This window comes from Paralimibaculum aggregatum (assembly GCF_030270585.1).
GTDB lineage: Bacteria > Pseudomonadota > Alphaproteobacteria > Rhodobacterales > Rhodobacteraceae > Thermohalobaculum > Thermohalobaculum aggregatum.
The window spans coordinates 1-54835 of the sequence record NZ_BSYI01000002.1 but is presented as its reverse complement, the minus strand read 5'-3'; the positions used below and the strand labels follow the sequence as shown (position 1 = coordinate 54835).

The following is a 54835-nucleotide window of genomic DNA, read 5'->3' as shown; positions in this document are numbered from 1 at the left end:
CGGCGGCGCGCCACTCCGGCGCGGTTGTGCGTCCTTCCGGACAGCGTGCCCCACGGCGCGCGCGTGCCTCGCCGCTTGACGATGCCCTCCGGCTGCACGCCTGCATCGCCCGCCTACAATGTGTGCTGGCGGTGTGCGCGGATCGCTCCTCGCGAGACCGTGCCACGGCGGCGTGCGGCCGCAATGCTGCGCCGCGGTGCGTTTCGGCGGTGCGCGGCTGCAGTGCAGCCCCCGCAACGTGCCGGAGTGGCGCGCGGCTGGAACCTTGTCCCGGCAGGGTGCCTCACGGCGCGCGGTGCTGTTGCCCCGCCGGCGGCGTGTCCCTGCGCTGCGGGCAAGCCTGTCCCGGACGGCGTGTCCGACGGTGCGCGTGCATCACGGTCCTTGATAGGGGTTCCGGTGGCGCGGCTGCATCGCGCCTCCGGCAGCATGCCCTGCGGGGCGCTTGCGCCATGCGCCCGGCCGAACCGGTCCGGCGGCACGCCAGCACCGTCCGCCGGCAGTGGGCTCCGGTGGTGCGGCTGCGTCGCGCCTCTGGCAGGTTGCCCTGCGGGGGGCTCGCGCCACGTTCCCTGCCGAACCGGTCCGGTGGCACGCCAGCACCGCCCGCCGGCAGAGGGCTCCGGTGGCGCTGCTGCATCGCGCCTCCGGCAGCATGCCCTGCGGGGGGCTTGCGCCACGCTCCCTGTCAAACTGGTCTGGCGGCACGCCTGCACCGTCCGCCGGCAGTGTGCTCCGGTAGTGCGTCTGCATCGTGCCTCCGGCAGCATGTCCTGCGGGGTGCTTGCGCCATGCTCCCTGCCGAACGCCAGCACCGCCCGCCGGCAGAGGGCTCCGGTGGTGCTGCTGCATCGCGCCTCCGACAGCATGTCCTGCGGGGTGCTTGCGCCATGCTCCCTGCCGAACCGGTCCGGTGGCAGGCTCGCTTCGTTCTCCGGCAGTGTGCTTCGGTGGCGCGGCTGCATCGGGCCTCTGGCAGGTTGCCCGCGGGGGCCCGCGTCAGGCTCCCGGCCAAACCGGTCCGGCGGCACGGCCTGCCTTGCTTTCCGGTGACCTGCGCTGGCGGCGCGTCTGCATCGTCCTCCGGCCCGGACGGCGTGCCTCGACCGTGCGCGGCTTCGCGGTCCCTGGTGGCGGGGTCCGGCGGGGTGCGTGCGTCGCCCGCCCGGGCAGCGTGTTGTGGCGGGGCGCCGGGGCAGGGCGCGGCTGATCCGGGTGGGGGCGTGGCGGCACGGCGGGCGCGGCGGCGGGCGCGGCGACGACTGCGGCGCGGGGCGCGTCCTGTCCGGCGCCGCAGGGCCGGTGCGGCGGTTCCGGCGGCGCGGCCGCCCGGGATGGGCCCCGGCGCCCGCGGCGGCGTGCGGCTCAGCGCACCACCGCCAGCACCGCGCGGCGGCGGGCGATCTCGGTGCCGTCGCGGCGGATCACCGCGAGGCCCTCGTAGCGGCCCTCCGGCCAGGCGCCGCGCGCCTTGCGCCCGACCCCGCGGAAGAGCTGGGCGCGGTTCCGCGGCAGCGGGTCCTCGGCCTCGGCCAGCACCGCGCCGTCCGGGCCGTAGAGCGTGAGCGCGAGCCGGTCGCCGGCGAGCAGCCCGAAGGCCGAGACCCAGAACACCAGCGCCGGCGCATCGGCGGGCAGCGCGTCGCGGGCGACGGTGCCGGCGCGCACCTCGGCATAGTCCGGCATCCGGTCGAGGAAGCCGTGCCCGAGCAGCCCGCCGGGGGGATGGGGCAGGGGCTCGGCCCAGAGCGCGGCGCCGCCGCTGCCGCAGGGGGTGTCGGCGGTCTGCCCGTCGAAGGGGTCGACCGGGCGGCCCTCCGGATCGCGCAGCGCGAAATGCAGGTGCGGGAACTCGGTGGCGCCGGAGAGGCCGATGCGCCCGAGCCGCTGGCCGGCGGTCACCCGGTCGCTCCTGCGCACGGCGATGCTGCCCTCGGCGAGGTGGCAGTACTGGGTCTCCCAGCCGCCGTCATGGCGGATCGCGACGCCGTTGCCGCAGTCCCGCCCGGCGAGCGCCGGGGCCTCCGGGTCGCCGAGCCGGCGGTCCGGCATCCCGTCGCGCAGGCCGCGCACCACGCCGGGCGCGGCGGCCAGCACATCGACGCCGCGCAGCATCGCGGCACGGTCGACGAGGCGGATATCGGTGCCCTTGTGCCCGTCATAGACGAGCTGGCCGCAGCGGTGATCGGCGGCGCCGGGGCCGGGGTCGCGGTCGGTGAGCTGCTGGATGTGGCAGTCGGTGCCGAGGCTGCAGGCGGCGGGGAAGGCGAGGCCGGGCGGCCCGGCCAGCGCCTCCGGGGCGAGCGCGGCGAGCAGGGCGAGCGCCGCGCCGGCGCGGGCCCCGAGCCCCACCCACCCCGGCCGGCGCCGCGCCCGGTGGCAGGGCTCACGCTCCCCCACCGCTCGGGGCCCGCGCCGGCGCGGCGGCGTTGCACGAGGGATCGGAGGGTGCATCTGGCGGCTCCGCTGGAGGGGAGGAGGGGGCGGGCGCGCATCCCGGGCTGGGGGGCCGCGGGACGGCGGTGCCTGGCGCCGCGCTGCCCGGGCGGGTGGGGCCCGGGATGCGCGCCCGCCGGCGCCGCGTGCGGCGAGGCGGGGACGGGAGGAGCGGAGACGGGCGCCCCGGGCCGGCCGGGGCGCCCGCGGTCACTCGGCGGTGAGCAGCGGCGGCTTGCCGCCCTCGAGCTTCGGCGGGTCCGGCGGCAGCAGCTCGAGCGCCAGCTTGCCGTCGCGCACCACCACCTTGACGAGGCCGCCGGCGGCGAGCTTGCCGAACAGCAGCTCCTCGGCCAGCGGCTTCTTGATGTTCTCCTGGATCACGCGGCCCAGCGGGCGGGCGCCCATGCGGTTGTCGTAGCCCCGCTCGGCGAGCCATTCGGCGGCCGGCTTGCTCAGCTCGATGGAGACGTTGCGCTCCATCAGCTGGGCCTCGAGCTGCAGCACGAACTTGTCGACCACCTGCAGGATCACGTTGCGCGGCAGCGCGCCGAAGGAGATCACCGCGTCGAGCCGGTTGCGGAACTCCGGGCTGAAGGTGCGCTCGATCGCCTCCTCGTCGTCGCCCTCGCGGCTGTCGCGGCCGAAGCCGATGGCGGCGCGGGCGAGATCGGTGGCCCCGGCATTCGAGGTCATGATCAGGATCACGTTGCGGAAACTCACCGACTTGCCGTTGTGGTCGGTCAGCTTGCCGTGGTCCATCACCTGCAGCAGGATGTTGAACACGTCCGGATGCGCCTTCTCGATCTCGTCGAGCAGCAGCACGCAATGCGGGTGCTGGTCGACGCCATCGGTCAGCAGCCCGCCCTGGTCGAAGCCGACATAGCCCGGCGGCGCGCCGATCAGCCGGCTGACCGAGTGCTTCTCCATGTATTCCGACATGTCGAAGCGCAGCAGCTCGACCCCGAGGATCGAGGCGAGCTGGCGGGCCACCTCGGTCTTGCCGACGCCGGTGGGGCCGGCGAACAGGTAGTTGCCGATCGGCTTCTCCGGCTCGCGCAGCCCGGCGCGGGCGAGCTTGATCGCCGAGGCCAGCGCCTCGATGGCGTCGTCCTGGCCGAACACCACGCGCTTCAGGTTGGACTGGAGATCGCGCAGCACCTCGGCATCGTCCTTGCTGACCTGCTTCGGCGGGATCCGGGCGATCTTGGCGACCACCTCCTCGATCTGGGTCTCGCCGATGGTCTCCGAGCGCTCGGCCTTGGGCTTGAGATGCTGCGCCGCGCCGGCCTCGTCGATCACGTCGATCGCCTTGTCGGGCAGCTTGCGGTCGTTGATGTAGCGCGCCGAGAGCTCGACCGCCTGCTTGATCGCCTCGGGGGTGTAGACCACCGAGTGGTGCTTCTCGAAGAACGGCTGCAGGCCGCGCAGGATCTCGGTGGCGTCGTCCTTCGAGGGCTCGGTCACGTCGATCTTCTGGAACCGCCGGCTGAGCGCGCGGTCCTTCTCGAAATGCTGGCGGAACTCGTTGTAGGTGGTGCTGCCCATGCAGCGCAGGGTGCCCTGCTGCAGCGCCGGCTTGAGCAGGTTCGAGGCATCCATCGCGCCGCCGGTGGTGGCGCCGGCGCCGATCACGGTGTGGATCTCGTCGATGAACAGGATCGCGTCCGGGTGATCCTCGAGCTCCTTGATGACGTTCTTCAGCCGCTCCTCGAAATCGCCGCGATAGCGGGTGCCGGCGAGCAGCGCGCCCATGTCGAGCGAATAGATCGTGGTGCTGGAGAGCACCTCCGGCACCTTGCCCTCGACCACCTTCTTGGCCAGCCCCTCGGCGATCGCGGTCTTGCCGACGCCGGGATCGCCGACCAGCAGCGGGTTGTTCTTGCGCCGGCGGCAGAGCACCTGGATGCAGCGCTCGACCTCGGCCTCGCGGCCGATCAGCGGGTCGATCCGGCCCTGCGTCGCCTTGGCGTTGAGATCGACGCAGAACTTGCCGAGCGCGGTCTCGTCGGCCTTGGGCTCGGTGTCGGTCTCGGCCTCGGCTTCCGGCTCGTCGGCGCCGCGCACCACCCGGCTCTCGCCATAGGCGGGGTCCTTGGCGATGCCGTGCGAGATGTAGTTGACCGCGTCGTAGCGGGTCATGTTCTGCTCTTGCAGGAAATAGGCGGCATGGCTCTCGCGCTCGTTGAAGATCGCGACGAGCACGTTGGCCCCTGTCACCTCCGAGCGGCCTGAGCTCTGGACATGGATCGCGGCGCGCTGGATCACGCGCTGGAATCCGGTCGAGGGCGCCGCCTCCGAGCTGTCGTTGTCGTAGACCAGCGCCTCGAGCTCGTTGTCGACGAAGCGGGTCAGGGTGGTGCGCAGCTCGCCGAGATCGACCGAGCAGGCCCGCATCACGCGCGCGGCATCCGGCTCGTCGACGAGGGCCAGCAGCAGGTGCTCGAGGGTGGCGAGCTCGTGACGGCGCGCGTTGGCGAAGCCGATCGCGCGGTGGATCGCGTCTTCGAGACTTGCGGTAAGCGACGGCATCGCGGACTCCTTCCTAGCCTAGGGGCTGTGGGGAACACGGCCGGAAAGGCCAGTCCCTCCCAGATAGTTTGGGCCTGAGCGGCTTGCGATCAAGAAGAAGTTTGCAGCGCAAGCGTTGCGAAGCCGTGAGCGGGGCGCGCCCTTATTCCCAAAGCGGCGCGGGATCAAGCCCCCCGTCACTCCTTCTCCATCGTGCACTGCAACGGGTGCTGGTTCGAGCGGGCGCAGTCCATCACCTGGGTCACCTTGGTCTCGGCGACCTCGTAGGGGTAGACGCCGACCACCGCGACACCCTTGGTGTGGACGGTCATCATCACGTGATAGGCGCTGTCGGTGCTCATGTTGAAGAACCGCTCGAGCACGTAGACGACGAACTCCATCGGCGTGTAGTCGTCGTTGAGCAGCAGCACCTTGTAGAGCGAGGGCCGCTTGGTCTGCGCCCGGGTCTTGACCGCGATGTCGGTGCCGGGGCCGGCCGGGCCCTTCGGCTCGTCGTCCTCGGGGCTGGCCAGGCGCGGGGCCGGGCCGGGCCGGAAAAGCGTTCCGGGAAGCTGCCGTGCTAGCTGCATGTCCATCACGCCGTCCGCTCTGTCGTCATCCTGTCTCACCGGGCTGAATATATCCATGCGGTGCGACGAGAAAAGGGGGCCGGGGCCCCCTTTTCGCTGTCCCTCGATGTTCTTGGTCCGGCTCAGGCGAGCTCGGACTTGACCATGTCGCTGGCGGCGGTGAAGCGCGCGTTCAGCGGCTCGAAGATCTCCTTGGTGGCGGAGGTCATCATCTCGTTGAGCTTGGTCGCCTCGGCGACATAGGCCTCGAGGGCCGATTTCGCGAAGGTGGTCTGCTTCTCGAAGAACTCGGTCATCGACTTGGCGCCGGTCATGTCCTTCGCGGCGGCCAGGCCGTCCTCGTAGGACCGCTTGGCATAGGCGGCGATCTCGGCGTTCATCTCCTCGGCGGCCTTGGCGGCACGCTTCGAGGACGCGACGACGGCCTCGACGTTCTCGCGCGAGAAGTTGCTGACGTCCTCGACCGACTGGGTCATCTTCTCCACAGAGGTCTCCATGGTTTTCTGGGCTTCGGCGGTGAACTCTTCGACGGTGCGGGTGGCTTCGGTGTTCATAATATGATCCTCGCTTTCTGGTCTCGGGCGCTCGGGACCATCCGGCGGCGCCCCGTGTATCACAGGAGCGAAGATGGGGCCTGTGCTGCACTGCGTCAAGAGAGATTTGCTGCGCTGCACAAAAAATTCCGAAGGGCCCTCGCGCCCGCCCGCCCGTCCGCCCCGCCGGCGCCGCGGCGCGCCCCCGCTTCGCCCCCGGCCCGGCCCCGGCTCGCCCCCCGGTTTGCCTCCCGCTTCGCCCCCGGCCCGGCCCCGACTCGCCGCCGGCCCACTCCCGACCCGCCGTGGAATTTCCTTGCATTGCCGTAGCAAAGAGGGATTCTCTAAAGTCACGGCCTATGCTAGGCTGGCAGAACAGGCAGGCACGGCAACGGGGTGTTAACGATCCCGGCAACATAACGATAACCCCCACCAGAGGGGCGAAGAGGCAAGCGATGGTGCAGGAGATACCGCGGGCAGTCCGCAGGCTATTCGGAATCATGGCGGTGGCGCTCTCGGTCGCGCTGGGGGCGGGGCTCGCGGCCCCCGGCCCGGCGGCGGCCGCGCCCTATGCCGCCATCGTCATGGACATGCGAACCGGCAAGGTCGTCCACGCCCGCGGCGCGGACCGGCGCCAGCACCCGGCCTCGCTGACCAAGCTGATGACGCTCTATCTCGCCTTCGAGGCGCTCGAGACCGGCCAGCTCCGGCTCGACCAGAAGGTGCGGATCTCGCGCAAGGCGGCGCGCCAGCCGCCCTCCAAGCTGGGCATGCGCCCGGGCCAGCGGGTCAGCGTGCGCAGCCTGATCCGCGCCACCGCAATCAAGTCCGCCAACGACGCCGCGATGGCGCTGGCCGAGGCGATCGGCGGCAGCCAGCGCGGCTTCGCCCGGCTGATGACCAACAAGGCCCGCGATCTCGGCATGGCGCAGACCACCTTCCGCAACCCGCACGGGCTGACCCAGTCGGGGCACCTCTCCACCGCGCGCGACATGGCGCAGCTCGCGCGCGCGCTCTATTTCGACTTCCCGCAATACTACAACATCTTCGGCCGCCGCTCGGCCACCGCCGCCGGCAAGCGGGTCTACACCACCAACCGCCTGCTCGCGAGCTACAGCGGCGCGGAGGGGATGAAGACCGGCTACACCCGCGCCGCCGGCTACAACCTCGTGGCGGCGGCGAAGCGCGGCAACCGGCGCGTCGTCGCCGTGCTGATGGGCGGCAAGAGCTCGCGCTGGCGCAACCAGCGCATCGCCCGGCTGCTCGACATGGGCTTCAAGCGGGTGCCGGCGCGGGTCGCCGAGATCCCGCCGCAGCGGGCCGGCAAGGGCGACGGCGCGGTGGCGAAGGCGCCGCTGCCGCAGCCGAGGCCCGGCGCCGCCGCCACCGGCATCGCCGCGCTCGGCTCGGCGCTCGCCAGCCCGGCCGCCGCCGCGGCGCGCGATCTCAGCCGCCACGCGCCGCTCTATGCCGAGCTGCCGCGCCCGGCGCCCGGCCGGCGCGCGGCACGGCCCGAGCCGAAGACCGTGCGGCTCGCCTCGGCCGGCAGCCTCGTGGTGCCGGCGGGCGGCGTGCCGGTGCCGGCGGCGCGGCCGCGCGGCGCGGCGGGGGACTGGCAGATCCAGCTCGGCGCCTATCGCGACCGGCAGAGCGCCGAGCGGCGCGTGCGCACCATCGCCAGCGCCGGCATCCCGGTGCTGAGCGAGGGCAGCCCGGCGATCGCCCAGCGCCGCCGGGCGGGGCGCGCGATGTATCTCGTGCGGGTGCAGGGCCTCGGCGCGGACGAGGCCCGCAGCGCCTGCAGCCAGCTCGAGGCCTCGGGCAAGGACTGCATGGCGATCGCGCCCAGCCGCTGATCCGCCAGGATCCGGGACGACGGGGCAGGCGCCTGCGCCCGCCCCACCCCGCCGCCCGGAGCCGGACCGCAAAACCCGCCCCGCTTCGGCGAAACGCCCCCCTCTCCAGCAGCCTCCAGGGCGCCGCGTCCGGCGTCGCGCAGGCCGGCACCGGTCTCCCGCGGCGCGGCGGCGGGCGTTTCGCGGGCCCCGGCGGAGGGGCGCCCGTTGCAGCCGGTGCACACTTCGAAACGCGCCGCGGGCGGGGCGGGGGCGAGACAGGGCGACGCCGGACGCGGCGCCCTCGAGGCGGCCGGAGAAGGGGCGCGGCGGTTGTGCAGGGCCCCGCCCGGCGCCGCCGCGCCGCCAGGGGCCGGTCACTCGTGCTTCGTGCGGCAAAGGCGCCGGTTGCCACCGGGCGGATCGGCGGGACCGCGCCGCGGGCGGGACGACGGCCACGCGGCGCCCGGCCCGGCGCGGCGCTCCGCCCGCGGTCTCAGCGCCGGCCGATCGAGCTGTAGGCGAAGCCCGCCGCGCGCGCCTCGGCCGGGCGGTAGACGTTGCGCAGGTCGACCAGCACGTCGCCGTGCATGGCCGCCTTCAGCCGCACGAGGTCGAGCGCGCGGAACGCGTTCCACTCGGTCAGCAGCACCAGCGCATCCGCCTCGGCCGCCGCGGCATAGGGGTCGGCCTCCCAGATCACCCCGGGCAGCAGCGCCTCGCCCTCCTTGCGGCCCTCCGGATCGCAGACCCGCACCTCGGCGCCGGCGCCGATCAGCGCCGGCACGATGGTCAGCGCCGGCGCGTCGCGCATGTCGTCGGTGTTGGGCTTGAAGGTGACGCCGAGCACGCCGATGCGCCGGCCGGCGACGCGGTCGTCCATCGCCAGCATGATGCGCTCGACCATCGCCCGCTTGCGCGCCGCGTTGACCTCCATCACGGTCTCGACGATGCGCACCGGCGCGGCGTGCTGGCGCCCGGTCTGGGCCAGCGCCGCGGTGTCCTTGGGGAAGCAGGAGCCGCCATAGCCCGGGCCCGGATGCAGGAATTTCGGCCCGATGCGCCCGTCGAGCCCGATCCCCTTGGCGACCTGCTGCACGTCGGCGCCGGTCTTCTCGCAGAGATCGGCGATCTCGTTGATGAAGGTGATCTTGGTCGCCAGGAAGGCATTGGCGGCATACTTGATCATCTCGGCGCTCTCGACATCGGTGAACAGCACCGGCGTCTCGCGGAGGTTGAGCGGGCGGTAGATCTCGTTGAGCACCGCCTGCGCGCGCGGGCTGGCGGTGCCGCAGACCACGCGGTCGGGGCGCATGAAATCCTCGATCGCCGCGCCCTCGCGCAGGAATTCGGGGTTGGAGGCGATGTCGACATCGGCCTCCGGCGCGACCTCGGCGATGATCCGGCCGACCTCGCGGTTGGTGCCCACCGGCACGGTCGACTTGGTGACCACCACCGTGTAGCCGCTGAGATGCCGCGCGATCTCGCGCGCCGCGGCATAGACGAAGGTGAGATCGGCATGGCCGTCGCCGCGGCGGGTCGGGGTGCCGACGGCGATGAACACCGCGTCGGCCTCGGCCACCGCGCCGGCCAGGTCGGTGGAGAAGGCGAGCCGCCCGGCGGCGGTGTTGCGGGCCAGCAGGTCGTCGAGCCCGGGCTCGAAGATCGGCACCCGGCCGGCCCTCAGCTCCTCGATCTTGGCGGCGTTGTTGTCGACGCAGACGACATCATGCCCGAAATCCGAGAAGCAGGTGCCGGAGACGAGGCCGACATAGCCCGACCCGATCATCACGATCCGCATGGCATCCTCCGCCGTTTGCCAGATGGCTCCCCGGGGAACGCGGCCTCAGCGGACCGGGCCGACCCCGGGCAGTTTGAGCGCCTTCACCATGTCGCGCACTTCCTGCCGCGCAGCGATATGGCTGAGGGTGAGATTGATGAAGCCGGACTGCTTGAGATCGAGCAGGGTCAGCCCGTTGAGAAACAGCTCACGGAAGATCACCCGCTCGGAGAAGCCGGGCACGATGCGGAAGCCGATCCGCGAGGCCAGGTCCTCGAGCACGTTGGAGACCTTGCGCTTGTTGCGGCTCTCGAGCTGGGCCATGCGGTTGCGCAGCACCACCCAGTCGGTCGGGCCGAGGCGGGCCGAGGCGCGGCGCTGGCGCGAGGTCCAGACCATCTCGGAATAGACCGAGGGGCCCTTGACCTTGTTGGTCGCCGGATCGACCCGGCCGAGCAGGTCGAAATCCACCATCGAATCGTTGATCGGGGTGATCAGCGTGTCGGCCGCGGCATGGGCCGACTGGGTCAGCGCGCTGACCGCGCCGGGGGTGTCGATCACGATGAAGGCGCAGGTCGAGGAGAGCTTGTCGATGGCGCCCTCGAGATTGGCCCGGTCCTCCTCGTTCGCGGTCTCGCGATGCGAGGCGCCGGAGCGGGCCAGCTCGATCATCCGCGGCAGCTTGAGCGGCGTGCCCTCGCGCGCGCCGTAGGCGTGGCGGTTCTCGAGATAGCGGAAGAAGCTCTTCTGGCGCAGGTCGAGGTCGAGCGCGCCGACCTCGTGGCCGTCACGCAGCAGCGCCACGAGAAGGTGCATCGCGGTGGTCGACTTGCCGGACCCGCCCTTCTCGTTGCCGAGCACGATCACATGCGCTCGCGCCATCGCGCCGCCACCCCTCGTCTGGCGCGGGCCGCGGTCGGCCGGGCCCGCCTGCTTCGGGCGCCCCCGGGGCGCCCGCGATCAGAAGCCGAAGCCCTCGAACTTCTTCTTGAACTTGGAGACCCGGCCGCCGGCATCCATGAGCCGCTGGTTGCCGCCGGTCCAGGCCGGATGCACGGTGGGGTCGATCTCGAGCGCGATCGTGTCGCCCTCGGCGCCATAGGTCGAGCGCATCTGGACGATGTCGCCATTGGTCATCTTGACGTCGACGACGTGGTATTCGGGATGGATGTCGGCTTTCATCGGTCGGATCTCTCGTCTGGCGGGTCGCAACTCTGCCGGCGGGTCGGTGCCCGGCGGCGCAGCAATTCGGAACCGGCCTGATAGGCGATTTGGCGCCGGCCTGCAAGTCCCCGCAAGGCGCGGGGCGGCGGCGGCGCCCAGGTTTACGCGAACGTCAGCATATCGGGTGCCGCGCGGGGCGAATCAAGCCTTATCCGCCATGTCAATAAAAATAATCTTCAGAGCGCGAAAATTTTCCTTGGCCCCGCGATTGCCCGGAGCATGACCGGGCAGCGCTCGCCGACGAGCCCCCCGGAGACACGGACCAAGCGAAAGGACAAGACCGATGGACATGAAGCACATTCGCCCGATCCGCGCCCAGGCCAACAAGGTTCGCCGGGCGATCGACAAGCTGATGCAGACCGAGGAGCAGCTCTGCCGCCAGCTCAACAACCCGAATCTCTCGGAGGAGGAGCTGGCGCCGATCCGCCGCCGCTTCGACCGGGCGAACAGCGAGCTGGAGCGCGAGTTTGCCCGGCAGGACCGGCTGCTGATCGCCGCCGCCCGCCAGGAGGGCAAGTGAGCGATGCCGGCGGCGGGGCTCAGCCCTCGCCGTCGGCCCCGTTGGCCCTGTCGGCCCCGCCTGCCCCGTCGGCCGCCCCGCGCTTCGGTGCCGGGCGGCCGATCCACAGCAGCACCGGCACCGCCAGCAGCGGCGTCACCACGATGCCGGCGACGAAGCAGGTGAACGGGTTGCGCCCCTGCCGGCGCCCGATCCAGGCGGCCAACGCGGCGCCGCCGATCCAGACGGCATAGAAGACCAGGCGGTCGGTCTCGGGCATCGGGCCTCCTCAGGCGGTGCCGTAATGCGCCTCGTAGAGCGGCGCCAGGCTGTGCTCGGAGAACAGCGAGCTGACCGAGGTATCCTTGCTGACATTGACGATGGCCTGGGCGAACAGCGGCGCCACCGAGACCACGCGGATGTTCGGCGCCGCGCGCACCGCCTCGGTCGGGGCGATCGAATCGGTGATCACGAGGCTCGACATCACCGAGGAGCTGATGCGCTCCACCGCCGGGCCCGAGAGCACGCCGTGCGAGATGTAGGCATGGACCTCGGCGGCGCCCTCGTCCTTCAGCAGCTTGGCCGCCTTGCAGAGCGTGCCGGCGGTGTCGCAGATGTCGTCGACGATGATGCAGGCCTTGCCCTCGACATTGCCGATCAGCACCATCTCGTCGATCACCCCGGCGCGCGGGCGGTTCTTGTCGACGATGGCGAGCCCGGCATCGATCCGCTTGGCCAGGTCGCGGGCGCGCACCACGCCGCCGACATCGGGGCTGACCACGGTGATCCCGGCCTCCGGCTTCAGCCGGTGCTTGATGTCGAGCGCGAACAGCGGCGCCGCATAGAGGTTGTCGACGGGAATGTCGAAGAAGCCCTGGATCTGCCCGGCATGCAGGTCGAGGGTCAGCACCCGGTCGATGCCGGCGGCCTCGATCATGTTGGCGACCAGCTTGGAGGAGATCGGCGTGCGCGCCGAGGTCCGCCGGTCCTGCCGGGCATAGCCGAAATAGGGCATCACCGCGGTGATCCGCTTGGCCGAGGAGCGGCGCAGCGCATCGGTGATGATGAGCAGCTCCATCAGGTTGTCGTTGGCCGGCTTCGAGGTCGGCTGCACGATGAAGACGTCCTCGCCGCGGACATTGTCGTGGATCTCGACCCAGACCTCGCTGTCGTTGAAGCGCTCGACCCGCGCCGAGGTCGGCCCGAACTGCCCGCCCTGGTGCACCCCGATGCGCCGGGCGATGGCCTCGGCCAGCGGTGCATTGGCATTGCCCGCGATGATCTTCATTTCGTCGGATGGCCGCATCTCTTCCCCCACACGCCGCGCTCCGCCCCCGCCGCCGGGCCCGCGCCCGCGCAACCGGCGGAGAGTCGGGCGCCTTCTTGCACACCGCCGGCGATGCCGCAAGGCGGGCCCGCCGCCTCCCCCACCCCTGCGATGTCGCGGCGGTTGCGAGGACATCGTGGCCCACCCATGGTCGGCGGCGGGGCGGGGCGGGCTCAGCCGCCGGCGAAATAATCCTCGGCGGCGACGAATCCGGCGAGCCGCGCGGCCTCGCCCCAGGCCTTCTGGCGCCGGTCCGGGCCGATCAGCACCACGGTGTCGCCGGGCAGCCGCTGCAGGTCGAGCACCGCGCGGATCGCCCGGCGCCGGGCGCCGTTGCTCGGCTCCGGGTCGGGCAGCGGGCCGCGGGCGGCGAAGGCGATGCCCAGCGCCTCGGCCGGGGCCCGCGCCGCGCCGCCGCGCCCGGCCAGCAGCAGCCGCTCGCCGGGCGCGAGGCCGCCGAGCCGGGCCTGGCGCAGCGCCGCCGGGGCGGCCAGCAGGGCGCCGCCGGTCAGCAGCAGCGCCGCGACGTCGCGCCCGGTGCCGAGGCGGATCGAGGCATAGACCGGGTAGGGCAGCCCCAGCGCCGCGGCCCGCGCCACATGCCGGCGGACGAGCTCGAGCGGCGCCTTCGGCAGCCCCTCGGCCCGCGCCTTCTTCCAGGCGAAGGCCCGCCAGGCGCGCCCGGCGTCGAGCGGCGGGCCCTGGTTGTGCCCGAGCCGGGAGCCCGACTGCCAGCTGCCCGCCGCCTTCTCGCCCGCCGGTCTCGTGCTTGCCGTCGTCCCGCCTGCCATCTTCGTGCCCGCTGTTTTCGCGCCTGCCGTTTTCGTGCCTGCCGTCATCGCCTGCTTCCCCTGTCGGCCGCCGGGCCGGTTCCGGTCTCGAGCGCCGGCGGCGCAGCGGCGCGCCCGGCGCGCAGCGCCTGCGCCGCCTCGACCTGGCGCGCGGTCTCGGCGCTCGCCGCGGTGAGCTCGGCCAGCAGCCCGGCGAGGTCGCGCCGCTCGAGCCGCGCCGCGATCCGGGCATGGCGCAGCGCGATCGCCGCGCGGTCGTGCCCGCGATAGGTCAGCCGGTTGAGCAGCGGCTGGATCGCATCGATCACCGCCGCCGCCTGCAGCGTCAGCAGCGGGTTGCCGGTGGCCTCGGCGAAGACCCGGTGGAAGCGCACATCCGAGGCGCAGAACTCGACATCCGTCGTCGCCTCCGCCCGCTGCAGCGCGATCTCCGCCCGCATCGCCGCGAGATGCCCGGCGCCGCGCCGCGCCACCGCCAGCGGCGCGCAGGCGGTGAGCAGCGCCAGCCGCGCCTCGGCCACCGCGTCGGGCGAGGTCGGGTCCATGCCGAGCATCAGGGTCAGCGTCGCCGCGGTCTGCTCGCGCGCCTCGGCCCAGCCGAGCCGGTTGACGAAGCTGCCGCCCGCGGCGCCGCGCCGGGTGCGGATCAGGTTCTGCGCCGCCAGCCGCTTCAGCGCCTCGCGCAGGGTCGGGCGCGACACCGCGAAGCGCGCCGCCAGCTCCTGCTCGCCGGGCAGCCTTGCATCCGGCCCGAGCCGGCCCTCGACGATGAGCTGGCGGATCTCCGCCGCGATGCGCTCCGGCGCCGGGGCGCCGGCGCCCTCGCGCCCGCTCTCCGCGCGCCCGGCTTCCGCGCGCCCGGTCTCCGCGCCGTCCTCGTGGTCGCTGCCGCTGCCTGCCATGCCGTTCCGCGCCATCCTGCCGCTGCTGCCCGTGCCGCACGGGCGGTGTCCTGCTCCCTTTTGCCTCAGCGAATCCGCGATGTCTTGTCAAACCGTCAAATGTCTGACCATTGTGGCGCAACCCCAGCGGCAGCACAGATGGAGGGAACCCATGCCGTTTCGCGCGCTGATCGTCGACAAGGCCGAGGACGGGACCGTCACCCCCGCGATCCAGTCCATCGAGGAGGACCGCCTGCCCGAGGCCCCGGGCGAGAGCGTCACCGTGGATGTCAGCCACACCACGCTGAACTACAAGGACGGGCTCTGCCTCACCGGCGGCGGCGGGCTGGTGCGCAAGTATCCGCATGTGCCGGGGATCGACTTCGCCGGCACCGTGCGCAGCTCCGAGGTGGCGGAGTTCTCGCCGGGCGATCCGGTGGTGCTGACCGGCTGGCGCGTCGGCGAGGCCTGGTGGGGCGGCTATGCCGAGCGGGCGCGGGTCAAGGGCAAGTGGCTGGTGCCGCTGCCCGAGGGGCTGAGCGCGGCGCAGGCGATGGCGGTGGGCACCGCGGGCTTCACCGCGATGCTGGCGGTGATGGCGCTGGAGGATCACGGGCTGAAGCCGGAGAACGGCCCGGTGCTGGTGACCGGGGCGGCCGGCGGCGTCGGCTCGGTGGCGACCGCGATCCTCGGCCGGCTCGGCTACGAGGTGGTGGCGGTGACCGGGCGGCCGGAGACCGGGGACTATCTCAGGCGCCTCGGCGCAGCGCGCATCCTGCCCCGCGACGAGATCAACGAGACGGTCAAGCGGCCGCTGGAGAGCGAGACCTGGGCGGGCTGCGTCGATGCCGTCGGCGGGGCGATGCTGGCCCGGGTGCTCGGGCAGATGAAATACGGCTGCTCGGTGGCCTCGGTGGGGCTCGCCGGCGGCGCGGCGCTGCCGGCCACGGTGATCCCCTTCCTGCTGCGCGGGGTGAACCTGCTCGGAATCGATTCGGTGATGCGCCCGCGCGCCGACCGGATCGCCGCCTGGGGCCGGATCGCCCGCGATCTCGACATGGACCTGCTCGACAGCATGACGGTCGCGGCGACGCTGGAGGAGCTGCCGGCGCTCGGGCCGAAGATCCTCGAGGGCGGGGTCAAGGGCCGCGTGGTGGTGGCGCTCTGAGCCGCCGGCGCGGCGCGGGGAGGCGGCCCGACCTTGCGGCCTCCGCCCCGGCTGCGCCGGGACGGAGATTCCCCCCTTGCTCGGTCCGTCGCTTCGCTGGACCGAGCGCCGCGGCCCCGCGGCGGCGCACCGATTGGCGATGGCGGCGCGCGCCGTGGGTGGGCCGCGATGCCCGCGAAGCCGCCGCGACGGTGCAGGGGTGGGGCGCGCGCCGCCCTGCTTGACCTCTCCCGGACCATCGCCTAATCGGGAGGCGTCCGTGCCCTGCGCGGGCTGCCGGCGGCCGCCCTGGCCGGCCGGCTCGGCTGGAAGACCTGCCTGATCGGGGTGTGCCCCTGTCCGGGCCGGCACTCCCCTGAACCGCGACCCGAGGGGAGGGCAAGACGCATGACCGCCACTGCCGACACCGACATCACCGACACCGCCGCCGCCGCACCCGCGCTCGACATCGCGCATGTCCGCGCCGCGTTCCCGGCCCTGGCCGAGCCGACGCTCGCCGGCTGGGCCTTCTTCGAGAATGCCGGCGGCTCCTATCCCTGCCGCCAGGTGCTGCGCCGGCTGACCGAGTTCTACACCCGCACCAAGGTGCAGCCCTATGCGCCCTATCCGGCCGCGCGCCGCGCCGGGGCCTGGATGGACGAGGCGGTCGAGCGGCTCGCGCCCTGGCTCGGCGTCGCGCCGGACTGGCTGCATGTCGGGCCCTCGACCAGCCAGAACACCTATGTGCTGGCGCAGGCCTTCCGGCGGCATCTCAGGGGCCGCGCCGGCGCCGAGATCGTCGTCACCGAGCAGGACCACGAGGCCAACAGCGGCGTCTGGCGCCGGCTCGCCGAGGAGGGCATCACGATCCGCGAGTGGCAGGTGGACCCCGGCACCGGCCGGCTCGACCCGGCGGCGCTCGACGCGCTGCTCTCCGAGCGCACGGCGCTGGTCGCCTTCCCGCACTGCTCCAACATCGTCGGCGCGATCAACCCGGTGGCGGAGATCACCGCGAAGGTGCGCGCCGCCGGTGCCGTCTCGGTGGTCGACGGGGTCTCCTATGCGCCGCACGGGCTGCCGGACGTGGCCGCGCTCGGGGCGGATGTCTACCTGTTCTCGGCCTACAAGACCTACGGGCCGCATCAGGGGGTGATGGTGGCCGACCCGGCGCTGGTCGACCGGCTGCCCTGCGAGGGGCACGGCTTCAACGCCGGCTACCGCGCCAAGCGGCTCACCCCGGCCGGGCCGGACCATGCCCAGGTGGCGGCGCTGGCCGGCATCGCCGACTATTTCGACGACCTGCACAGCCATCACTTCGCCAGCAACGCCGCGGCGGACGGCCGGGCCGCCCGGGTGCGCGGCCTGATGCGCGGGGCCGAGATCGCGCGGGCGGCGCCGCTGCTCGCCTATCTCGAGGGCCGCAACGATCTGCGCGTGCTCGGGCCGACCGATCCGGCCGGCCGCGCCCCCACCGTGTCGATCGCCCATGCCCGCCCCGGCGAGGCGCTGGCGGCGGCGCTGGCGGAGCACCGGATCATGGCCGGCGGCGGCGATTTCTATGCCCCGCGTGTGATCCGCGCCATGGGCGAGGACCCGGAGCACGGCGTGCTGCGGCTCTCCTTCGTGCACTATACCAGCGCGGAGGAGATCGACCGGCTGATCGCCGCGCTCGACCGGGTGCTCTGAGCGCGATGCGCATCGTCGGCGGGCGGTTCGGCGGGCATCGGCTGGCGGCTCCCGGGGCCGATGGCGGCGGCGCGGCGCATCTGCGCCCGACCTCCGACCGGGTGCGCGAGGCGCTCTTCAACCTTCTGGCGCATGGCGCCTATCCGCCGCTCGAGGGCGCCCGGGTGCTGGATCTCTTCGCCGGCACCGGGGCGCTCGGGCTCGAGGCGCTCTCGCGCGGCGCGGCGCGGGCGGTCTTCGTCGACGATTTCCCGAAGTCCCGCGCGCTGATTCGCGAGAATGTCGAGCGGCTCGGCCTCACCGGGGTCAGCAAGATCTGGCGGCGCGACGCCACCCGCCTCGGCCCGTGCCGCGACGCGCCCTTCGACCTCGTGTTCCTCGACCCGCCCTATGGCAGCGATCTCGGCCTGCGGGCGCATGGCTCGGCGCTGGCCGGGGGCTGGCTGGCGCCGGGGGCGCTGCTGGTCTGGGAGAGCCCCGCGGCCGAGCCGGCGCCGGCGCCCGAGGGCGCCGAGGCGGTGGACAGCCGCCGCTATGGCGAGAGCCGGATCACGCTGCTGCTCCAGGGCGCCGCCGCGGGCTAGCCCGTGCACCCGCCGCGGCGCTCTGCTATGAGATCGCCAGGCAGACCGGGGCGCGCACGACGGGGCAGCCCAGACAGGGAGAGACGGCCCATGAAGATCGGAGCGGAGACGCCGGCGGTGGTGACCGGGGGGGCGAGCGGCCTCGGCGAGGCCTGCGCGCGGCTGCTGGCCGGGCGCGGCGCGCCGGTGACGCTGCTCGACCGCGACGCGGCGCGCGGCCAGGCGGTGGCGGCCGAGATCGGCGCGCGCTTCGCCGAGACCGACGTCACCCGCGACGACAGCGTGGCGGCGGCGCTCGAGGCCGCGTCGGCGGCGCACGGGCCGGCGCGGATCGCCATCAACTGCGCCGGGATCGCGCCGGCGGCCAAGGTCGCGGGCTCGAAGGGCGCGCATCCGATGGATCTCTTCGAGGCGGTGGTCGCGGTCAACCTCTTCGGCACCATGCGGGTGATGGCGATGGCGGCGCAGGCGATGCGCGGGCTCGAGCCGCTTGGCGCGGACGGCGAGCGCGGGGTGATCGTCAACACCGCCTCGGTCGCCGCCTATGAGGGGCAGATCGGGCAGGCCGCCTATGCCGCGTCGAAGGGCGGCGTCGCGGCGCTCACCCTGCCGGCGGCGCGCGATCTGACCCGCGACGGCATCCGCGTCTGCGCCATCGCGCCCGGCACCTTCGCGACGCCGATGCTGAAGGCGCTGCCGGAGGAGGTGCAGGCCAGCCTCGCGCAGCAGGTGCCCTATCCCTCCCGCCTCGGCGACCCGGCGGAGTTCGCGCGCCTCGCCGGCTTCATCGTCGAGACCGCCTACATGAACGGCGAGGTGATCCGCATCGACGGCGCGATCCGCATGGGGATGCGCTGAGCGCCGCCCCGATCCCGCACCGCTGACCGCCCGGCCTGCCCCGGATTACGTCGAGGCAGTTTGATACTTCTCGTTTTCGCCGAATCCTATACAATTTCAGATGTAGTTCGTAAGTATGATTATTCAAGGAGTGAAATATGCGCAGTCTCGTTTCAGCCGTCGCCCTCTCTCTCGGTCTTGGTGCCGGTGCGGCGCAGGCGGTGGTGATCGGCGGCAGCTATGACGTCAATCCCGCCCTCGGAGTGGAGAGTTTCGGACCGGCAACCGGGAGCTACTCGACGAACTCCCACAGCTATGCCGATATCGGCGCGCTCGGGAACAACTGGGGCGGGGTGTTCATCGACGACAGCGCCGCCCAGCGCCGGCTCAACTTCCTCGGCTCCGATCCCGGGGCGGGCAACGCCAATGTCTATCTCGAGGCGTTCTTCATCAACACCATCCTCAACATTCCCGGCATCGACATCATCGCCTTCGAATCGGGCGATACCCCGACCGATGCCGCGAACAACCCGGTGCCGGCGAACGACCCGACCAACGACGAGGTGGAGAACCTCTCCGCCAGCCTCACCGGCGCGGCCGGCACGTTTGCCGATTTCACCGTGCTCGGCTTTCTCACCGATGCCCAGGTCGGCGGCTCCGCCACCAGCTTCGGCGTCTATGTGCTGGGGCTCGATCTCGGCGATCTCGGGCTGGCCGAGGGCGATTTCGTCAGCTCGCTGGTGTTCGGCAATTCGGCGAGCCTGCTCGACCACGACCCGGACATCGTCTGGGGCGGCGGCGTGACCGGGGCGGAGGGGCCGGTGGTGCCGGTGCCGGCGGCGCTGCCGCTGCTGCTCTCGGCGCTCGGGATGCTGGGCCTGCTGCGGCGGCGGGCGGCGGCCGCGCGCGCGTGACTGTTCCCTGCGGCGACGAATCCGGCTAGATGCTGGCGCGGACCGTCATGCAACCAGGGAAGGACATGCGATGATCGAGACCGGACAGAAGCTCCCCGAGGCGACGCTGCTCGAGATGACCGCGGAAGGCCCCGGCCAGGTCACCACCGCCGAGCTCTTCGGCGGCAAGACCGTGGCGCTCTTCGCGGTGCCCGGCGCCTTCACGCCGACCTGCTCCAACACCCATGTGCCGAGCTTCGTCAACGGCATGGACGCGCTGAAGGCGCGGGGCGTCGACGCGGTGGTCTGCCTCTCGGTGAACGACCCCTTCGTGATGGGTGCCTGGGGGGCCGCGACCGGCGCCTCGGAGGCCGGCATCCGCATGGTGGGCGACCCGGCGGGCGGCTTCGTCAAGGCAATGGGGCTCGACTTCTCGGCCGATGTGGTGGGCCTCGTCGGCCGCGCCAAGCGCTTCGCCGCGCTGGTCGAGGACGGCACGGTCAAGGTGCTGAAGATCGAGGACAATCCGGGCGAGGCGGGCAACACCTCCGCCGAGGCCCTGATGGCCGCGATGGCGGGCTGAGGCGCCGCCCGATCCGGCCGGCATCCGGGGGCCTTCCCCGGGCGCCGGCGCCCTGCCTGCGCGCGGTCGCCCCTGCGGCCTGTGGCCCCTGCGGCCTGTCGCCCCTGCGCCCAGTCGCCCCTGCGGCCGGTCGCCCCTGCGCTCAGTCGCCCTTGCGGAACGGCGTCATCCGCGCCAGCGCCGCGCTCTCCTCGGCGACCGCCTGGCGCTCGCCCTTGAGATAGCGCCGCACCGCCGCCTGCAGCCCCGGATGGGTCAGGTGGTGCAGCGAATGCGTGGTCACCGGCGCATAGCCGCGGGCCAGCTTGTGATCGCCCTGCGCGCCGGCCTCGACCCGGGCCAGCCCCTCGGCGATGGCGAAGTCGATCGCCTGATAGTAGCAGGTCTCGAAATGCAGGCAGGGGTGGTGCTCGGTGCAGCCCCAGTAGCGCCCGAACAGCACCTCCCGCCCGATCACGTTCATCGCCCCGGCGATCCAGCGGCCCTCGCGGGCGCAGAACACCAGGAGGATGTCGTCGCGCAGCCGCGCCTGCGCGATCTCGAAGAAGGCGCGGGTGAGATAGGGCGTGCCCCATTTGCGGCTGCCGGTGTCCTGGTAGAAGCGCCAGAAGGCGTCCCAGTGCTCGGGGCGGATGTCGTCGCCGGTGAGCCAGTGGATGGTCACGCCGTTCTCGGTGGCGCGGGCGCGCTCCTTCCGCACCGCCTTGCGCTTGCGCGAGGCCAGATCGGCGAGGAAACCCTCGAAGCTGCCATAGCCGCGGTTCTCCCAGTGGAACTGCTGGTCGGTGCGCTGCAGCAGGCCGAGCCGGCCGCCGAGGCGCCATTCCGCCTCGGTGCAGAAGGTCACGTGCAGCGAGGAGAGCTCGCTGGCCTCGGCGATCTCCACCGCCGCCTGCAGCAGCGCGCCGCGCAGGCTGTCGGCGGCCACCGGCGCATCCGGCCGCACCAGCAGCCGCGGGCCGGTGGCCGGGGTGAAGGGCACCGCCGACTGCAGCTTGGGATAGTAGTCCCCGCCGGCATGGTGGAAGGCATGGGCCCAGGAATGGTCGAAGACATACTCGCCCTGGCTGTGGCCCTTGAGATAGAGCGGCATCGCCGCCACCGCGCGCCCGTCGATGCGGGCGACGAGGTGGTGCGGCGCCCAGCCGGTCTCGGGCGTGGCCGAGCCGCTCTCCTCGAAGGCGGCGAGCCAGGCATGGGTCAGGAAGGGTTGCAGCGGGCGCCCGCCATCGGCGCGCTCGGGCGCCGCGCAGGCATCCCAGTCGGCCGCCGGGATGCTCTCCATGCCGCGGTGCAGCTCGACCTGCAGCTCGGCGCCGTCCTCCGCCGCTGGCCCGGCAGAGGGGTCCTCGGGCTCGCCATCCATCGCCGCCATCGGGGCCTCCCTCGCAACCGCAGCACAACCGAGAGGTTGGGGGATCCGGCGCCGCCGTCAAGGCCCGCGGTTCGGCCCGCGACGGGGTTCGTGACTGGGCCCGTGGCCGGGACCGTGACCGGGGTCGCGGCGAAGGCCGGGCGGCGGCGCGGGAAATGGCCCCGCCGCGCCGGCGGGGCCGGGGCGGCTCACTCCTCGCGCGCCGCCCGGTTGATATAGTCCATCATCGGCTTGACGATGTAGTTCAGCGGCGTGCGCTCGCCGGTCTGGATATGGGTCTCCACCGGCATGCCGGCGACCAGCTCCAGCCCCTCGAGCTTCTCCAGCTCGCCGTCCTTCAGCTCGATATCGACCTTGTAGAACTGCGCGCCGGTGGCCTCGTCGGTGAACACGTCGGGCGACTTGCGCACGACATAGCCGAACAGCTCCGGCGTGGTGCGGGTGTTGAAGGCGGAGAAGCGCAGCACCGTGTCCTGGCCGGGATAGACCACGTCGATGTTGATCGGCTCGACCTTGGCCTCGATCACCATGCCGGTATCGGTGGGCACGATGAACAGGATCGGATCGGCCGGGCGGATCACCGATTTCAGCGCGAAGACCCGCTTGTCGTAGACGATGCCGCCGCGCGGCGCGCGGATGTCGAGCCGGTCGAGCTGCTCCTTGAGCTGGATCCGCCGCTGCTTCAGCTCGAGCTCGCGGAAGCCGATCTCGCGCAGCTCGGAGATCGCCTCCTCGCGGCGGGTGTCCTTCATCCGGAGCTGCTCGATCTCGATCTCCGAGATCTGCCCCTTGAGCCGGGCGTTCTGCGAGGTCATCTGCCCGAGCTGGCCGGCGAGGCGGGCCTTCTCGCGCTTGCGGCTGACGACGCGCTCGTTGGTGGTGAGGCCCCGGTCGGCGAGGCTCACGAGATCCTCGAGCTCGTCCTCGATCAGGGCGATCTGCTCGCCGAGCGCGTTGAGCTCGGCCTCGGTGCCGAGGATCTGCTCCTCGATCTGCGCCTGGCGCTCGCCCATCACCTCGATCTCGCGATCCATGGTCTGGCGCCGCGCCTCGAAGAGGTTGCGCTGGCCCTGCACGAGGATCGCCACGTCGGGATCGGCCTCCGCCGCCTCCAGCAGCTCCTGGTCGAAGGTGATGGTGTCGAGCTCGGCCTGCTCGGCCATCAGCCGGCCGCGCCGGGCCATCAGCTCGAACAGCTGGCCCTCGAGCGCGATCAGCTCGGAGCGCAGCGAGGTGCCGTCGAGCCGCACGAGGACCTCGCCGCCCTCGACCCGGTCGCCCTCCTCGACGAGGATCTCGCCGACCACCCCGCCATCGGGGTGCTGCACCACCTGCTGCTGCCCGGTGACGCGCAGCGAGCCCTGCGCCACCACGGCGCCGGCGAGCTTGGCGGTGGCGCCCCAGGTGCCGAGGCCGCCGACCAGCAGCGCCACGCCGATCAGCCCGAGCCGGACATAGCCGCGGGCGCTCCACTTGTCGCCCTTGGCGGCGGGGGCGGCCTGGGCGGCGGGGGCCGGTGCCGGCCCTTGCAGCTTGAGCGTCATTGCTTGTCCCCCTTGCCGAACATCGAGGCGGGATCCATCGAGATGGTCGCGCCGATCGCCGGCTGGCCGGGCTTGGAGGGCTGGCCCGCCGCGGGCTGGGCAGCCGCGGCCGCGGGCTGCGCCGCCTGGCCCGCCGTGGCCGCCTGGCCGGCCTGGGCACCGGCCGCGCCGCTCCGGGCGCCGCCCTTGCCGCCGACCAGCTGGGGATAGTTGCGCGTGCGTTTCTTCAGCACCTCGTCGCGCGGGCCGAAGTCCACCTGCAGGCCCTTGTCGATCATCAGCAGCAGGTCGCAGGCGGCGATCGCCGAGGGCCGGTGCGCCATCACCACCACGGTCTTGCCGCGGGACTTGGCGTCGCGGATCGCGTCGACCAGCGCCTGCTCGCCCTGGGCGTCGAGGTTGGCGTTGGGCTCGTCGAGCACCAGCACCGGCGGATCGCCATAGAGCGCGCGGGCCAGCGCCACGCGCTGGCGCTGGCCGCCCGAGAGCCGGCCGCCGCCATAGCCGATCTGGGTGTTGTAGCCCTGCGGCAGGCTCAGCAGCAGGTCATGCGCCCCGGCGCGCTGCGAGGCGAGCACCACCTGGGCGTCGTCCGGCTGCGTCGAGAGGCGGGCGATGTTCTCCGCCACCGAGCCGGCGAAGAGGCCGATATCCTGCGCGAGATAGCCGATATGCTTGCCGAGCTCCTCGTGCGGCCACTGGTCGAGCGCGGCGCCGTCGAGCCGCACCTTGCCGGCGGCCGGCGGCCAGACCCCGGTGAGCACCTTGGCCAGCGTCGACTTGCCGGCGCCCGAGGGGCCGATCACGCCGATTGCCTGGCCGGGCTCGACCTTGAAGGAGATGCCGCGCAGCGCCGGCACGTCCTCGCCGGGCGCCAGCACCGAGACCTTCTGCACGTCGAGATAGCCCTTCGGCTTCGGCAGCTCGGTCTTGCGGCCCTCCGGCGCGATGCGCTCCAGCATCTCGCCGAGCGAGCGCCAGCCGCGCACCGCCCGCTGCGCGCCGGACCACTGGCCGATGGCCTGCTCGATCGGCGCCAGCGCGCGGCCCATCAGGATCGAGCCGGCGATCATCATGCCGGGCGAGATCTCCTGGTAGAGCACCAGCCAGGCGCCGACCGCGAGCATCACCGACTGCAGGTAGAAGCGCAGCGCCTTCGAGGAGGAGGAGTAGGACGAGGTCCGGTCCGAGGCCAGCAGCTGCTTCTCCAGCGCCTCCTGGCGGAGCGCCTCCCAGCGCGCCTTGCCGGCCTTGTGCATGCCGAGGCCCTGCACCACCTCGGCGTTCTGGCGCATCGCCTCGCCGAGGTTCTCCGCCTCGTAGCTCGCCGCCTGGTATTCGGCGTTGGGCTCCTTCGAGCGCTGCTGGTTGAGCGCGGTGAGGGTGATCAGGATGATCCCGCCGCCGACCGCGACGAAGCCCATCAGCGGGTGGAAGAGGAAGATCAGCGCCAGGAAGATCGGCGTCCAGGGCACGTCGAAGAGGGCGAAGGGCGCCGGGCTCGAGAGCAGGCCGCGGATCGAATCGAGATCGCGCGCGGCGGTGTTCGGCCGGGCCCGCTCGGCCGGCGAGACCGAGCGGCGCAGGATCGCCGAGAACACCCGGCTGTCGAGCAGGCTCTGGAACCGCGCGCCGGCGCGGGCCAGCACCCGGCCGCGGGCGAAGTCGAGGATGCCGAACATCCCGAACAGCGCCGTGACGAGGATCAGCAGCGCGACGAGCGTCTCCTCCGAGCGGCTGGTCAGCACCCGGTCATAGGTCTGGAGCATGAACAGCGGACCCGTGAGCATCAGCAGGTTCACGAATACGCTGAAGATTGCGACGTTGGTGAAGTGCCATCGGCATTCGCCCATGGCCTTGCGCAATTCGGCTACGCCGTGTTCTCTCTTCATATCCGGTTCCGTCTCGCGGTGGGCGGGGCGCGTGAGCCGCGCATATGGCGCTGTGCCGTCGCCCCGGCCGCCTGGGCCGCTCTATCCGCTGCGGGACTGGCACCACGGCCCGTCGGTGCGTTGCGCCCGCATTCCGGGTCGGTGACCGACCCGCATGGCTCCGTCACTACCGCTTTGCCCCAGCCACGGCAAGCGCCATCAGCCTTGCCGGTCAAGCCGTAACAGACGGTTAAGCGCAACACACCTGGCCGGCCATGCGATCGCCCATTTGCAGCCGCATCCGGATCGCATAAGTCAGGTCCCGGACAGGTCGGCCTGACGGCCGGCGCGCGCGGGCGAGCCCCGCCACAGCAAGCGAAGAGGAGAGCCACAAGATGAGCCTCACCCGTCGGACCATCCTGCATGGCGGCGCCGCCGCATTCCTGGCCGCCGGCACCGCGGTGCTCGCGCCCTCCGCGGCGGCCGCGCTCGAGGCGGAGGCCGCGATGGAGCATGTGCGCGCCGCCGTCGACGAGGTGATCGCGCTCGCCTCGAGCCCCGGCGCGGCGGAAACCAAGGCCAAGCCGCTGGCGCGGATCCTCACCCAGTATGCCGCGATGCCGCAGATCGCGCGCTTCGCCGCCGGGCCGATCTGGCGCGAGATGAACGCCGACCAGCAGGGCCGCTTCGAGAAGGCCTTCCTGACCTTCCTCTCCGGCGTCTATGCCCGCCGCTTCGCCGATTATGCCGGGCAGTCGGTGACCATCGACAAGGTCGAGGACGACGGCCGCCGGGGCCTGCGCGTCAAGAGCCAGGTCAGCCAGCCGAGCTCGACCCCGGTGATGGTGGACTGGCTGGTCTCCGACCGGCCGGGCCGCGTGGTGATCGCCGATATCGTGATCGAGGGGGTCTCGCTGCTGGTCACCCAGCGCGAGGAGGTCGGCGCGATGCTCTCGGCCCGCAACGGCGACGTGGAGCGGCTGATCGCCGATCTCGCCGCCTCCTGACCGGCGCGCCCGGGCGGGCGGGGCGACCCGCCCGAAGGCCCGGCGGCGCGCGCGTGCCGCCGGCGCCCCTGCGCGCTCCCGCCGGTCCGCCGCAGCGCCCGGGCGAGCGGGATAGTCCGCCGGGGCCGCGCCCTGATCCGCGGGCAGGCCGCGCCCGGATCGGCCGCCCCGCCGGCGCCGGGATCTGCGCGCGGGTGCCGGCCCCGCCGGGGCGGCGCCCGTCAGCCGTCCGACATCGTCGCGGCGCCGGGCGCGCGCGAGGCGAGATATTTCCAGATGCCGCTCGCCTGCATCACCTGGCGCCCGCCGGACCACAGCGCACAGTCCATGAAGCTCAGCTCGCGCACCCGGCGCAGCTGGCGCGATTCGGCCAGCAGCAGCGTGCCCTGCTTGGCGGCGGCGAGGAACTGCGCGTCGAAGGCGATCGTGGCGCAGGGGTGCTCGCCGCCCGCCGCGAAGGAGCCGGCGCCCATCGCGACATCGGCCAGCGTCATCAGCACCCCGCCATGGCAGACGCCGCCCTGGTTGAGGTGATGCTCGCCGAGCTCCAGCGCCGCGGCGAAGCGGGTGGGCGCGATCTCGGCGAAGCGCACCGGGCCGATATGGGCGTTGAAGCCGGTGCCGCGGATCTCGCGCCAGGGCAGGGCGGGGTCGAACTCCATCGCGGTCTCCTCGGGATGTGCGGTGCGGTGCGGGCCCCGGTCTTGGCCGAGGCGCGGCCCCGCGGTCAAGGCCCCGGGGTCGGGCGCGGGCCGGGTGCGGGGCGCGGGGCGGGCCGGCCGCCCCTTGCGCCGCCGGCCGGGCGGGCCGTAGGCTGACGCCGCGACATCCCGAGGAGGCCCCCATGCCGCGCGCGTTTCCCGTGACACATCTGCCGGCGCTGCTGGCGCTCCTCGGGCTCGCCGCCTGCGCCGGGGCGCCGCAGGTTGGCGATGCCTGGCGCGATGTCGAGGAGATCGCGCGCCACGCGGACTGGCGGGTGCTGAAGATCCGCCGCCGCGGCGAGACCACCTGCCTCGCGCTCAACACCGACCGCCTGACGCAGTATTTCCGCGGGCGCACGCCGCTGCCGCCGGAATCGCGGCCGGTCTCGCGCGGGCTCTCGGGGCTGGCGCTGGCGTCGCATCCGAGCCTCGGCGTGATGCCCTTCTACAAGGCCGGCACCGAGATCTCGGCGGCGGACCAGATGGCGATCCTGGCCGGGCCGGAGCAGGCCGAGTACCCGCTCGCGCGCGATCCGCAGCGCCCCGACAGCGCCCGCCCGCAGGATCTCGGGCAGAGCGGCGCGATCGCCGCCGAGCTGCTGCGCGCGCCGGAGGTCTATGTCGCCACCATCACCCCGGGCGGGGTCACCATCATGGACCGGTTCGACACCGCCGGCGCCGGTGCCGCCATCGCCGCCGCGCAGGGCGCCTGCGCCGGCTGAGCGGCCGCGCGACGGGGCCGATTGCGGGCGCGCCCGGCCCGCGCTAAGCGGGGCGAAACGCAGACCGACGGAGCGCCCATGCTGACCGATCTCGCCATCACGCCGCCGCCGCACGGGCTCGAGGCCCGGATCCGCCGGGCGATCGACCTCAAGACCAAGCCGCCGGGCTCGCTCGGCCGGATCGAGGCGCTGGCGCTGCGCCTCGGGCTCGCGCTCGGCTCGGAGGCGCCCGCGGCCGATCCTGCGGTGCTGCTGCTCTTCGCCGGCGATCACGGGCTGGTGGCGGAGGGCGTCTCGGCCTGGCCGCAGGCGGTGACGGCGCAGATGGTCGCCAACTTCCTCGCCGGCGGGGCGGCGGCCAATGCCTTCGCGCGGGCCGCGGGCGCCGAGCTCCGGCTCTTCGATGCCGGGGTCGCCGGGCCGCTGGCGCCGGCGCCGGGGCTGCGGCAGGCGGGCATCCGGGCCGGCACGCGCAACGCCGCCCGCGAGGATGCGCTGACCGCGGCCGAGGTGACCGCGGCGCTGCGCTTCGGCGCGGATGCCGCGCTTGCCGCGGCGGCGGATGGCGCGCAGGTGATCGCGCTCGGCGAGATGGGCATCGGCAACAGCTCGGCGGCGGCGCTGCTCGGCGCCGCGGTGAGCGGCATCGCGCTCGACCGGCTGGTCGGCCCCGGCGCCGGGCTCGGCGCCGGCGGGCTCGATGCCAAGCGCGCGGCGCTGCTGCGCGCCGCGGCGCGGCGCCCCGGGCGGCTCGCCCCGGAGGCGGCGCTGGCGGCCTTCGGCGGGCTCGAGATCGCGGCCATGGCGGGGGCGGTGATCGGCGCCGCATCGGCCGGCCGCGCGGTGGTGGTCGACGGCTTCATCACCACCGCGGCGGCGCTGGCGGCGCTGGCCGCCCGGCCCGAGGCGCGGCCCTTCTGCATCTTCGCGCATCGCTCGGCGGAGCCGGGGCACGACCTGCTTCTGGCGCATCTCGGCGAGCGGCCGCTGCTCGATCTCGAGCTGCGTCTCGGCGAGGGCACCGGGGCGCTGCTGGCGCTGCCGCTGATCCGCGCCGCGGCGGCGATGCTGCGCGAGATGGCGAGCTTCGCCGATGCCGGGGTCTCGGAAGGCGCCCGCGACGCGGATGTCCCGGCCGAGGGGGCCCGGGACGCAGCCGCCTCGGCGGAGGGTGCCCCGGGCGGCTCCCCCGCCCCGCAGCCGGACCCGACGGAGCAGCCGTGACCCCGCCGCCGGCACTCGCGGCCGAGGCGCGGCTCGTGCTGAGCGCGCTGCAGTTCCTGACCCGGCTGCCGGTGCCCGATCCGGGCTGGGAGGCCGGGCGGATGCGCCGGGCGAGCCGCTATTTCGGGCTGGTCGGGCTGCTCGTCGGCACGCTTGCCGGGCTGGTCTGGCTGGCCGCCTCGGCGCTGCTGCCGGGGCCGGTGGCGGCCGGGCTGGCGCTGGCGGCCGGGCTCGCGGTCACCGGCGCACTGCACGAGGACGGGCTGGCGGACTGCGCCGATGCGCTCGGCGCCCGCGGCGACCGGGCGCGCGCGCTCGAGATCATGCGCGACAGCCGGCTCGGCAGCTATGGCGCGGCGGCGCTGGTGCTGCTGCTCGGGCTGCGCTGGGCGGCGCTGTCGGGGATGTCCGCCGGCGAGGGGGCGCTGGCGCTGATGCTGGCGGCCACCGCCGGGCGGGCGCTGATCGTCCCGGCGACGGCGCTGGCGCCCTATGCCCGCGAGACCGGGCTCGGCGCCGCCATGGGGCCGGGGGCCGGGCCCACGGAGATCGGCGGGGCGCTCGCCGCGGCGCTGCTCGCCGGCGCGCTCGCCGGGGCCGCCGGGGGGCTCGCCCTGGCCGCCGCGGCGCTGGTCGCCTTCGCGGTGCTGCTGGGGCTGAAACGCTGGCTCGGCGGCTATACCGGCGACGGGCTGGGGGCGATCGCCGCGCTGTCGGAGACCGCGGTGCTGGTCGCGCTCGCCGGCGCCTGGGGGCAGGGGTGAGCGGCGCGGCGCCGGTCGGGGCGGTGTTCCTGCGCCATCCGCGGCCCGCGGTCGCGCCGGGCACCTGCTATGGCCGGCTCGACCTGCCCGAGGGGCCGCGCGCCTCGGTGGAGATCGCCGCGGCGCTGCGGGCGGCGCCGGCGGTCAGCGCGGTGGTGGCGAGCCCGGCGCTGCGCTGCCGTCGCCTGGCCGAGCGCCTGGCGGCGCGCGACGGCGTGGCGCTGAGCCTCGACCCGCGGCTCCGGGAGCTCGATTTCGGCGCCTGGGAGGGGCGGCCCTGGGCCGAGATCCCGCGCGCCGAGAGCGATCCCTGGGCGGCGGACCCGTTCCGCCTGGCACCGCCGGGCGGGGAGCGCTTCGCCGACCTGCTGGCGCGGGTGCATGCCGCGCTCGCCGAGCTGCCGCCGGGGGCTGCGGTGGTCTGCCATGCCGGGCCGATCCGCGCCGCGCGCATGCTGCTGGAGGGGGTGGGCTTCGCCGCCGCCTTCGCCGCCCCGGTGCCCCATGCGGCGCCGCTGCCGATCGGGCCGGGCGCGCCGAGCCGCGACACGCCGGACGGGGAGGGCGCCGCATGGACCGCCTGACGCTGGTGCTCGGCGGCGCCCGCTCGGGCAAGTCGGCCCGGGCGCTGGCGCTCTGCCCGGCGCCGCATGCCTTCATCGCCACCGCCGAGCCGCTCGACGCGGAGATGGCCGCGCGCATCGCCGCGCACCGGGCCGAGCGTGGGCCGGACTGGGAGGCGGTCGAGGCGCCGCTCGAACTTGCCGCGGCGGTGACCGCGGCGGCCCGGCCCGGACGGCACCTGCTGGTCGACTGCCTGACGCTCTGGCTCTCCAACCTGCTGCATCACGGGCGCGACCCGGAGGCGGAGACGGCGGCCTTGCTGGCCGCGCTGGCCGCGGCGCCGGGCGCGGCCGTGCTGGTCTCCAACGAGCTCGGCATGGGGCTGGCGCCGATGAACGCCCTCGGCCGCGCGTTTCGCGACGCCCAGGGCCGGCTCAACCAGCGCATCGCCGCGGCGGCCGACCGGGTCGAGTTCGTCGCCGCCGGGCTGCCGCTCACGCTGAAGGGCCCGCCGCTGCCCTGACCAGGCGTGCCGCCCGCCAGTGCCGGGGCTCGACGAATTCCCGGGTGCAGCCGAGCCCGGGCAGATCGCCCTCCGGCTCCAGCCGGCAGACCGAGCCGTTCAGCGCCGGGCAGGGATCCGCGGGCGTGGTCACGGCGCAGCCGATCCGCACCGAGAGCCGGCCGGTTTCGGCGCCGGCCTCGATGCGCACGCAGGCGCAGGCGCAGGTGCAGACGAGATCCTCCGCGATCTCGCCGGCGGGGTAGGGTTGCCGGCCCTCGGCGCGCGCGGCGCCCGGCACCGCCAGCACCGCTGCCGCCCCGATCAGTCCGGCGGCGATCGGGGGGATCATGGGAGGCGGTCGCAGGGCCGGCCCGCCTCGCCCAGACGCCGCCCCGGCCGGGCGCGGTCCCCCCGCCGACAGCGCCCGGGCGGAAACCCTGCCGCCGCCCGCCGCCGGCCCCGGCGCTTGATTATCGCGGCGGCGGGGCTTAGGGCTCGGGCGAGCCAGAGGGAGGCCCGCCCATGGGACGCAAGCCGCGGCACGTCAAGACCGTCAACCTCGCGCTGCAGGGAGGCGGGGCGCACGGGGCCTTCACCTGGGGCGTGCTCGACCGGCTGTTCGAGGACGACCGGATCTGGGTCGAGGCGATCTCCGGCACCTCCGCCGGCGCGATGAACGCCGTGGTCGCCGCGCAGGGCATGACCGAGGGCGGCGCCGAGGGCGCGCGCAGCCGGCTCGCCGAGTTCTGGGAGGCGATCTCCGAGGCCGGCCAGGCCAGCCCGCTCAAGCGCTCGCCCTTCGACGTGGTCTTCGGCAACTGGTCGCTCGACAATTCGCCGGCCTATCTCTTCTTCGACCTGCTGAACCGCCTCGCCTCGCCCTACGACCTCAACCCGCTCGGGCTCAACCCGCTGCGCGAGGTGGTCGAGCGGCAGGTGGATTTCGACCGCGTGCGCGCCTGCAACAAGATGGGCGTCTTCCTCTCCGCCACCAATGTCGAGACCGGCCGGGCGCGGGTATTCCACCGCCACGAGATCAGCATCGACGTGGTGATGGCCTCGGCCTGCCTGCCCTTCATGTTCCACGCGGTGAAGATCGGCGAGGAGCACTACTGGGACGGCGGCTATGTCGGCAACCCGGTGCTGTTTCCCTTCGTCGAGCACTCGCCGGCCTGCGACATCGTGATCGTGCAGATCAACCCGATGTATCGCGAGGGCGTGCCGAAATCGGCGCGCGACATCCTCAGCCGGGTCAACGAGATTACCTTCAACAGCTCGCTGATGAAGGAACTGCGCGCCTTCCACCTGATGAACGAGCTGCTCGAGCGCCACGAGATCCCGGCCGAGAACCGCCGGCAGATGCGCCTGCACATGATCGAGGCGCGCAAGCGGATGCGCCCGCTCGGCGCCTCCTCCAAGCTCAACACCGAATGGAATTTCCTGCTGCATCTCTTCGAGATCGGCCGCGGCGCGGCGGAGCGCTGGCTGGCCGCGCATTTCGACGATATCGGCATGCGCTCCACGCTCGACATCCCGGCGATGTTCGGCAGGCCGACCGATCCGACCAACCTGCCCGATGGCAGCCTTGCCGACCATGCCGCGGCAGGGCTCGGCAGCGATGACGGTGACAGGGGCGGCGATGGTGATGGCGCGGCCGTGGCGGGCGGAACCGTGGTGCCGCTGAAGCGCGACTGAGCGGCGGCCCGGGGCAGCCTGTACGGGCGCAGCCTCCGCAGCTTTCCCCGAGATTTCCGGCGCGGTGGGCGTAGCACCCGGGCGGCCATGTGCGCCGGCTGCGCCGCGCCGGGCGATCTGCCGCCCGCGGGGTTAACCGGGCGTTAACCCTGCAATCTTAGACAAATTGCAACCCCGGTCGTGTGGTGAGGGCGGCGTGCCGGCCGGAGGGCGCAGGCGGAGGTATGCCGATGGGCGACGATCTGTGGCGGCGGGCGGTCCGGATGGCCGGGCTGAGCCTTGCGGGGCTGGGCTTCGCCTGCCTCGGGGCAGTGGCGATGCTGGCGGTCTCGGTGCTCGGCCCGGCGATCCTCTGGCCGCCGGACGCGCGCTGGCAATGGCCCGGCGCCGCCGTGCCGGTCGCCGATATCGCCGCGGCGAAGGCGGAGGGCGCGCCCTGGCGGACAACCGTCGTCTCGCCGCCGCCGGCATCCGAAGCCGCTCCCGCGACGGCCGCTGCCGCGGGGTCCGGGGCGGTGCGGCAGGCGGTGCGCGCCGGCACGGCCGCGCTCGGCCGGGCCCTGGGCGCGGCGGTCGGGCCGGCCGGCGGCCTCGCGGCGGCGCATCTCCGGCCCGGCTTGGCGGCAGCGACGCTGGCCGGGCCGGCGCCCCGGCCGGCCCCGGCGCGGTTCTCGGTCGATGCCGCGAGCGTGCTCGGCTATGCGCAGGGGCTCGGCTTCGACCATGCCGCCTACGGGCTGCTGGCGGGCACCTTCTGCAACCTCGATATCGGGCATGGCGCGGTGGTGGTTTGGCACCGGGCGCTGGCCGGCGGGGCGGACTGCAACCTGGTGCTGCTCGACCGCGGCGCGCTGCGCCCCGGCTGGCGGATCGAGCGGGTGCATCTTCGGCTCGGCTTCGGCACGCGGGTCACCGGCTCCGGGCGCGGGGTGCGGCCCCCGGCGGGGGCGGCCCGGGGCGATGGCGGCGCCGGCGAGCGGCTGGTGGCGCTCGGCCTTCCGGGCGACGGGCTGCCGGTGGCGCTCAGGCTCTACGGGCGGGTGCCGCTGCCCGGCGCGCGCCACCGCGCCGCGATCGAGCGCTTCGAGGTGGCCGGCCCGGCCCATGCGGCGGACTGGCGGGGGATGTTTGCCGGCAGCGCCTTCGGCGACCTGCGCTAGGCGCCGGGCGGCGGGGTGTTTCCGCCCCGCCGCGGGAACCGGCCCGGTGGCCGGAGAACACCAGCGTTTGCACCGGCAGCACCAGCGCCTGGATGCGCAGCAGCACCGCAGGCACGATGCCGACCGTGTCGACCATTTGGCAGAACCGCCAGCGGCCGGTGGAGAGTGTGCCGCTGGCGATCTCGTCGTGCAACGCGCCGGGCGCCGGGCGGCGGAGCGCTTCCGCCCCGCCGCGGGAACCGGCTCGGTGGCCGGAGAACACCAGCGTCTGCACCGGCAGCACCAGCGCCTGGATGCGCAGCAGCACCGCATGCACGATGCCGGCCGTGTCGACCATGTGGTAGAACAGCCAGCTTCCGGTGGAGAGATTGCCGCTGGCGATCTCGTCGTGGAGAGCATCAGGCCCCGGGCGGCGGGGCGCTTCCGCCCCGCCGCGGGAACCGGCTCGGTGGCCGGAGAACACCAGCGTCTGCACTGGCAGCACCGGCGCCTGGATGCGCAGCAGCGCCGCATGCACGACGCCCACCGTGTCGGCCATGCATGCACGATGCCCACTGTGTCGGCCATGTGGGAGGTCCGCCAGCGGCCGGTGGAGAGTGTGCCGCTGGCGATCTCGTCGTGCAACGTGCTGGGCGCCGGGCAGCGGAGCGCTTCCGCCCCGCCGCGGGAACCGGCTCAGTGGCCGGAGAACACCAGCGTCTGCACCGGCAGCACCAGCGCCTGGATGCGCAGCAGCACCGCATGCACGATGCCGACCGTGTCGACCATGTGGTAGAACAGCCAGCTTCCGGTGGAGAGATTGCCGCTGGCGATCTCGTCGTGGAAGTTGGAATAGGCGTTGGCGATGCAGCGGCTGCCGCGGGGCAGGTCGTCCGTCTGGCCGGCATAGAGCGGCTCGAGGAAGACCGTCAGCGTGCCCGGCGGGGCCCGGTCCTGCAGGTCGATGAGCTGGTCGGTGGGCCGGAACTGCCCGCCGGCGATCACGTCCTGCACCTCGGTCACCACCATCGGGATCACCGTGAAGGGCTTGGAGACGCAGTTGATCTCGACGAGCATGCCGGTGCGGATGACCTGCGCGCCGATCTGGCCGAAGCCGGCGAGGATCGAGTCCTGCCCGGCATCCCGCGGCACCAGGATGCCCGCGGGGCGCAGCACCGGGCTCACGAAATCGCCGACGCGCAGGGTGAACTGCTCGACCCGTCCGGCGACCCCGGCGACCACCAGCATCTTGTCGAGCTCGGCCTGGGCCTGGGCCAGCGAGGCCTCGGCGCTGGCCTTCTGGGCCGGCAACAGCGTGTCGATCTGGCTCTGCACCGCGTTCAGGCCGGCCTGCGCCGCATCGATCCCGCCCTGGCGCTGCTCGAGCAGGATCGTCAGCCGCTCGACCTCGCGCTCGGTCACCGCCGCGGAGCCCTCGTTGTAGAGCACGATCTTGCGGTCATACTCGTCCTTGGTGCCGGCATAGGCGGCCCTGGCCTCGGTCAGCGTGCCCTGTGCCTTGGCGAGCTCGGATTTCGCCACCACCATCGAGGCCTCGACCTCGGCGATGCGGCGCTTCGCGGTCTCCACGGCGGTGCGCTCGCTGGAATCCTCGAGGCGGAAGATCGGGGCGCCGGCCTCGACCTCCTGGCCGAGCGTGACCATCACCTCGGAGACCCGCCCGCCCTTCTGCGGCAGGATCGACACCGTGCGGAAGATCGAGCCGGCATTGGAGGTGGAGGGGTGGTAGTAGAAGATCACCGTGATCAGCGAGATCGTCAGGATCAGGCAGGCGGTGATGCCCCAGCGCAGCTCGAACCAGACCGAGAAGAAGTTGATCTCCCGCCCGAGCCGCTTGCCCTGGGCATAGCGGCGGAACAGGTAGTCCGGCAGGATCGTGAAGACCGAGCAGAGCAGGAATTCGAGCATGTCTCAGCGCTCCCGCCTTGCCAGCGTATCGAGCGAGCGGGCGATCGAGGACAGCGGGCCGGTGACGTCCGGCAGACGCAGCGCGGCGAGCAGCAGCGCCAGCACCCAGAAGACGTTGTTGTGGGTGAACAGGGCCAGCAGCGCGAGGATGCCGACCGCCTGCATCTGGACGTGGCTCTCCTTGTGCGCCAGGCGCTCGGGCAGGGCATGCAGCGTGAAGTAGAGCGCGCCGATGCCGAGAATGCTGCCGACCAGCACCACCGCCATGGCGGTGAACAGCGGGTCAGAGCCGTCGGCGCCCGGCAGCCATATGGGGATGTGCTCCGGCGCCATTTCGTGCAGCCCGGGGGGGCGGATGCCGTCTGCCTCTGCCATCGCCGTGATTCTCCCTGCAATTCAGCCCCCCGGCGGGGCATGTGGTCCGCAAAAAGGCTTACCGCGGGGCGGGCCGGCAGACAAGCGAGGAGCCGCTTGCGCGATGTCAATGCGGGGCGCCGCGCGGCGGCCGAGAGAGGGCGCCGGAGCGATCGCAGCACTGGAGGGCGAGATGGCGGTGACCGACTGGACGGGCTTCGTGGCGCAGACCGATGCGCGGATGGCGCGGCTGCGCGACGGGATGGGCGATGTCGCGGCGGCCTTCGGCGGGCTGGCGCGGGCGGCGACGGCGGATGGCGCGCTCGACCCGCGCACCAAGGAGCTGATCGCGCTGGCCATCGGCATCGCGGCGCGCTGCGACGGCTGCCTCGCCTATCACGCGCGCGCCGCGGCGCGGCACGGGGCGACCCGCGCGGAGATCGTCGAGGCGATCGGGGTGGCGGTCTACATGGGGGGTGGCCCCTCGATGATCTATGGCGCCGAGGCGCTGGCCGCCTTCGACGGGCTGGGCGGCGGCCGGAGCGGCGCGGCGCCGGCCGGCTGAGGCGGATTTGCACCGCCGCGCGGCGCCGGGCGGGCGGCGGTGCTTGCCAAACGCCCGCGCTGCGGCTACCTGCCAGCCCATGAGCACGCGCGGGGAGATTGCCCCGGGCGCCGTCACGGTTTGCGGCGCGCCGGAAGGCTGGGACGCCAAGCTGGTCGCCGATCTGGTCGCACGCGCGGCCGGGCCGGTGATCCATGTCGCGCGCGACGATGCGCGCGCCGCGGCGATGACCGAGGCGCTGGGCCTGTTCGCGCCGGAGCTGCCGGTGCTGCAGTTCCCGGCATGGGACTGCCTGCCCTATGACCGGGTCTCGCCGAACCCCGAGATCGCGGCGATGCGGATGGCGACGCTGGCCGCCCTCGCCGGCGGCTGGGAGCGCCCGGCGGTGGTGGTCACCACGCTGAACGCCGCGAGCCAGCGGGTGCCCGCGCCCGAGACCGTGGCGGAGGCCTCCTTCATCGCCGCCCCCGACCACCAGGCCGACCCGGACACGCTGGTGCACTGGCTCTCCGCCATGGGCTTCGCGCGCTGCCCCACCGTGATCGAGCACGGCGATTTCGCGGTCCGCGGCGGCATCATCGACATCTTCCCACCGGGCGCCGCCAACCCGGTGCGGCTCGACTTCTTCGGCGACGTGCTGGAGAGCGCCCGCGTCTTCGACCCCGAGACCCAGCGCACGGTGCAGAAGATCCGCCGGGTGGAGCTGGCGCCGGCCTCGGAGGTGATCCTCGGCGAGGACAGCATCGCCCGCTTCCGTGCGCGCTACCGCGAGCTGTTCGGCGCGCCGCGGCTCGACGACCCGCTCTATGCGGCGGTCTCGGAGGGGCGCAAGCACCAGGGCACGGAGCACTACCTCGCGCTGTTCTACGAGCGCCTGGCGACGCTGTTCGACTATCTGCCCGGCGCGCCGGTGACGCTGGATGCCGAGACCGACCCGGCGCTCTCGGCCCGCTTCGAGCTGGTCGCCGAGCATCATGCCGCCCGCGCCGAGGGCGGCGATGCCTATCGCCCGGCGCCGCCGGAGCTGCTCTATCTCGACCGGGCGGACTGGGACGCCGCGCTGGCCGCCCGGTCGGTGCGCGCCTTCACCCCGCACAAGCGCCCGCTGGGCCCCGGCGTGATCGATGCCGGCGGGCGCATCGGGCGCAACTTCTCGCCCGAGCGCCAGGCCCAGCGGCAGGCGGGCAGGGCGGAGGAGGAGGGCACCAACCTCTTCGACGCGCTCGCCGCGCATATCCGCCAGTGCCGCGCCGCCGGGCCGGTGGTGCTGGTCTCCTATTCCGAGGGTGCGCGGGAGCGGCTGGCCGGGCTGCTGACCGATCACGGCGTCGAGGCGCCGAGGGTGGTGACCCGCTGGGACGAGATCGCCCCGGGCGTCAACCTGCTGGTCTGGGGGCTCGAGGCCGGCTTCACCGCGCCCGGCATCACGGTGATCTCGGAGCAGGACGTGCTCGGCGACCGGCTGATCCGCCGCGCGCGCAAGACCCGGCGGGCCGAGAACTTCCTGACCGAGACCCAGAGCCTGGTGCCGGGCGACCTGGTGGTGCATCTCGATCACGGCATCGGGCGCTATCTCGGGCTCGAGACGGTGACCGCCGCCGGCGCGCCGCATGAATGCCTCGCCATCGAATATGCCGAGGCATCGAGGCTCTATCTCCCGGTGGAGAACATCGAGCTGCTGACCCGCTACGGCCACGAGAGCGGCGAGCTCGACCGGCTCGGCGGCGGCGCCTGGCAGGCCAAGAAGGCCAAGATGAAGGAGCGCATCCGCGAGATGGCCGACAAGCTGATCGCGGTGGCGGCGCAGCGCGCGCTCCGGCAGGCCGAGCCGCTGGAGCCCGAGGGCAGCAGCTATGCCGAGTTCTGCGCGCGTTTCCCCTATCAGGAGACCGACGACCAGCTCCGCGCCATCGAGGACGTGCTCGGCGATCTCACCAGCGGCAAGCCGATGGACCGGCTGATCTGCGGCGATGTCGGCTTCGGCAAGACCGAGGTGGCGCTGCGCGCGGCCTTCGTGGCGGCGGCCTCCGGCCTCCAGGTGGCGGTGATCTGCCCCACCACGCTGCTCGCCCGCCAGCACGCCAGGGAGTTCACCGCCCGTTTCGCCGGCACCGGGCTGCGGGTGCGCCAGCTCTCCCGCTTCGTCGGCGCCCGCGAGGCGGCGGAGACCCGCAAGGGCCTCGCCGAGGGCGAGGTGGCGATCGTGGTGGGCACCCATGCGCTGCTCGCGAAATCGGTGAAGTTCTGCAATCTCGGGCTGATGGTGATCGACGAGGAGCAGCATTTCGGCGTCGCCCACAAGGAGCGGCTGAAGCAGATGCGCGCCGATGTGCACTGCCTGACGATGACCGCGACGCCGATCCCGCGCACCCTGCAGCTCGCGATGTCGGGCGTGCGCGAGCTCTCGGTGATCGCCACCCCGCCGGTGGACCGGCTGGCGGTGCGGACCTATGTGGCGCCCTTCGACACGGTGACGGTGCGCGAGGCGCTGCTGCGCGAGCATTATCGCGGCGGGCAGAGCTTCGTGGTGGTGCCGCGGATCTCCGATCTGGCCGAGGCCGAGCGCTTCCTCACCGAGGAGGTGCCGGAGGTGAAGCACGTCACCGCCCACGGCCAGATGGCGGCGGGCGAGCTCGACAGCCGGATGAACGCCTTCTACGACGGCAAGTATGGCGTGCTGCTGGCCACCACCATCGTCGAGAGCGGGCTCGACATCCCCCGCGCCAATACCCTGATCGTCAAGCGCGCCGACATGTTCGGCCTGGCGCAGCTCTACCAGATCCGCGGCCGGGTCGGGCGCTCCAAGCTGCGCGCCTATGCCTACCTGACCACCGAGCCCGGCAAGCCGCTGACCCAGCAGGCCGAGCGCCGGCTGCGGGTGCTCGGCGGGCTCGACAGCCTCGGCGCCGGCTTCACGCTGGCGAGCCACGATCTCGACATCCGCGGCGCCGGCAACCTGCTCGGCGAGGAACAGTCCGGCCATGTCAGGGAGGTCGGCTTCGAACTCTACCAGTCGATGCTGGAGGAGGCGATCGCCAAGATCCGCTCCGGCGAGGCCGGCGTGGTGGAGGAGGGCGAGACCTGGGCGCCGACGATCAATCTCGGCGTGCCGGTGCTGATCCCGGAGAACTACATCCCCGATCTCGAGGTGCGGCTCGGGCTCTACCGGCGGCTCTCCGACCTCGCCACGCGCGAGGAACTCGAGGGCTTCGCGGCGGAGCTGCACGACCGTTTCGGCAAGCCGCCGAAAGAGATCGACACGCTGCTCAAGGTGGTGCGGGTCAAGACCATGTGCCGCCGCTCCGGCATCGCGCGGCTCGATGCCGGGCCGAAGGGCGCGACGGTGCAGTTCCGCAACGACCAGTTCGCCAATCCGGCGGGCCTCGCGGCCTATCTCACCACCCCCGGCAACCGCGCCAAGCTGAAGGAGAACAAGCTGGTGATCCGGCGCGACTGGAGCGAGGACCGGGAGCGGCTCCGCGGCGCCTTCGCGATCGCGCGGGACCTGGCCAAGCTGGCGCGGCAGACCGAGGCCGCCTGAGGGCAGCCCGCGCGCCTGCCCGGCCCGGCCCGGCGCCGCCGCCAGCCGCCCGGCATCGCCGCCCCCCTCCATCGGCCCGCGCCGGGCACGGGGCACGGCAGGCCCCGATGCAAGGGGGGATTGTTGCCCGTTTGGCAATGGTGCTTTCCGCGGCGGGCCGCTTGCCGACAGATTTCACATCCATATTTCGTGTAGGACCGCAATGACACGCGGCCCGTGCAGTTCGCCGGATTGCACAGTCCCGACACGCAGATATCGGAGCCTGACAATGGCCGAAACCGCCCCGCTCTTCACGCCGCTCGCGATCGGTGCCACCTCCCTGCCGAACCGCGTGCTGATGGCCCCGCTCACCCGCAGCCGCGCGCATGACGACGGCACCCCCTCCGAACTGGCGCTGGAATACTACCGCCAGCGCGCCAGCGCCGGGCTGATCGTCACCGAGGCGACGCAGATCTCGCCCGAGGGCAAGGGCTATGTCGGCACCCCGGGCATCCATTCCGAGGCGCAGGTGGCCGGCTGGAAGGCCATCACCGAGGCGGTGCATGCCGCCGGCGGGCGGATCTTCCTGCAGCTCTGGCATGTCGGCCGGATCAGCCACACCGCGCTGCAGCCGGGCGGCCAGGCCCCGGTGGCGCCCTCGGCGATCCGGGCCAATGCGCAGACCTTCCTCGCCACCGGCCCGGCGGATGTCTCGGCGCCGCGCGCGCTGGAGACGGACGAGCTGCCGCGGGTGCTCGCGGATTTCGTCCGCGCCGCCGAGAACGCCCTTGCCGCCGGCTTCGACGGCGTCGAGGTCCACGGCGCCAACGGCTATCTGCTCGACGCGTTCCTCTCCGACCGCACCAACCGCCGCACCGACCGCTATGGCGGCTCGGTGGCGGCGCGGCTGCGATTCCCGCTCGCGGTCACCGAGGCGGTGGCGAAGGTCTGGGGCGCCGACCGGGTGGGCCTGCGCCTCTCCCCCTTCGGCACCGCGAACGACATGGGCGACAGCGACCCGGAGGCGCATTTCTCCGAGATCTACCGCGCCTTCGACCGGCTGGGGCTGGCCTATCTCCACGTCGTGGAGAAGTTCCCCGGTGCCGAGGTGACCGCGGAGCAGGCCGCCGCGCTCACCCGGATGCGCGGGCTCTGGCGCGGTGCCTACATCGCCAACGGCGATTTCGACGGGGCCACCGCGGCGGACTGGATCGCCAGGGGCCGCGCCGATGCGGTGGCCTTCGGCCGGCCCTTCATCGCCAACCCGGACCTGCCGGAGCGGCTGCGCCTCGGCGCCGCGCTCGCCGCGCCGGACCACAATACCTTCTATGGCGGCGATGCGCGGGGCTACACCGACTATCCCTTCCTCGACCGCAAGGCGGCCTGAGGCAGGCCGGCGCCGTCAGCGGCGGCGGCGCAGGAGCGCGAGGGAGCCGAGCCCGGTGAGCAGCAGCCATGCGGGCGCGGGCAGCGGCACCTCGCCATCCGCCTCGATGCGGAACAGATAGGCGGCGCCCTGGCCCGGGTTGTCGCCTATATCCGCATAGGGCGCGCCGACCAGCACGAGGTTGCCGGAGACCGCCACCGACAGGCCGAAATTGTCCGACTCCACACCATCCGGTGCCAGCAGCTTGGCGATCAGCATCCCGTCGGTGGTGTTGAAGAGGAAGGCCGCGCCGCTGTCGTCGCCATTGGCGTCGTCGCCCCAGGCGCCGACCAGCGCCGTGGTCCCGTCGAGCGCGACGGCATAGCCGAAGCGGTCGTTCTCCGGCGCTTCGCCGGCGGTCAGCTTGGTCTCGGCCAGCGTGCCGGTGTCGAGGAGATAGGCGGAGCCGTTGCCGTCGTCGAACTGGGCGCCGACGAGCGCCGTGGTCCCTTCGAGCGCGACCGAAAAGCCGAACTGGGCGGAGGCCTCGCCGTCGCCCGGTGTCAGCTTGGTCTCGGCCAGCGTGCCGGTGTCGAAGAGATAGGCGCTGCCGCTGGAAGCCCCGTTGTCGCCGTCGCGGGCGGCGCCGACCAGCGCCGTGCTGCCGTCGATCGCGACGGTGCTGCCGAATTCGTCGAACATCGCGCCGTCGCTCGGTGTCAGCTTGGTCTCGGCCAGCGTGCCGGTGTCGAAGAGATAGGCCGAGCCGCTGTAGAAGCCGTTGTCGCCGTCATGCCTGGCGCCGATCAGCGCGGTGCTGCCGGAGAGCGCGACGGCATAGCCGAACTCGTCGAACATCGCGCCGTCGCTCGCCGTGAGCTTGGTCTCGGCCAGCGTGCCGGTGTCGAAGAGATAGGCGCTGCCGCTGGAAGCCCCGTTGTCGTCGTCGTACCGGGCGCCGATCAGCGCGGTGGAGCCGGAGAGCGCGACGGAGGCGCCGAAATTGTCGCCTATGCTGCCGTCGCTCGGCGTCAGCTTGGTCTCGGCGAGCGTCACGGTGTCGATGAGATAGGCCGCGCCGCTGCCCGACCCGTTGTCGTCGTCGCCCTGGGCGCCGATCAGCGCGGTGGTGCCGGAGAGCGCGACGGCATAGCCGAAATTGTCGCCTCCGCTGCCGTCGCTAGCCGTGAATTTTCCCAGGAAGGTCACGCTCGCCGCCCAAGCCGGTGCCGCGAGCGCCGTCAGAAGGCATGCTGCCATCAGAATGCGCATGATGAGATACCTCACGCAGGCTCAAATACTCCGGGATTAGTCTGCAAACTCAACGCAAATGCGTCAAGACCTGCCCGCCGGCCCCGGTGCGCTTGCGCCGCGGATGCTGCTCGGGCAGCTTCGGAGGCGCACGATCCGGGGGCTGCCGATGCTCGACGCCGATCTCTTCCTCGCCTTTCTCGCCGCCGCGCTGGTCTTCGCCTTCATGCCGGGGCCGGCGCTGCTCTACTGCGCCGCGCAGACGGTGGCGCGCGGGCGCCGCGCCGGGCTGATGGCGGCGCTCGGGCTCGGCCTCGGCGGCATGGTGCACGTGCTGGCGGCGACGCTCGGGCTCTCGGCGATCTTCCGCCTGGTGCCAGAGGCCTATCTGGCGCTGAAGCTGGTCGGCGCCGCCTATCTGCTCTGGCTCGGCTGGCAGATGATCCGCGGCGAGCGCGGCCCGTCGGAGGCGCCGCGGCCGGCGCCGACCCCGCGCCGGGCCTTTCTCGAAAGCGTGACGGTGGAGGTGCTGAATCCCAAGACCGCGCTCTTCTTCGTCGCGCTGCTGCCGCAGTTCACCGATCCGGGCCTCGCGGCGCCGGTCTGGCTGCAGTTCCTGCTGCTCGGCACGATCTGCAACCTGCTGTTCTCGACCGCCGACCTGCTCTGCGTCGCCTTCGCCGGCGAGGTGGTCTCGCGGATGAAGCGCGCCGCGCGGGCCGAGCGCATCGGGCGGCTGCTCGGCGGCACCATGCTCGGCGCGCTGGGCCTGAAGCTGGCGCTGGAGCGGGGCTGAGCGGCGCCTGGCGGGGCCGCCCGGGCGGCGCAATCGCCGGCCGCCTGTGACGTGCATCACAGATGCCTGCGCGTCCCGATGAACGACTGTGTTGTCGAGACAATTGCGCTTGCCATATCGGGGGCGCATGATCGTTTGTGACGAGCATGTGATGGGTGCGTATTTCAGCGGAGGGAACGCGGATGGATATCTCGACCTACTGGCAGTCGATCAAGAAGCAGTCGAAGGAGCTGACCGGGGTCAGCAAGATCGACTCGGGGATCTTCCACAGCTCCGGCATCGGCGGGCTGCTCGAGGACTACATCAAGGCCGTGAAGGCCGGCAAACCCAAGGATATCCAGAAGAAGGCCGAGAAGGCGCTCACCAAGTCGGAGAAATACCTCAACACCATCCACAAGAAGGAGGTGAAGGAGGGCAAGAAGGCACTGAACTCGGCGCAGCTCAAGAGCGCCAAGATCGTCGGCGACGCGCTGGAGAAGATCATCGTGCAGCTCCGGGAGGTGGTCTCGGGCGATGCGCTGGCCGGCAGCTTCGACGGCGATGCCTCGGAGGACGTGGAGAAGAGCGCGGACCCGCTCGATCCGGTGAAGAAGCGCAAGTTCGAGGAGCATCTGGCGCTGCGCCAGCGGATGGTGGGCGAATCGAAGAAGGTGCTCGCCAAGTACAAGGCCGACGCCAAGCCGATCGCCAATCTCGTGCGCATGGCCAATGACGGCGCCAAGGAGGCCAAGGCCTCGAAGCGGGCCGGCGAGACCTTCCAGAACATCCAGGCGGTCGCCAAGGCCAGCCGCGCCGTCGAGGAGATCACCGAGATCATCGACGGGATCAAGGAGTGGGACAAGGCGAACGTGCAGAACGGCTCCTCGCCCTTCATGAAGGCGCGCAGCAACCAGCCGATCTCGAACCTGCCGAAATGGTACGAGAAGGAGGTCGGCGGCGAGGCGCACAGGGTCTGGAAGGTCGTCGAGGCGACGCTGAAGGAGGCCTCGGACTACATCCGCTCGCTCGATGCCGAGCTCTCGAAGGCGGAGGCGGCGCTGGATCTCGCCGAGAGCTTCTCGATGCAGGGGCAGGACCCGGCAAAGCTGATCGCCAAGATCGAGAAGCTGCACAAGGACATCCTGAGCGACCATTCGAAGATGGGCCGCACCCTCGAGGCCGCGCGGGGCACGCAGAACACCATCGACATGGTGGTCGGCGACAACACCGACCGCAGTTTCGTGAAGCTGAAGTTCGACATGAACATCAAGAAGCTGGTGCAGGAGGCCAAGCGCTTCTCGGAGGCGGCGAAGAAGTGCAAGACGCACCGCACCCGGCTTAACGCGATCCTCGACTCGAGCGAGGACCGCGGTGTCGCCGAGGCGGCGCAGCCGTCGCAGGACCTGCTCGCCGAGACCGACCGCATGGTCAAGGACTACCCCGCTGCCGCCCGCGAGGCACAGCGGCTCTGGACCGGGGTGATGGCGCGCTTCGAGGACGCCTGAGGCGGCAAGGGCCCGGTCCGGACCGGCGGGCCCGGCACGGCAGCGGGGCGGCGGCTCAGTCGTCCCGCCGGCGCGGCGGCACCGAGCGCGGCACCTGCGGCTCGAGCGCCGTCGCGATGTCGTTCGGGTCGCCGTTCATCGCCTTCCGCAGCAGGCGGTACTTCACCCCGGCATCGGCGAGGCGGCGGTAGAAGCTCACGAGCTCGCCCCAGGGGCCGCGCACCTCGCGCAGCCCGCTGAGGAAGGCGACGATCACGCCGATCTGGATCTCGCCGCGGATCGCCAGCCAGGCCCCGACCGTGATGATCGCGATATCGGCGCAGTGGTCGATCAGGTTGCGCAGCACCTTGAGCAGCGCCTTGTAGAAGTTCATCCGCAACAGGATCGTGTAGACCTGCCGGATCAGCCTGAGCGCATGGACGATCAGCACGTGGTGCGAGGGATCGACCGCGTCGATCATGTCGAGGCTGGCCTTGCGCAGCGTCTGGATGCGCTGCGCGGTCAGGCGGTTGATGATGCGCTGGAGCAGCGGCGTCACCACCCCCTCGGCGATCAGGCTGGCGATGCCGATCGCGGCGAGCCGCCAGTCGGTGACCAGCATGTAGCCGAACACCCCGAGCAGCGTGCCGCCCTGGATCAGCGGCGTGTTGATCGCCTCTGCCGCGAAATCGCCGAGCGGCTGCACCTCGCCGGTGAGCACCGAGGTCACCGAGCCGAGCGAGGTGCGGGCCTGCGCCTCCGGGCGGCGGCGCTGGGCGTCGATCAGCGCGGTGCGCAGCACCCGGGCGACCACCGCGGCGATCCAGCCGCGCAGGTAGACCACCGAGAACTTGAGCGCGGAGCGCGCGACATTGGCCAGCAGGAAGAGCCCGCCGAGCGTCAGCACCAGCGCGAGGTCGCCGGCCGGGATCGCCTCGTCGATGATCTGCTGCTGCAGGTGCAGCGGATAGACCGCCAGCGCCGGGATCGCGAGGCCGAGCAGCACCGCCCCGCCCTGGAGCGGGAAGGTCTGGCGCAGGATCAGCGAGTAGAGGCTCGCCCCGCGCTGCCAGCTCGACGCGCGCTGCATCGCAAACTCCCGGTTGACGGGACGCGGCCCGGATCGCGATTATCTGCGCCATATGGCAGGCGGCGCGGCCGTGTCACAACACTGTCATGATCCTTGGGGAGATGAACGAATGTCGTTGATGCGGATCAAGTGGGCCGGGCGGGCCGCGGTGCTGGCGCTGGCCGGCGGGCTGGCGGCCTGCGGTTCGCCGCAGCAGGCCGAGGTCAGCCTCATGCTGCCGGGTGACAAGCTCGAGCACGAGCGGGTCGAGATGGTGCTCGACTACCAGACCCAGGGGCTGCTGGCACCGGGCTGCGCGCTGCAGGTCTCGACGACCGCCGGGGCCTATCTCGTCGAGGCGATGTGGGAGACCGGCTATGCCGCCTATCCGGTGCAGCTCGATGCCGGGCGGCACAAGCTGCTGGCGCTGACCTCGGACGGGCGCATCGTGCCGGTGGGCGACGAGACGATCATGGAGATCTGCGACATGCCGCCGGCGCCGGCGCTGCAGACCGAGTGACACGCCCCTCGGGGGCGGAAGGCGGCGGCCCCGTCCGAGGCCGCCGCGCGAGCGTCAGCCGGGCTGCTTGGTCCGGCGCAGATAGGGCAGCACCTTCTCGAAGCCGCCGAACTTCTCCTGCGCCTCCTCGTCGGAGACCGCGGGGGTGATGATCACGTCCTCGCCCTGCTTCCAGTTCGCCGGGGTCGCCACCTTGTGCTGGGCGGTGAGCTGGATCGAATCGATCGCGCGGAGCAGCTCGTCGAAGTTGCGCCCGGTAGTCATCGGATAGGTGAGGCTCAGCTTGATCTTCTTGTCCGGCCCGACGACGAAGACCGAGCGCACGGTGGCGTTGTCGGCCGGCGTGCGGCCCTCGGAGCTGTCGCCGGCCGCGGCGGGCAGCATGTCGTAGAGCTTGGCGACCTTCAGCTCGGGATCGCCGATCAGCGGGTAGTTCACCGCCTCGCCCGCGATCTGCTCGATATCGGCCTTCCATTTCCGATGGCTCTCGACCGGATCGACCGAGATGCCGATCACCTTGGTGTTGCGCTTGGCGAATTCCTGCTTGAGGTGGGTCATCGCGCCGAGCTCGGTGGTGCAGACCGGGGTGAAGTCCTTCGGATGGCTGAACAGGATCGCGTAGCCGTCGCCGATCCAGTCGTGGAACGAGATCTCGCCCTCGGTGGTGTCGGCGGTGAAGTCGGGAGCGGTGTCGTTGATGCGCAGGCCCATGAGTTGCCTCCTCGGGGTTGTTTAACATTCCGGAAATGTTATCCGCCGGAAAGCCCGGCTGTGGAGGTGGATAGCATCCCGGATGGGTCGACGGAACCCTGCTAAGCGGGATCCCGCCAGAATGGAAAGGTGGCGAACCGTCTCTTGTCCGCCGTGCGGAGCATACAGGGGAGGAGGCCGGAAGCGGAAGCGCCTTCCGATCCGGGTCGCGCGGTGCTATGAGTTCCGCAAGGGAATTTTCAGGATCGGCAAGGGGGCGGGGCGATGGACAGGCACGGAGAACCCCGCAGGGCCGGCCCCTGGCGCATTGTGGCGATCGCCGCGGCGCTCGGTCTCGCGGCGCCCCCCGCCGCGGCGGCGGTCGTCAGCTATGATGTCGGCACCATCGCCTTCGGTGTCCCGCCGGTGATTGCGGGGGTCTCCACCGGCGCGGGCACGCTCACCGGCAGCTTCGATTTCGACGACGTGGCGATGACCGTGACGGCGGTGGACTTCACCGTGAGCGGCACCGTCTCGGGCTCGGGCACGGCCGACGGGGCGCTCGACGGCAGCTACGACGTTCTCGGCACGGTCGGCCCGTTCGGAGATATCACCGCCTTTCGCAGCAGCGACGGCGCGACGCCGGTGGGCATCGTGGGCATGGATCTCGGAGACCTGATCGGGCCGTTCGCCATGCCGGCGGACGGCGTGACCATCGGCCTCACCAGCGTCGGCGGCTGCCTCGACGATCCCGGCGGCCTCGGCGGCCTTGGCGGGCCCTGCGCGCTGGTGGCACAATACAACCTCAGCAGCGCCGCGGTGGCCTCCCTCCAGCCGGGGCTCGGCACGGTGCCGCTGCCGGCGAGCTGGCTGGCGCTCTGCGGCGCGCTGGGGCTGCTGGCCGGGGCGGCGCGGCGGCCCGCCGGGGCTCAGTAGCGCGCCTGCTTGCGCCGGATCGCCACCGCCTCGTCGCTGACCGCGAGGGCATCGCCGAGCGTCCTCACCCCGCGCGCGTTCAGCACCGGGATCAGCATGCAGAGCACCTCCGCCGTGACCAGCGCGTCGGCGAAGGCGGTGTGGCGCTGGCCCTCCGGGAAGCCGATGCCGAAACGCTCGGCCAGCGCGTCCAGCGTGTGCTCGGCGCCGTGGCCGAAGAGATGCGCCGAGAGCAGCACGGTGTCGAGCACCGGGTTGTCGAAGCGCCGGCCGATCAGCCCCTCCTTGAGCTGCAGGAACTTGAGGTCGAAGGGCGCGTTGTGCGCCACCAGCACCGCATCCGCCGCGAAGTCGTGGAATGCCGGCAGCACCGCGCGGGCATCCGGCTGGTCGGCCACCATCGCGTCGGTGATGCCGTGGATGCGGGTCGAGGCGGCGGGAATGCGCCGGCCCGGGTCGATCAGCCGGTCGAAGCGCTCGCCGCGGATCACCCGGCCGTTGAGCACCCGCACGCCGGCGATCTGCACGATCTCGTCGCCGGCGGAGGGGAAGAGGCCCGTGGTCTCGGTGTCGAACACCACGCAGGCGAGCTCGGTGAGCGGGGTCTCGGCCATCTTGCCGGCGGCGCGGCGGCGCAGCAGCGAGAAGTCGTAGAACTCCGGCCGCGCCGGCAGTTCCGAGGCCGGGGCGCTGACATGGTCCTCCACCGCCGGCTGCAGCGGCAGGCGCAGGCGTGCATGATCCGGCCCGACGCGCTCCGACCAGATCTCGGTGCGGTGATGCAGCAGCACGTCGCGCGCGGTGAGCCCGGCCAGCCCCTCCACGAGCGGGCGGTTGAGCCAGGGCTCGAAGGCGCTCTCGCCGAGCGGCACGCCCTGCCAGACCAGATCGACGAAGACATGCCCGCCATCCGGGGTGGCGGCGATCTCGATGCGGCCGACCCCGGTGGCGCCGGCGATCTCGCGGCAGAACAGCGCGAGCATCTCGACCACCGAGAAGCTGTCGCAGTTGAGCCAGCAATCGGCGCCGGCATGGGCGAGCTCCAGCTCCGGCAGGTCGGCCAGCCGGTCGCGCGCGCAGGCCACGAGCGCGATCGCGGTGACGTCGTTCATGCTCCAGCCGCCGATGCGGAGCTCGTTGTAGGCCCCGGCCAGCCGGTCGATGCGCCGGGCCAGCGTCTCCGCCTCCTCGGTCATCACGCCGACGAAGCGGGCCTGGGTCTTGGCATCCGGCGCCATGCCGCCGGAGAGGATCTCGGCCGCCGCGCGCAGGTTGGCGGTGGGCCGGCGCAGCCCCTCCAGCATCTCCTTCAGCAGATGGTCGCGCGCGGCATGGTCGGCGATCGGCTGGGTCGCATCGCGCAGCGTCAGCACGAAGCCGTCCACCGCATCGCCGGCGGCATCGAGGATCAGCGAGAGCCGCCCCTGCAGCGTCAGCCGCCCGTCGCGCGTGGCGCAGACCACGGCGACCGAGAGATAGTCGTGATGGGTCCTGTGGCGCCCGTCGGCAAAGCGGAGCTTCACCCGGTCGAGCGCATGGCGCACCGGCTGCTCGGTCACCAGGCGGAAGAGGGGCCGGCCGAGCCCGATCTGCGCATCGAGCCCCAGCAGCCGCTGCGCCTCGGCGTTGTAGAGCAGGATCTCGTGCTCGAGATTGCAGATCAGCACGCATTCGCGGAGATCGCGCAGCACCGCCTCGAGCTGGGCCTTCTCGGCCAGCACCTCGTCGATGGCGGCCTTCACCGCGCCCTCGGCGGTGCTCCGCTCGCGCCCCAGCGCCTCGGCGATGCCGGCCGCCGCGGGGCCGAGCGCACCGAGATAGCGCGCCTTGTCGGTGGAGAGCCGGGCCGCGGTGCTCTTCGCCTCGGCGGTGGCCGAGAGCTCGCCCGAGAGCAGCATGATCGGCCGCGCGACGTTCTCGTCGAAGAGCTGCCAGACCCAGGCGGTGAGCACCAGCAGCCCGAGCCCGCCGATGCCGCCCGCCAGCACGAGGTGCGGCGTGGCCTCCGGCCCGATCCGTGCCCCGGCCAGCACCAGCGCGCCGGCGAACAGCGCCAGCCCGCCGAGCCCGACCAGCGCGAAGAACAGGAAGATCCGCAGCCGCAGGCTCCAGCGCTCAGCCATCGTCGCCCGGGCTTTCCGCGAGCAGCTCCTTCACCCGGCAGGACAGCTCCTCGAGACCGAAGGGCTTGCTGAAGAAGGCATCCGCGCCGAGCGCCAGCGCCTTCTCGCCGTCGAGCGCGCCGCCCTTCGCGGTCAGCACGATGATCTTCACATCGGCATATCGCGGATCGGCGCGCACGGTCTGGCACACATCGTAGCCGTCGCGCTTCGGCATCATCACGTCGAGCAGGATCAGGTCGGGCTTCTGCGCGCGGATGCTGTCGAGCGCCGCCTCCCCGTCGCCGGCCACCCGCACCTCGTAGCCGTCGCGCTTCATCAGATATTCGAGCGAGAACGCAATGTTCGGTTCGTCATCCACCAGCAATACGGATCGGGGCATGGGGTTTCCTCAGTTGGTGCCGCGGTTCGTGCAGGCCGTGCTCGTCAGGGCATCGTCCGGGCCGGCAGCGGCCCAGGCAAGCGCGGCGGGTTCCGGCGGCGCGCCGCGCTCGAAGGCGGCCCACTCGGCGGGGGTGAGGGCGGCGCGGCGAAGGCCCTCGCAATCGAAGAGGTGGGGAATGCGCGCGGCAGGCTCGAAGCGGGCATGCAGCGTCACCGCGCCCAGCAGCAGCGCCGGGCGCTCGGGCCAGGGCGTGCCGGAGACCTCGACCGCGGCAAAGCGCGCGACGCGCGGCACTGCCAGCGTCCAGGGCTGCACGAGGCTCGAATAGTCGTAGCTCTCGGCCACCGCGGCGCCCTCCGGCAGCATGGCGCGGCTGCGCTCGAACCAGCTGTATTCGTTCCACAGCATGAAGGCGAACATCGCCAGCCCGCCCGCCACCGGGGCCAGAAAGCGCGGCGGGCGCCGGCCGGTCAGCCGCCCGAGCCCCCAGACCAGGCCGGCGGCACCGAGGCCGAGGGCGATGCTCGCGATCAGGATGAAGATCATGTCTGCCTCACACGACGGTATGGCGGCCCTGGGCGGCCGCGGCCTGCATCGTCTTCACCACGATGAAGGCGTTGCGCAAATGGGTGCGTTCGAGATCGGAGAGCCGCGCCGGGGCCATGAAGTTGTCGGGCCTGGCGCCGCGGCGGATCTGCTCGGCCTGGTGCTGCAGGCGGGTCTCGGCGATCATGTCATAGGCATCGAGCAGCTCGGCCCCGCCGGCATCGCTCACCAGCCCGGCCTCGCGCGCCGCGATCAGCCGGGCGCGGGTGTTGACCTCGGTCAGCCCGCCGATCAGCGCATAGAGCCGGGCCAGGTCGGTGATCGGCACCACCCCGTTGAGCTTGAGGTCGAGGCTGTCCTTGTGCTCGCCCGAGCGCACCAGCGCAAAGCCGCGGAACAGCCCGAGCGGCGGCTGGTGGGTGAGCGAGTTGGCGACCATGTGCGCGATGAAGATCGAGTTGGCCCGCGCCCGGCGCAGCGTCTCGGCATGCAGCCCGTCGAACAGCGTCATGTCCCCCGCGATCGGCCGCAGGTCGAACATCACCGAGGCGAGCATCCGCGCCATCGGGTCCGGCGTGTCGATCCAGCCGCGGAAATAGCGCTGCCAGGTGGCCAGCGGCTGGCGCCATTTCGGGTTGGTCGCCATCATCTCGCCGGGGCAGTAGTAGAACCCGCAGGCGTCGAGCCCGTCGGAGACGAACTTCGCGAAGGCGGCGAACCAGACATCGTGCTCCGGCGTCGCCTCGTCCGAGAGGATCATGCAGTTGTCCTGGTCGGAGACACCGGTCTGCTCCTGCCGGCCCTGGCTGCCGCAGACCAGCCAGAGATAGGGCACCGGCGGGGCGCCGAACTCGATCTCGGCCATGGCGATCAGCTTGCGCGTGAGCGCGTCGGTGACGTCGGTGATCAGCCGGCAGATGACATGCGGCGCGGCGCCGGCGCCGACGAGCTGGGCCAGCAGGTCCGGCACCTTGGCGATCACCTCGCGCAGGCCGGCGAGGTCGGTCTTGCGCCCGATCTCGCCGACCAGCATCGGCGAGGAGAGCGCCTGGCGCAGCAGGAGATCGGTGCGGGTGAGGATGCCCGCGAGGCGCGCGCCCTCCACCACCGGCAGATGGCCGATGCCGTGCTCGATCATCACCGCCATGGCGTCGAGGCCGATCGCCTCCGGGCTCAGCGAGACCGGGTCGCCGGTCATGATCTCGCGCAGCGGCGTGTCGCCCGGACGCTCCGCCGCCAGCACGCGCGAGGCCAGATCGCTGGCGGTGACGAGGCCGACGAGGCGCCCGCCCTCGGCCACCAGCACGCAGGAGATGCCGTGGTCGCGCATGGTGCGCGCGGTCTCGGCGGCGCTGTCATCCGGTGCGGCGGTGATCGGCGCGGCGGTCATGATCTCGCCGATGCGCAGCGTCGCCAGATCGGCGCCGGCCGGGCGGGGTACGGCGGCGGTCTCGTCGGTCCGCCGCCCGAAGAACTGCGCAAAGCCCGGCTCGCGGCGCATCAGCGCCCGGAACTCGGCCGCCGGCAGCAGAAAGAGCGTGGCCGCCGCGGCGGCCCGGGCGTCATAGGGCGCGATGCCGTCGACCAGCAGCCCGCGCTCGCCGAAGCATTCTCCGGCATGCAGGCGCGAGATCAGGTCGCCGCTGGCGGTGCTGACCTCCACGCTGCCCTCGGCGATGGCATAGAAGCCCGCAAGGCGCTCGCCGGTGGTGTAGATCGCCTCGCCGGGCGCGCGCTGCAGGGTCTCGGCCTGGTCGGCGAGCGCGGCGCGGGTGGCCTCGTCGAGGGTCGCGAATGGGTGATGCGTGGCAAAGAAGCGGCGGCGGGCGTCACGGTCGAGGGGCATGGGGGCTCCTGCTGGTCGCCGGATGCGGCGCTTCGGGTCGGGATACCTGCCGGACGCGCCCGCCCGGCAGGAGGGGGAGGGGCGGCATGCGCCCCTCCCGGTGGTCTCGTCGGCTCAGTGGTCGACCGCGGCGCCGGCGCCCTTCGGCACACGGATGCTCTCGACCAGCTCGCGGATCTCCTTCGGCGGCTCCTTGGTCGCCTGGCTGACGAAGTAGGCGACCGCGAAGTTGACCAGCGCACCCACCGCACCGAAGGCCTCCGGCGCGATGCCGAGGAAGTGGTTTGCGGTGGTGTTGTCCAGCATGTTCGTGCCGGGGATGAAGAACCAGCCCTTGAAGGTGAAGATGTAGAGGATCGTCACCAGAAGGCCCGCCAGCATGCCCGTGGTCGCGCCGACATTGTTGATGCGGGTCGAGAAGATGCCCATCATCAGCGCCGGGAAGATCGAGCTCGCCGCGAGGCCGAAGGCGAGGGCCACCGTCTGCGCCGCGAAGCCGGGAGGATTGAGCCCGAGCCAGGCCGCGATGGCGATGGCGACACCCATCGAGACCCGCGCCGCCAGCAGCTCGCCCTTCTCGCTCATGTCCGGCATGAAGGTGCCCTTCAGCAGATCGTGCGAGACGGCCGAGGAGATCGCCATCAGCAGCCCTGCCGCGGTGGAGAGCGCTGCCGCCAGGCCGCCGGCCGCCACGATCGCGATCACCCAGTTCGGGAGCTGCGCGATCTCGGGGTTGGCGAGCACCATGATGTCGCGGTCCACGGTCAGCTCGTTGCCGGCCCAGGCGGGGTCGATCAGGTTGCCCTCGCCGGGGGTGGCGGCGTCGTTGTAGTACTGGATGCGGCCGTCGCCGTTCTTGTCCTCGAAGGTCAGGAGGCCGGTGGTCTCCCAGTTCTTGAACCAGTCCGGACGCTCGTCATAGGCCAGCGCCTCGGCCTGCGGGCCGTTCGGGTAGATCGTGTCGGTCAGGTTCAGCCGCGCCATGGCGCCGACGCCGGGAGCGACGGTGTAGAGCAGCGCGATGAAGACCAGCGCCCAGCCCGCCGACCAGCGCGCATCGGCCACCTTCGGCACGGTGAAGAAGCGGATGATCACATGCGGCAGGCCCGCGGTGCCGATCATCAGCGAGAGGGTGTAGAGCAGGATGTTGAGCGTCCCGCCGTCTTGCGCGGTGTATTGCGTGAAGCCGAGCTCCTGCACCACCTGGTCGAGCTTGGCCAGCAGCGGCATGCCGGAGGCGGTGTGCTCGGAGAACAGGCCGATCTGCGGCAGCACGTTGCCGGTGAGCTCGAGCGAGATGAACACCGCCGGGATGGTGTAGGCGACGATCAGCACGCAGTACTGCGCGATCTGGGTATAGGTGATGCCCTTCATGCCGCCCTGCACGGCATAGAGGAAGACGATCACGGTGCCGATCAGCAGGCCGGTGGTCGCATCGACCTCGAGGAAGCGCGAGAAGGCGACGCCGACGCCCTTCATCTGGCCGATCACATAGGTGATCGAGGCGACGATCAGGCAGATCACCGCGACGATGCGCGCGGTCGAGCTGTAGAACCGGTCGCCGATGAACTCCGGCACGGTGAACTTGCCGAACTTGCGCAGATAGGGCGCGAGCAGCATCGCCAGCAGCACGTAGCCGCCGGTCCAGCCCATCAGGAAGACGCTCGCGTCATAGCCCTTGAAGGCGATCAGTCCGGCCATCGAGATGAAGGAGGCGGCTGACATCCAGTCCGCCGCGGTGGCCATGCCGTTGGCCACCGGGTGGATGCCCCGGCCGGCGGCATAGAACTCGCCCGTGGTGCTCGCCCGCGCCCAGAAGGCGATGCCGATATAGAGCGCGAAGGAGGCGCCGACGACGATGTAGGTAAGGGTCTGGAGATCCATCGCGTCAGTCCTCCTGCACGCCGAATTTCTTGTCGATGCCGTTCATCGCGACGGCATAGACGAAGATCAGGATGAGGAAGACGTAGATCGAGCCCTGCTGGGCGAACCAGAAGCCGAGATCGGTGCCGCCGATCTCGATGCCCGCGAGCAGCGGCCGCAGCAGGATGCCGAAGCCGAAGGAGACCACTGCCCAGATCACCAGGCAGATGGTCACGAGGCGTATGTTCGCCTTCCAGTAGTCGTTGTCGTTGTCGTTGTCACTGTCCGCCATGGGGATCTCCTTTGCGGTGCGGTGTTGCGTCCTGGGCGTCGTTGGTCTCGTGGGCCACGCCCCCCGTTTGGCT

Annotated in this window: 50 protein-coding genes; 23 read left to right on the top strand and 27 right to left on the bottom strand. The window is 72.3% G+C overall.

The window, feature by feature from the left end; all coding sequences use genetic code 11:
- Positions 1 to 1365 precede the first annotated feature (1365 nt).
- From QSJ97_RS01460 to QSJ97_RS01445, 4 genes are all read right to left on the bottom strand, one after another.
- Complete coding sequence (locus QSJ97_RS01460) at positions 1366 to 2352, bottom strand: M23 family metallopeptidase (protein ID WP_285669709.1); 987 nt, start codon at positions 2350 to 2352, stop codon at positions 1366 to 1368.
- A 294-nt stretch (positions 2353 to 2646) separates the two neighbouring features.
- Positions 2647 to 4968 carry an ATP-dependent Clp protease ATP-binding subunit ClpA gene (gene clpA, locus QSJ97_RS01455; protein ID WP_285669708.1) on the bottom strand — a complete coding sequence of 774 codons (2322 nt, stop codon included), beginning with the start codon at positions 4966 to 4968 and terminating at the stop codon, positions 2647 to 2649.
- Positions 4969 to 5144: 176 nt separating this feature from the next.
- Positions 5145 to 5537: an ATP-dependent Clp protease adapter ClpS gene (gene clpS, locus QSJ97_RS01450; protein ID WP_434220876.1), complete on the bottom strand. Its 393-nt coding sequence runs from the start codon at positions 5535 to 5537 to the stop codon at positions 5145 to 5147.
- A gap of 122 nt (positions 5538 to 5659) precedes the next feature.
- A complete protein-coding gene (locus QSJ97_RS01445) occupies positions 5660 to 6091 on the bottom strand; it encodes a phasin family protein (RefSeq protein WP_285669706.1) in 432 nt (143 codons plus the stop codon).
- A 434-nt stretch (positions 6092 to 6525) separates the two neighbouring features.
- Between QSJ97_RS01445 and QSJ97_RS01440 the strand changes: the two genes are divergently transcribed.
- Positions 6526 to 7926 (top strand): serine hydrolase, encoded by a 1401-nt coding sequence (locus QSJ97_RS01440; protein ID WP_285669705.1) that lies wholly within the window; start codon positions 6526 to 6528, stop codon positions 7924 to 7926.
- A 475-nt stretch (positions 7927 to 8401) separates the two neighbouring features.
- Here QSJ97_RS01440 and QSJ97_RS01435 read toward each other — a convergent pair whose 3' ends face one another.
- From QSJ97_RS01435 to rpmE, 3 genes are all read right to left on the bottom strand, one after another.
- Positions 8402 to 9706, bottom strand: coding sequence for a UDP-glucose dehydrogenase family protein (locus QSJ97_RS01435; RefSeq protein ID WP_285669704.1), 1305 nt, complete (start codon positions 9704 to 9706; stop codon positions 8402 to 8404).
- A gap of 45 nt (positions 9707 to 9751) precedes the next feature.
- Complete coding sequence (locus QSJ97_RS01430) at positions 9752 to 10567, bottom strand: division plane positioning ATPase MipZ (RefSeq protein WP_285669703.1); 816 nt, start codon at positions 10565 to 10567, stop codon at positions 9752 to 9754.
- Between the two features lie 78 nt (positions 10568 to 10645).
- Complete coding sequence (rpmE, locus tag QSJ97_RS01425; RefSeq protein ID WP_285669702.1) at positions 10646 to 10867, bottom strand: 50S ribosomal protein L31; 222 nt, start codon at positions 10865 to 10867, stop codon at positions 10646 to 10648.
- Between the two features lie 325 nt (positions 10868 to 11192).
- On the opposite strand from rpmE, the gene QSJ97_RS01420 reads away from it, so the two are divergent.
- Entirely contained in the window at positions 11193 to 11429 is a 237-nt protein-coding gene (locus QSJ97_RS01420; RefSeq protein ID WP_285669701.1) for a hypothetical protein, read from the top strand.
- A 19-nt stretch (positions 11430 to 11448) separates the two neighbouring features.
- On the opposite strand, the gene QSJ97_RS01415 is transcribed toward QSJ97_RS01420, so the two are convergent.
- The 4 genes from QSJ97_RS01415 to QSJ97_RS01400 form a co-directional block, all read right to left on the bottom strand.
- Positions 11449 to 11688, bottom strand: coding sequence for a hypothetical protein (locus QSJ97_RS01415; RefSeq protein ID WP_285669700.1), 240 nt, complete (start codon positions 11686 to 11688; stop codon positions 11449 to 11451).
- Between the two features lie 9 nt (positions 11689 to 11697).
- Positions 11698 to 12714 (bottom strand): ribose-phosphate pyrophosphokinase, encoded by a 1017-nt coding sequence (locus tag QSJ97_RS01410; RefSeq protein ID WP_285669699.1) that lies wholly within the window; start codon positions 12712 to 12714, stop codon positions 11698 to 11700.
- 194 nt (positions 12715 to 12908) lie between these two features.
- Positions 12909 to 13526 carry a hypothetical protein gene (locus tag QSJ97_RS01405; protein WP_285669698.1) on the bottom strand — a complete coding sequence of 206 codons (618 nt, stop codon included), beginning with the start codon at positions 13524 to 13526 and terminating at the stop codon, positions 12909 to 12911.
- 44 nt (positions 13527 to 13570) lie between these two features.
- The gene (locus QSJ97_RS01400; RefSeq protein ID WP_285669697.1) at positions 13571 to 14428 is read right to left on the bottom strand and encodes a FadR/GntR family transcriptional regulator; all 858 of its coding nucleotides are present in this window, start codon (positions 14426 to 14428) and stop codon (positions 13571 to 13573) included.
- Between the two features lie 151 nt (positions 14429 to 14579).
- Between QSJ97_RS01400 and QSJ97_RS01395 the strand changes: the two genes are divergently transcribed.
- The 6 genes from QSJ97_RS01395 to QSJ97_RS01370 all read left to right on the top strand — a co-directional run bounded on the left by QSJ97_RS01395 (position 14580) and on the right by QSJ97_RS01370 (position 20137).
- Entirely contained in the window at positions 14580 to 15575 is a 996-nt protein-coding gene (locus QSJ97_RS01395; protein ID WP_285669696.1) for an MDR family oxidoreductase, read from the top strand.
- 387 nt (positions 15576 to 15962) lie between these two features.
- Complete coding sequence (locus QSJ97_RS01390) at positions 15963 to 17240, top strand: aminotransferase class V-fold PLP-dependent enzyme (protein ID WP_285669695.1); 1278 nt, start codon at positions 15963 to 15965, stop codon at positions 17238 to 17240.
- Positions 17241 to 17245: 5 nt separating this feature from the next.
- Positions 17246 to 17824: a 16S rRNA (guanine(966)-N(2))-methyltransferase RsmD gene (gene rsmD, locus QSJ97_RS01385; RefSeq protein ID WP_285669694.1), complete on the top strand. Its 579-nt coding sequence runs from the start codon at positions 17246 to 17248 to the stop codon at positions 17822 to 17824.
- A gap of 90 nt (positions 17825 to 17914) precedes the next feature.
- Complete coding sequence (locus tag QSJ97_RS01380; protein ID WP_285669693.1) at positions 17915 to 18682, top strand: SDR family NAD(P)-dependent oxidoreductase; 768 nt, start codon at positions 17915 to 17917, stop codon at positions 18680 to 18682.
- Positions 18683 to 18819: 137 nt separating this feature from the next.
- Positions 18820 to 19575: a hypothetical protein gene (locus QSJ97_RS01375; RefSeq protein ID WP_285669692.1), complete on the top strand. Its 756-nt coding sequence runs from the start codon at positions 18820 to 18822 to the stop codon at positions 19573 to 19575.
- A gap of 70 nt (positions 19576 to 19645) precedes the next feature.
- Positions 19646 to 20137, top strand: coding sequence for a peroxiredoxin (locus tag QSJ97_RS01370; protein ID WP_285669691.1), 492 nt, complete (start codon positions 19646 to 19648; stop codon positions 20135 to 20137).
- Positions 20138 to 20279: 142 nt separating this feature from the next.
- Here the strand turns inward: QSJ97_RS01370 and QSJ97_RS01365 are convergent, their stop codons facing one another.
- The 3 genes from QSJ97_RS01365 to QSJ97_RS01355 form a co-directional block, all read right to left on the bottom strand.
- The gene (locus tag QSJ97_RS01365; RefSeq protein WP_285669690.1) at positions 20280 to 21512 is read right to left on the bottom strand and encodes a GNAT family N-acetyltransferase; all 1233 of its coding nucleotides are present in this window, start codon (positions 21510 to 21512) and stop codon (positions 20280 to 20282) included.
- 188 nt (positions 21513 to 21700) lie between these two features.
- Positions 21701 to 23056, bottom strand: a complete 1356-nt coding sequence (locus tag QSJ97_RS01360) for an HlyD family type I secretion periplasmic adaptor subunit (RefSeq protein ID WP_285669689.1) — start codon at positions 23054 to 23056, stop codon at positions 21701 to 21703.
- On the bottom strand, positions 23053 to 24948 hold the full coding sequence (locus QSJ97_RS01355) for a type I secretion system permease/ATPase (RefSeq protein ID WP_285669688.1): 1896 nt from the start codon (positions 24946 to 24948) through the stop codon (positions 23053 to 23055). The genes QSJ97_RS01360 and QSJ97_RS01355 overlap by 4 nt, the downstream gene beginning before the upstream one ends.
- Positions 24949 to 25322: 374 nt before the next feature.
- On the opposite strand from QSJ97_RS01355, the gene QSJ97_RS01350 reads away from it, so the two are divergent.
- A complete protein-coding gene (locus QSJ97_RS01350) occupies positions 25323 to 25934 on the top strand; it encodes an MlaC/ttg2D family ABC transporter substrate-binding protein (RefSeq protein WP_285669687.1) in 612 nt (203 codons plus the stop codon).
- Between the two features lie 221 nt (positions 25935 to 26155).
- Here QSJ97_RS01350 and QSJ97_RS01345 read toward each other — a convergent pair whose 3' ends face one another.
- Positions 26156 to 26596: a PaaI family thioesterase gene (locus tag QSJ97_RS01345; RefSeq protein ID WP_285669685.1), complete on the bottom strand. Its 441-nt coding sequence runs from the start codon at positions 26594 to 26596 to the stop codon at positions 26156 to 26158.
- 182 nt (positions 26597 to 26778) lie between these two features.
- Between QSJ97_RS01345 and QSJ97_RS01340 the strand changes: the two genes are divergently transcribed.
- From QSJ97_RS01340 to cobU, 5 genes are all read left to right on the top strand, one after another.
- Positions 26779 to 27360, top strand: coding sequence for a hypothetical protein (locus tag QSJ97_RS01340; protein WP_285669684.1), 582 nt, complete (start codon positions 26779 to 26781; stop codon positions 27358 to 27360).
- A 78-nt stretch (positions 27361 to 27438) separates the two neighbouring features.
- Complete coding sequence (gene cobT, locus QSJ97_RS01335; RefSeq protein ID WP_285669683.1) at positions 27439 to 28584, top strand: nicotinate-nucleotide--dimethylbenzimidazole phosphoribosyltransferase; 1146 nt, start codon at positions 27439 to 27441, stop codon at positions 28582 to 28584.
- Positions 28581 to 29348 (top strand): adenosylcobinamide-GDP ribazoletransferase, encoded by a 768-nt coding sequence (gene cobS, locus QSJ97_RS01330; RefSeq protein ID WP_285669681.1) that lies wholly within the window; start codon positions 28581 to 28583, stop codon positions 29346 to 29348. Before cobT ends, cobS begins: the two co-directional genes overlap by 4 nt.
- Positions 29345 to 29932: a histidine phosphatase family protein gene (locus QSJ97_RS01325; RefSeq protein WP_285669680.1), complete on the top strand. Its 588-nt coding sequence runs from the start codon at positions 29345 to 29347 to the stop codon at positions 29930 to 29932. Before cobS ends, QSJ97_RS01325 begins: the two co-directional genes overlap by 4 nt.
- Positions 29920 to 30435 carry a bifunctional adenosylcobinamide kinase/adenosylcobinamide-phosphate guanylyltransferase gene (gene cobU, locus QSJ97_RS01320; RefSeq protein WP_285669679.1) on the top strand — a complete coding sequence of 172 codons (516 nt, stop codon included), beginning with the start codon at positions 29920 to 29922 and terminating at the stop codon, positions 30433 to 30435. The genes QSJ97_RS01325 and cobU overlap by 13 nt, the downstream gene beginning before the upstream one ends.
- Here the strand turns inward: cobU and QSJ97_RS01315 are convergent.
- Positions 30407 to 30766, bottom strand: coding sequence for a hypothetical protein (locus QSJ97_RS01315; protein WP_285669678.1), 360 nt, complete (start codon positions 30764 to 30766; stop codon positions 30407 to 30409). The genes cobU and QSJ97_RS01315 overlap by 29 nt on opposite strands.
- A gap of 173 nt (positions 30767 to 30939) precedes the next feature.
- Here QSJ97_RS01315 and QSJ97_RS01310 point away from each other — a divergent pair, with 173 nt between their 5' ends.
- On the top strand, positions 30940 to 32112 hold the full coding sequence (locus QSJ97_RS01310; RefSeq protein ID WP_285669677.1) for a patatin-like phospholipase family protein: 1173 nt from the start codon (positions 30940 to 30942) through the stop codon (positions 32110 to 32112).
- 230 nt (positions 32113 to 32342) lie between these two features.
- Entirely contained in the window at positions 32343 to 33272 is a 930-nt protein-coding gene (locus QSJ97_RS01305; RefSeq protein WP_285669676.1) for a hypothetical protein, read from the top strand.
- 675 nt (positions 33273 to 33947) lie between these two features.
- Here QSJ97_RS01305 and QSJ97_RS01300 read toward each other — a convergent pair.
- Together QSJ97_RS01300 and QSJ97_RS01295 are read right to left on the bottom strand one after the other, a co-directional pair.
- Positions 33948 to 35180: an HlyD family secretion protein gene (locus tag QSJ97_RS01300; protein WP_285669675.1), complete on the bottom strand. Its 1233-nt coding sequence runs from the start codon at positions 35178 to 35180 to the stop codon at positions 33948 to 33950.
- Between the two features lie 3 nt (positions 35181 to 35183).
- Positions 35184 to 35555 carry a hypothetical protein gene (locus QSJ97_RS01295; protein WP_285669674.1) on the bottom strand — a complete coding sequence of 124 codons (372 nt, stop codon included), beginning with the start codon at positions 35553 to 35555 and terminating at the stop codon, positions 35184 to 35186.
- Positions 35556 to 35727: 172 nt separating this feature from the next.
- Here QSJ97_RS01295 and QSJ97_RS01290 point away from each other — a divergent pair, with 172 nt between their 5' ends.
- From QSJ97_RS01290 to QSJ97_RS01280, 3 genes are all read left to right on the top strand, one after another.
- Complete coding sequence (locus QSJ97_RS01290; protein ID WP_285669673.1) at positions 35728 to 36099, top strand: carboxymuconolactone decarboxylase family protein; 372 nt, start codon at positions 35728 to 35730, stop codon at positions 36097 to 36099.
- Positions 36100 to 36178: 79 nt separating this feature from the next.
- A complete protein-coding gene (gene mfd, locus QSJ97_RS01285) occupies positions 36179 to 39640 on the top strand; it encodes a transcription-repair coupling factor (protein WP_285669672.1) in 3462 nt (1153 codons plus the stop codon).
- 268 nt (positions 39641 to 39908) lie between these two features.
- On the top strand, positions 39909 to 41006 hold the full coding sequence (locus tag QSJ97_RS01280) for an alkene reductase (RefSeq protein WP_285669671.1): 1098 nt from the start codon (positions 39909 to 39911) through the stop codon (positions 41004 to 41006).
- Between the two features lie 15 nt (positions 41007 to 41021).
- On the opposite strand, the gene QSJ97_RS01275 is transcribed toward QSJ97_RS01280, so the two are convergent.
- Entirely contained in the window at positions 41022 to 42245 is a 1224-nt protein-coding gene (locus tag QSJ97_RS01275; RefSeq protein ID WP_285669670.1) for a VPLPA-CTERM sorting domain-containing protein, read from the bottom strand.
- Between the two features lie 160 nt (positions 42246 to 42405).
- Here QSJ97_RS01275 and QSJ97_RS01270 point away from each other — a divergent pair, with 160 nt between their 5' ends.
- Positions 42406 to 43032: a LysE family translocator gene (locus tag QSJ97_RS01270; protein WP_285669669.1), complete on the top strand. Its 627-nt coding sequence runs from the start codon at positions 42406 to 42408 to the stop codon at positions 43030 to 43032.
- A 182-nt stretch (positions 43033 to 43214) separates the two neighbouring features.
- Entirely contained in the window at positions 43215 to 44516 is a 1302-nt protein-coding gene (locus tag QSJ97_RS01265; RefSeq protein ID WP_285669668.1) for a hypothetical protein, read from the top strand.
- Positions 44517 to 44571: 55 nt separating this feature from the next.
- Here QSJ97_RS01265 and QSJ97_RS01260 read toward each other — a convergent pair whose 3' ends face one another.
- Positions 44572 to 45585: an ABC transporter transmembrane domain-containing protein gene (locus QSJ97_RS01260; RefSeq protein ID WP_285669667.1), complete on the bottom strand. Its 1014-nt coding sequence runs from the start codon at positions 45583 to 45585 to the stop codon at positions 44572 to 44574.
- Positions 45586 to 45694: 109 nt separating this feature from the next.
- On the opposite strand from QSJ97_RS01260, the gene QSJ97_RS01255 reads away from it, so the two are divergent.
- A complete protein-coding gene (locus QSJ97_RS01255) occupies positions 45695 to 46084 on the top strand; it encodes a hypothetical protein (protein WP_285669666.1) in 390 nt (129 codons plus the stop codon).
- Positions 46085 to 46138: 54 nt separating this feature from the next.
- Here QSJ97_RS01255 and QSJ97_RS01250 read toward each other — a convergent pair whose 3' ends face one another.
- Positions 46139 to 46795, bottom strand: coding sequence for a peroxiredoxin (locus tag QSJ97_RS01250; protein WP_285669665.1), 657 nt, complete (start codon positions 46793 to 46795; stop codon positions 46139 to 46141).
- Positions 46796 to 47059: 264 nt separating this feature from the next.
- On the opposite strand from QSJ97_RS01250, the gene QSJ97_RS01245 reads away from it, so the two are divergent.
- Entirely contained in the window at positions 47060 to 47710 is a 651-nt protein-coding gene (locus QSJ97_RS01245) for a hypothetical protein (RefSeq protein ID WP_285669664.1), read from the top strand.
- Here QSJ97_RS01245 and QSJ97_RS01240 read toward each other — a convergent pair.
- The 6 genes from QSJ97_RS01240 to QSJ97_RS01215 form a co-directional block, all read right to left on the bottom strand.
- Positions 47704 to 49833: an exonuclease domain-containing protein gene (locus QSJ97_RS01240; protein WP_285669663.1), complete on the bottom strand. Its 2130-nt coding sequence runs from the start codon at positions 49831 to 49833 to the stop codon at positions 47704 to 47706. The two genes, QSJ97_RS01245 and QSJ97_RS01240, sit on opposite strands and share 7 nt — an antisense overlap.
- Entirely contained in the window at positions 49826 to 50212 is a 387-nt protein-coding gene (locus tag QSJ97_RS01235) for a response regulator transcription factor (protein WP_285669662.1), read from the bottom strand. Before QSJ97_RS01235 ends, QSJ97_RS01240 begins: the two co-directional genes overlap by 8 nt.
- 9 nt (positions 50213 to 50221) lie before the next feature.
- Entirely contained in the window at positions 50222 to 50761 is a 540-nt protein-coding gene (locus tag QSJ97_RS01230; RefSeq protein ID WP_285669661.1) for a hypothetical protein, read from the bottom strand.
- 7 nt (positions 50762 to 50768) lie between these two features.
- Positions 50769 to 52607 carry a DUF294 nucleotidyltransferase-like domain-containing protein gene (locus tag QSJ97_RS01225; RefSeq protein WP_285669660.1) on the bottom strand — a complete coding sequence of 613 codons (1839 nt, stop codon included), beginning with the start codon at positions 52605 to 52607 and terminating at the stop codon, positions 50769 to 50771.
- Positions 52608 to 52721: 114 nt separating this feature from the next.
- The gene (locus QSJ97_RS01220; RefSeq protein WP_285669659.1) at positions 52722 to 54491 is read right to left on the bottom strand and encodes a sodium:solute symporter family protein; all 1770 of its coding nucleotides are present in this window, start codon (positions 54489 to 54491) and stop codon (positions 52722 to 52724) included.
- 4 nt (positions 54492 to 54495) lie between these two features.
- Entirely contained in the window at positions 54496 to 54762 is a 267-nt protein-coding gene (locus QSJ97_RS01215; RefSeq protein WP_285669658.1) for a DUF4212 domain-containing protein, read from the bottom strand.
- Positions 54763 to 54835 lie beyond the last annotated feature (73 nt).

What these genes read in the sequence shown, in the direction of transcription:
- QSJ97_RS01415 (WP_285669700.1), bottom strand. Translation starts at nt 11,688, where the DNA reads ATGCCCGAGACCGACCGCCTGGTCTTCTATGCCGTCTGGATCGGCGGC.
- cobT (WP_285669683.1), top strand. Translation starts at nt 27,439, where the DNA reads ATGCTGACCGATCTCGCCATCACGCCGCCGCCGCACGGGCTCGAGGCC.
- QSJ97_RS01445 (WP_285669706.1), bottom strand. Translation starts at nt 6,091, where the DNA reads ATGAACACCGAAGCCACCCGCACCGTCGAAGAGTTCACCGCCGAAGCC.
- QSJ97_RS01260 (WP_285669667.1), bottom strand. Translation starts at nt 45,585, where the DNA reads ATGCAGCGCGCGTCGAGCTGGCAGCGCGGGGCGAGCCTCTACTCGCTG.
- QSJ97_RS01215 (WP_285669658.1), bottom strand. Translation starts at nt 54,762, where the DNA reads ATGGCGGACAGTGACAACGACAACGACAACGACTACTGGAAGGCGAAC.
- clpA (WP_285669708.1), bottom strand. Translation starts at nt 4,968, where the DNA reads ATGCCGTCGCTTACCGCAAGTCTCGAAGACGCGATCCACCGCGCGATC.
- QSJ97_RS01345 (WP_285669685.1), bottom strand. Translation starts at nt 26,596, where the DNA reads ATGGAGTTCGACCCCGCCCTGCCCTGGCGCGAGATCCGCGGCACCGGC.
- QSJ97_RS01265 (WP_285669668.1), top strand. Translation starts at nt 43,215, where the DNA reads ATGGATATCTCGACCTACTGGCAGTCGATCAAGAAGCAGTCGAAGGAG.
- QSJ97_RS01435 (WP_285669704.1), bottom strand. Translation starts at nt 9,706, where the DNA reads ATGCGGATCGTGATGATCGGGTCGGGCTATGTCGGCCTCGTCTCCGGC.
- QSJ97_RS01245 (WP_285669664.1), top strand. Translation starts at nt 47,060, where the DNA reads ATGGACAGGCACGGAGAACCCCGCAGGGCCGGCCCCTGGCGCATTGTG.
- QSJ97_RS01275 (WP_285669670.1), bottom strand. Translation starts at nt 42,245, where the DNA reads ATGGCAGCATGCCTTCTGACGGCGCTCGCGGCACCGGCTTGGGCGGCG.
- QSJ97_RS01405 (WP_285669698.1), bottom strand. Translation starts at nt 13,526, where the DNA reads ATGGCAGGCGGGACGACGGCAAGCACGAGACCGGCGGGCGAGAAGGCG.
- cobU (WP_285669679.1), top strand. Translation starts at nt 29,920, where the DNA reads ATGGACCGCCTGACGCTGGTGCTCGGCGGCGCCCGCTCGGGCAAGTCG.
- rsmD (WP_285669694.1), top strand. Translation starts at nt 17,246, where the DNA reads ATGCGCATCGTCGGCGGGCGGTTCGGCGGGCATCGGCTGGCGGCTCCC.
- QSJ97_RS01300 (WP_285669675.1), bottom strand. Translation starts at nt 35,180, where the DNA reads ATGCTCGAATTCCTGCTCTGCTCGGTCTTCACGATCCTGCCGGACTAC.
- QSJ97_RS01440 (WP_285669705.1), top strand. Translation starts at nt 6,526, where the DNA reads ATGGTGCAGGAGATACCGCGGGCAGTCCGCAGGCTATTCGGAATCATG.
- QSJ97_RS01310 (WP_285669677.1), top strand. Translation starts at nt 30,940, where the DNA reads ATGGGACGCAAGCCGCGGCACGTCAAGACCGTCAACCTCGCGCTGCAG.
- QSJ97_RS01280 (WP_285669671.1), top strand. Translation starts at nt 39,909, where the DNA reads ATGGCCGAAACCGCCCCGCTCTTCACGCCGCTCGCGATCGGTGCCACC.
- QSJ97_RS01375 (WP_285669692.1), top strand. Translation starts at nt 18,820, where the DNA reads ATGCGCAGTCTCGTTTCAGCCGTCGCCCTCTCTCTCGGTCTTGGTGCC.
- QSJ97_RS01270 (WP_285669669.1), top strand. Translation starts at nt 42,406, where the DNA reads ATGCTCGACGCCGATCTCTTCCTCGCCTTTCTCGCCGCCGCGCTGGTC.
- rpmE (WP_285669702.1), bottom strand. Translation starts at nt 10,867, where the DNA reads ATGAAAGCCGACATCCATCCCGAATACCACGTCGTCGACGTCAAGATG.
- QSJ97_RS01370 (WP_285669691.1), top strand. Translation starts at nt 19,646, where the DNA reads ATGATCGAGACCGGACAGAAGCTCCCCGAGGCGACGCTGCTCGAGATG.
- QSJ97_RS01220 (WP_285669659.1), bottom strand. Translation starts at nt 54,491, where the DNA reads ATGGATCTCCAGACCCTTACCTACATCGTCGTCGGCGCCTCCTTCGCG.
- mfd (WP_285669672.1), top strand. Translation starts at nt 36,179, where the DNA reads ATGAGCACGCGCGGGGAGATTGCCCCGGGCGCCGTCACGGTTTGCGGC.
- QSJ97_RS01250 (WP_285669665.1), bottom strand. Translation starts at nt 46,795, where the DNA reads ATGGGCCTGCGCATCAACGACACCGCTCCCGACTTCACCGCCGACACC.
- QSJ97_RS01430 (WP_285669703.1), bottom strand. Translation starts at nt 10,567, where the DNA reads ATGGCGCGAGCGCATGTGATCGTGCTCGGCAACGAGAAGGGCGGGTCC.
- QSJ97_RS01240 (WP_285669663.1), bottom strand. Translation starts at nt 49,833, where the DNA reads ATGGCTGAGCGCTGGAGCCTGCGGCTGCGGATCTTCCTGTTCTTCGCG.
- QSJ97_RS01365 (WP_285669690.1), bottom strand. Translation starts at nt 21,512, where the DNA reads ATGGCGGCGATGGATGGCGAGCCCGAGGACCCCTCTGCCGGGCCAGCG.
- QSJ97_RS01390 (WP_285669695.1), top strand. Translation starts at nt 15,963, where the DNA reads ATGACCGCCACTGCCGACACCGACATCACCGACACCGCCGCCGCCGCA.
- QSJ97_RS01255 (WP_285669666.1), top strand. Translation starts at nt 45,695, where the DNA reads ATGTCGTTGATGCGGATCAAGTGGGCCGGGCGGGCCGCGGTGCTGGCG.
- QSJ97_RS01305 (WP_285669676.1), top strand. Translation starts at nt 32,343, where the DNA reads ATGGGCGACGATCTGTGGCGGCGGGCGGTCCGGATGGCCGGGCTGAGC.
- QSJ97_RS01290 (WP_285669673.1), top strand. Translation starts at nt 35,728, where the DNA reads ATGGCGGTGACCGACTGGACGGGCTTCGTGGCGCAGACCGATGCGCGG.
- QSJ97_RS01235 (WP_285669662.1), bottom strand. Translation starts at nt 50,212, where the DNA reads ATGCCCCGATCCGTATTGCTGGTGGATGACGAACCGAACATTGCGTTC.
- QSJ97_RS01350 (WP_285669687.1), top strand. Translation starts at nt 25,323, where the DNA reads ATGAGCCTCACCCGTCGGACCATCCTGCATGGCGGCGCCGCCGCATTC.
- clpS (WP_434220876.1), bottom strand. Translation starts at nt 5,537, where the DNA reads ATGCAGCTAGCACGGCAGCTTCCCGGAACGCTTTTCCGGCCCGGCCCG.
- QSJ97_RS01360 (WP_285669689.1), bottom strand. Translation starts at nt 23,056, where the DNA reads ATGACGCTCAAGCTGCAAGGGCCGGCACCGGCCCCCGCCGCCCAGGCC.
- QSJ97_RS01225 (WP_285669660.1), bottom strand. Translation starts at nt 52,607, where the DNA reads ATGCCCCTCGACCGTGACGCCCGCCGCCGCTTCTTTGCCACGCATCAC.
- QSJ97_RS01395 (WP_285669696.1), top strand. Translation starts at nt 14,580, where the DNA reads ATGCCGTTTCGCGCGCTGATCGTCGACAAGGCCGAGGACGGGACCGTC.
- QSJ97_RS01315 (WP_285669678.1), bottom strand. Translation starts at nt 30,766, where the DNA reads ATGATCCCCCCGATCGCCGCCGGACTGATCGGGGCGGCAGCGGTGCTG.
- QSJ97_RS01380 (WP_285669693.1), top strand. Translation starts at nt 17,915, where the DNA reads ATGAAGATCGGAGCGGAGACGCCGGCGGTGGTGACCGGGGGGGCGAGC.
- QSJ97_RS01355 (WP_285669688.1), bottom strand. Translation starts at nt 24,948, where the DNA reads ATGAAGAGAGAACACGGCGTAGCCGAATTGCGCAAGGCCATGGGCGAA.
- QSJ97_RS01230 (WP_285669661.1), bottom strand. Translation starts at nt 50,761, where the DNA reads ATGATCTTCATCCTGATCGCGAGCATCGCCCTCGGCCTCGGTGCCGCC.
- QSJ97_RS01400 (WP_285669697.1), bottom strand. Translation starts at nt 14,428, where the DNA reads ATGGCAGGCAGCGGCAGCGACCACGAGGACGGCGCGGAGACCGGGCGC.
- QSJ97_RS01340 (WP_285669684.1), top strand. Translation starts at nt 26,779, where the DNA reads ATGCCGCGCGCGTTTCCCGTGACACATCTGCCGGCGCTGCTGGCGCTC.
- QSJ97_RS01410 (WP_285669699.1), bottom strand. Translation starts at nt 12,714, where the DNA reads ATGCGGCCATCCGACGAAATGAAGATCATCGCGGGCAATGCCAATGCA.
- QSJ97_RS01420 (WP_285669701.1), top strand. Translation starts at nt 11,193, where the DNA reads ATGGACATGAAGCACATTCGCCCGATCCGCGCCCAGGCCAACAAGGTT.
- QSJ97_RS01295 (WP_285669674.1), bottom strand. Translation starts at nt 35,555, where the DNA reads ATGGCAGAGGCAGACGGCATCCGCCCCCCCGGGCTGCACGAAATGGCG.